At 71.6% G+C, this 56,127-nt stretch carries 54 protein-coding genes, 2 tRNA genes and 1 riboswitch (2 of these 57 running past the window's edge); of the genes, 32 read left to right on the top strand and 24 right to left on the bottom strand.

Annotated elements, in window-relative coordinates; translation table 11 throughout:
• From IE118_RS19905 to IE118_RS19890, 4 genes are all read left to right on the top strand, one after another.
• A protein-coding gene (locus tag IE118_RS19905) for an ATP-dependent DNA helicase UvrD2 (RefSeq protein ID WP_189559313.1) crosses the window boundary here: on the top strand, positions 1-2,041 show its 3' portion. It extends 167 nt beyond the left edge of the window; 2,041 of the gene's 2,208 nt are visible here — the last part of the coding sequence; its start codon lies off the left edge, out of view; it ends in the stop codon at positions 2,039-2,041.
• A 162-nt stretch (positions 2,042-2,203) separates the two neighbouring features.
• Positions 2,204-2,518, top strand: a complete 315-nt coding sequence (locus IE118_RS19900) for a hypothetical protein (protein WP_189559312.1) — start codon at positions 2,204-2,206, stop codon at positions 2,516-2,518.
• Between the two features lie 170 nt (positions 2,519-2,688).
• The gene (locus IE118_RS19895) at positions 2,689-3,057 is read left to right on the top strand and encodes a WhiB family transcriptional regulator (protein WP_189559311.1); all 369 of its coding nucleotides are present in this window, start codon (positions 2,689-2,691) and stop codon (positions 3,055-3,057) included.
• Positions 3,054-3,377, top strand: coding sequence for a putative WhiB-interacting protein (locus tag IE118_RS19890; RefSeq protein WP_189559310.1), 324 nt, complete (start codon positions 3,054-3,056; stop codon positions 3,375-3,377). Before IE118_RS19895 ends, IE118_RS19890 begins: the two co-directional genes overlap by 4 nt.
• A gap of 123 nt (positions 3,378-3,500) precedes the next feature.
• On the opposite strand, the gene IE118_RS19885 is transcribed toward IE118_RS19890, so the two are convergent.
• Positions 3,501-4,868 carry an ABC1 kinase family protein gene (locus IE118_RS19885; protein ID WP_189559309.1) on the bottom strand — a complete coding sequence of 456 codons (1,368 nt, stop codon included), beginning with the start codon at positions 4,866-4,868 and terminating at the stop codon, positions 3,501-3,503.
• The gene (locus IE118_RS19880; RefSeq protein ID WP_189559308.1) at positions 4,861-6,111 is read right to left on the bottom strand and encodes a ThiF family adenylyltransferase; all 1,251 of its coding nucleotides are present in this window, start codon (positions 6,109-6,111) and stop codon (positions 4,861-4,863) included. The genes IE118_RS19885 and IE118_RS19880 overlap by 8 nt, the downstream gene beginning before the upstream one ends.
• A gap of 216 nt (positions 6,112-6,327) precedes the next feature.
• Between IE118_RS19880 and IE118_RS19875 the strand changes: the two genes are divergently transcribed.
• The 4 genes from IE118_RS19875 (at position 6,328) to IE118_RS19860 (ending at position 10,234) form a co-directional block, all read left to right on the top strand.
• Positions 6,328-6,924 (top strand): M48 metallopeptidase family protein, encoded by a 597-nt coding sequence (locus IE118_RS19875; protein WP_189559307.1) that lies wholly within the window; start codon positions 6,328-6,330, stop codon positions 6,922-6,924.
• A 137-nt stretch (positions 6,925-7,061) separates the two neighbouring features.
• Entirely contained in the window at positions 7,062-8,768 is a 1,707-nt protein-coding gene (locus IE118_RS19870) for a TerD family protein (protein ID WP_189559306.1), read from the top strand.
• Between the two features lie 12 nt (positions 8,769-8,780).
• Positions 8,781-9,461, top strand: coding sequence for an AIM24 family protein (locus tag IE118_RS19865; RefSeq protein ID WP_004925955.1), 681 nt, complete (start codon positions 8,781-8,783; stop codon positions 9,459-9,461).
• Between the two features lie 17 nt (positions 9,462-9,478).
• Positions 9,479-10,234: an AIM24 family protein gene (locus IE118_RS19860; protein ID WP_189559305.1), complete on the top strand. Its 756-nt coding sequence runs from the start codon at positions 9,479-9,481 to the stop codon at positions 10,232-10,234.
• A gap of 50 nt (positions 10,235-10,284) precedes the next feature.
• Here IE118_RS19860 and IE118_RS19855 read toward each other — a convergent pair whose 3' ends face one another.
• Both IE118_RS19855 and IE118_RS19850 read right to left on the bottom strand, forming a co-directional pair.
• The gene (locus IE118_RS19855; RefSeq protein ID WP_189559304.1) at positions 10,285-10,812 is read right to left on the bottom strand and encodes an NUDIX hydrolase; all 528 of its coding nucleotides are present in this window, start codon (positions 10,810-10,812) and stop codon (positions 10,285-10,287) included.
• Positions 10,809-12,266, bottom strand: a complete 1,458-nt coding sequence (locus IE118_RS19850; RefSeq protein ID WP_189559303.1) for a zinc-dependent metalloprotease — start codon at positions 12,264-12,266, stop codon at positions 10,809-10,811. Before IE118_RS19850 ends, IE118_RS19855 begins: the two co-directional genes overlap by 4 nt.
• A gap of 192 nt (positions 12,267-12,458) precedes the next feature.
• Between IE118_RS19850 and IE118_RS19845 the strand changes: the two genes are divergently transcribed.
• The 4 genes from IE118_RS19845 (at position 12,459) to IE118_RS19830 (ending at position 15,690) form a co-directional block, all read left to right on the top strand.
• Positions 12,459-13,622 (top strand): SDR family oxidoreductase, encoded by a 1,164-nt coding sequence (locus IE118_RS19845; protein WP_189559302.1) that lies wholly within the window; start codon positions 12,459-12,461, stop codon positions 13,620-13,622.
• Between the two features lie 97 nt (positions 13,623-13,719).
• Positions 13,720-14,178 (top strand): molybdenum cofactor biosynthesis protein MoaE, encoded by a 459-nt coding sequence (locus IE118_RS19840; protein ID WP_189559301.1) that lies wholly within the window; start codon positions 13,720-13,722, stop codon positions 14,176-14,178.
• Between the two features lie 153 nt (positions 14,179-14,331).
• Entirely contained in the window at positions 14,332-14,496 is a 165-nt protein-coding gene (locus IE118_RS19835; protein ID WP_189559300.1) for a hypothetical protein, read from the top strand.
• 99 nt (positions 14,497-14,595) lie between these two features.
• Entirely contained in the window at positions 14,596-15,690 is a 1,095-nt protein-coding gene (locus IE118_RS19830) for a YlbL family protein (protein WP_189559299.1), read from the top strand.
• Positions 15,691-15,703: 13 nt separating this feature from the next.
• On the opposite strand, the gene IE118_RS19825 is transcribed toward IE118_RS19830, so the two are convergent.
• Entirely contained in the window at positions 15,704-16,246 is a 543-nt protein-coding gene (locus tag IE118_RS19825) for a PPA1309 family protein (RefSeq protein ID WP_189559298.1), read from the bottom strand.
• A gap of 164 nt (positions 16,247-16,410) precedes the next feature.
• On the opposite strand from IE118_RS19825, the gene IE118_RS19820 reads away from it, so the two are divergent.
• The 4 genes from IE118_RS19820 to IE118_RS19805 all read left to right on the top strand — a co-directional run bounded on the left by IE118_RS19820 (position 16,411) and on the right by IE118_RS19805 (position 21,656).
• The gene (locus IE118_RS19820; protein ID WP_229846876.1) at positions 16,411-19,341 is read left to right on the top strand and encodes a UPF0182 family membrane protein; all 2,931 of its coding nucleotides are present in this window, start codon (positions 16,411-16,413) and stop codon (positions 19,339-19,341) included.
• 55 nt (positions 19,342-19,396) lie between these two features.
• Positions 19,397-19,470, top strand: a tRNA-Met gene (locus IE118_RS19815).
• 222 nt (positions 19,471-19,692) lie between these two features.
• Positions 19,693-21,504 (top strand): tetratricopeptide repeat protein, encoded by a 1,812-nt coding sequence (locus IE118_RS19810; protein ID WP_189559296.1) that lies wholly within the window; start codon positions 19,693-19,695, stop codon positions 21,502-21,504.
• 78 nt (positions 21,505-21,582) lie between these two features.
• A tRNA-Met gene (locus tag IE118_RS19805) sits at positions 21,583-21,656 on the top strand.
• Positions 21,657-21,807: 151 nt separating this feature from the next.
• On the opposite strand, the gene IE118_RS19800 is transcribed toward IE118_RS19805, so the two are convergent.
• Complete coding sequence (locus IE118_RS19800; protein WP_189559295.1) at positions 21,808-22,224, bottom strand: Fur family transcriptional regulator; 417 nt, start codon at positions 22,222-22,224, stop codon at positions 21,808-21,810.
• Between the two features lie 144 nt (positions 22,225-22,368).
• Here IE118_RS19800 and IE118_RS19795 point away from each other — a divergent pair, with 144 nt between their 5' ends.
• Complete coding sequence (locus IE118_RS19795; RefSeq protein WP_221345326.1) at positions 22,369-23,820, top strand: catalase; 1,452 nt, start codon at positions 22,369-22,371, stop codon at positions 23,818-23,820.
• Positions 23,821-23,891: 71 nt separating this feature from the next.
• Here IE118_RS19795 and IE118_RS19790 read toward each other — a convergent pair whose 3' ends face one another.
• Both IE118_RS19790 and hisN read right to left on the bottom strand, forming a co-directional pair.
• The gene (locus IE118_RS19790) at positions 23,892-24,293 is read right to left on the bottom strand and encodes a CBS domain-containing protein (RefSeq protein WP_189559293.1); all 402 of its coding nucleotides are present in this window, start codon (positions 24,291-24,293) and stop codon (positions 23,892-23,894) included.
• Positions 24,294-24,465: 172 nt separating this feature from the next.
• Positions 24,466-25,266 (bottom strand): histidinol-phosphatase, encoded by an 801-nt coding sequence (gene hisN, locus IE118_RS19785; protein ID WP_189559292.1) that lies wholly within the window; start codon positions 25,264-25,266, stop codon positions 24,466-24,468.
• Between the two features lie 128 nt (positions 25,267-25,394).
• Here hisN and IE118_RS19780 point away from each other — a divergent pair, with 128 nt between their 5' ends.
• A complete protein-coding gene (locus tag IE118_RS19780; protein WP_189559291.1) occupies positions 25,395-26,003 on the top strand; it encodes a TetR/AcrR family transcriptional regulator in 609 nt (202 codons plus the stop codon).
• Between the two features lie 6 nt (positions 26,004-26,009).
• Here the strand turns inward: IE118_RS19780 and IE118_RS19775 are convergent, their stop codons facing one another.
• The 4 genes from IE118_RS19775 to IE118_RS19760 all read right to left on the bottom strand — a co-directional run bounded on the left by IE118_RS19775 (position 26,010) and on the right by IE118_RS19760 (position 29,597).
• Complete coding sequence (locus IE118_RS19775; RefSeq protein WP_189559290.1) at positions 26,010-26,333, bottom strand: DMT family transporter; 324 nt, start codon at positions 26,331-26,333, stop codon at positions 26,010-26,012.
• Positions 26,334-26,450: 117 nt separating this feature from the next.
• Positions 26,451-27,461, bottom strand: coding sequence for a ribosome small subunit-dependent GTPase A (gene rsgA, locus IE118_RS19770; protein ID WP_189559289.1), 1,011 nt, complete (start codon positions 27,459-27,461; stop codon positions 26,451-26,453).
• Positions 27,462-27,470: 9 nt separating this feature from the next.
• Positions 27,471-28,787 carry a 3-phosphoshikimate 1-carboxyvinyltransferase gene (aroA, locus tag IE118_RS19765; protein ID WP_189559288.1) on the bottom strand — a complete coding sequence of 439 codons (1,317 nt, stop codon included), beginning with the start codon at positions 28,785-28,787 and terminating at the stop codon, positions 27,471-27,473.
• 87 nt (positions 28,788-28,874) lie between these two features.
• A complete protein-coding gene (locus IE118_RS19760; RefSeq protein ID WP_189559425.1) occupies positions 28,875-29,597 on the bottom strand; it encodes a M50 family metallopeptidase in 723 nt (240 codons plus the stop codon).
• A 60-nt stretch (positions 29,598-29,657) separates the two neighbouring features.
• Here IE118_RS19760 and IE118_RS19755 point away from each other — a divergent pair, with 60 nt between their 5' ends.
• The 10 genes from IE118_RS19755 to IE118_RS19710 all read left to right on the top strand — a co-directional run bounded on the left by IE118_RS19755 (position 29,658) and on the right by IE118_RS19710 (position 39,737).
• Positions 29,658-30,473, top strand: coding sequence for an SOS response-associated peptidase (locus tag IE118_RS19755; protein WP_189559287.1), 816 nt, complete (start codon positions 29,658-29,660; stop codon positions 30,471-30,473).
• Positions 30,474-30,510: 37 nt separating this feature from the next.
• Positions 30,511-31,140 (top strand): alpha/beta hydrolase family protein, encoded by a 630-nt coding sequence (locus tag IE118_RS19750; protein ID WP_189559424.1) that lies wholly within the window; start codon positions 30,511-30,513, stop codon positions 31,138-31,140.
• A 255-nt stretch (positions 31,141-31,395) separates the two neighbouring features.
• Positions 31,396-32,082: an RNA polymerase sigma factor SigR gene (sigR, locus tag IE118_RS19745; RefSeq protein WP_189559423.1), complete on the top strand. Its 687-nt coding sequence runs from the start codon at positions 31,396-31,398 to the stop codon at positions 32,080-32,082.
• Positions 32,079-32,381: a mycothiol system anti-sigma-R factor gene (gene rsrA, locus IE118_RS19740; protein ID WP_189559286.1), complete on the top strand. Its 303-nt coding sequence runs from the start codon at positions 32,079-32,081 to the stop codon at positions 32,379-32,381. Before sigR ends, rsrA begins: the two co-directional genes overlap by 4 nt.
• A gap of 146 nt (positions 32,382-32,527) precedes the next feature.
• The gene (locus IE118_RS19735) at positions 32,528-33,907 is read left to right on the top strand and encodes an HD-GYP domain-containing protein (RefSeq protein ID WP_189559285.1); all 1,380 of its coding nucleotides are present in this window, start codon (positions 32,528-32,530) and stop codon (positions 33,905-33,907) included.
• Positions 33,811-35,151 carry an HD-GYP domain-containing protein gene (locus IE118_RS19730; protein ID WP_189559284.1) on the top strand — a complete coding sequence of 447 codons (1,341 nt, stop codon included), beginning with the start codon at positions 33,811-33,813 and terminating at the stop codon, positions 35,149-35,151. The genes IE118_RS19735 and IE118_RS19730 overlap by 97 nt, the downstream gene beginning before the upstream one ends.
• Before the next feature lie 157 nt (positions 35,152-35,308).
• Positions 35,309-36,289, top strand: coding sequence for a tetratricopeptide repeat protein (locus IE118_RS19725; protein WP_189559283.1), 981 nt, complete (start codon positions 35,309-35,311; stop codon positions 36,287-36,289).
• A 126-nt stretch (positions 36,290-36,415) separates the two neighbouring features.
• On the top strand, positions 36,416-37,066 hold the full coding sequence (gene def / locus IE118_RS19720; RefSeq protein WP_189559282.1) for a peptide deformylase: 651 nt from the start codon (positions 36,416-36,418) through the stop codon (positions 37,064-37,066).
• Between the two features lie 218 nt (positions 37,067-37,284).
• Positions 37,285-38,370: an epi-isozizaene synthase gene (cyc1, locus tag IE118_RS19715; RefSeq protein ID WP_189559281.1), complete on the top strand. Its 1,086-nt coding sequence runs from the start codon at positions 37,285-37,287 to the stop codon at positions 38,368-38,370.
• Positions 38,367-39,737, top strand: coding sequence for a bifunctional albaflavenone monooxygenase/terpene synthase (locus IE118_RS19710; RefSeq protein WP_189559280.1), 1,371 nt, complete (start codon positions 38,367-38,369; stop codon positions 39,735-39,737). The genes cyc1 and IE118_RS19710 overlap by 4 nt, the downstream gene beginning before the upstream one ends.
• A gap of 19 nt (positions 39,738-39,756) precedes the next feature.
• Here the strand turns inward: IE118_RS19710 and IE118_RS19705 are convergent, their stop codons facing one another.
• The gene (locus tag IE118_RS19705; RefSeq protein ID WP_189559279.1) at positions 39,757-40,719 is read right to left on the bottom strand and encodes a GlxA family transcriptional regulator; all 963 of its coding nucleotides are present in this window, start codon (positions 40,717-40,719) and stop codon (positions 39,757-39,759) included.
• A gap of 93 nt (positions 40,720-40,812) precedes the next feature.
• Here IE118_RS19705 and IE118_RS19700 point away from each other — a divergent pair, with 93 nt between their 5' ends.
• Positions 40,813-41,031 (top strand): hypothetical protein, encoded by a 219-nt coding sequence (locus IE118_RS19700; RefSeq protein ID WP_189559278.1) that lies wholly within the window; start codon positions 40,813-40,815, stop codon positions 41,029-41,031.
• A 21-nt stretch (positions 41,032-41,052) separates the two neighbouring features.
• Here IE118_RS19700 and IE118_RS19695 read toward each other — a convergent pair whose 3' ends face one another.
• The 6 genes from IE118_RS19695 to nagB all read right to left on the bottom strand — a co-directional run bounded on the left by IE118_RS19695 (position 41,053) and on the right by nagB (position 48,629).
• The gene (locus IE118_RS19695) at positions 41,053-42,066 is read right to left on the bottom strand and encodes a ribonucleotide-diphosphate reductase subunit beta (protein WP_189559277.1); all 1,014 of its coding nucleotides are present in this window, start codon (positions 42,064-42,066) and stop codon (positions 41,053-41,055) included.
• On the bottom strand, positions 42,066-44,426 hold the full coding sequence (locus IE118_RS19690) for a ribonucleoside-diphosphate reductase subunit alpha (RefSeq protein WP_189559276.1): 2,361 nt from the start codon (positions 44,424-44,426) through the stop codon (positions 42,066-42,068). Before IE118_RS19690 ends, IE118_RS19695 begins: the two co-directional genes overlap by 1 nt.
• A gap of 124 nt (positions 44,427-44,550) precedes the next feature.
• Positions 44,551-44,721, bottom strand: a riboswitch (cobalamin riboswitch).
• 104 nt (positions 44,722-44,825) lie between these two features.
• Positions 44,826-46,454 carry a monocarboxylate uptake permease MctP gene (gene mctP, locus IE118_RS19685; protein ID WP_189559275.1) on the bottom strand — a complete coding sequence of 543 codons (1,629 nt, stop codon included), beginning with the start codon at positions 46,452-46,454 and terminating at the stop codon, positions 44,826-44,828.
• Positions 46,451-46,717 carry a DUF3311 domain-containing protein gene (locus tag IE118_RS19680; RefSeq protein WP_189559274.1) on the bottom strand — a complete coding sequence of 89 codons (267 nt, stop codon included), beginning with the start codon at positions 46,715-46,717 and terminating at the stop codon, positions 46,451-46,453. Before IE118_RS19680 ends, mctP begins: the two co-directional genes overlap by 4 nt.
• A gap of 204 nt (positions 46,718-46,921) precedes the next feature.
• Complete coding sequence (locus IE118_RS19675; protein ID WP_189559273.1) at positions 46,922-47,686, bottom strand: GntR family transcriptional regulator; 765 nt, start codon at positions 47,684-47,686, stop codon at positions 46,922-46,924.
• A gap of 157 nt (positions 47,687-47,843) precedes the next feature.
• The gene (gene nagB / locus IE118_RS19670; protein WP_189559272.1) at positions 47,844-48,629 is read right to left on the bottom strand and encodes a glucosamine-6-phosphate deaminase; all 786 of its coding nucleotides are present in this window, start codon (positions 48,627-48,629) and stop codon (positions 47,844-47,846) included.
• 540 nt (positions 48,630-49,169) lie between these two features.
• On the opposite strand from nagB, the gene IE118_RS19665 reads away from it, so the two are divergent.
• The gene (locus IE118_RS19665) at positions 49,170-50,636 is read left to right on the top strand and encodes a sensor histidine kinase (RefSeq protein WP_189559422.1); all 1,467 of its coding nucleotides are present in this window, start codon (positions 49,170-49,172) and stop codon (positions 50,634-50,636) included.
• Between the two features lie 175 nt (positions 50,637-50,811).
• On the opposite strand, the gene IE118_RS19660 is transcribed toward IE118_RS19665, so the two are convergent.
• Together IE118_RS19660 and IE118_RS19655 are read right to left on the bottom strand one after the other, a co-directional pair.
• On the bottom strand, positions 50,812-51,069 hold the full coding sequence (locus tag IE118_RS19660; RefSeq protein ID WP_030219886.1) for a WhiB family transcriptional regulator: 258 nt from the start codon (positions 51,067-51,069) through the stop codon (positions 50,812-50,814).
• A 318-nt stretch (positions 51,070-51,387) separates the two neighbouring features.
• Positions 51,388-52,356 (bottom strand): diacylglycerol/lipid kinase family protein, encoded by a 969-nt coding sequence (locus IE118_RS19655; protein WP_189559271.1) that lies wholly within the window; start codon positions 52,354-52,356, stop codon positions 51,388-51,390.
• A 117-nt stretch (positions 52,357-52,473) separates the two neighbouring features.
• On the opposite strand from IE118_RS19655, the gene IE118_RS19650 reads away from it, so the two are divergent.
• Positions 52,474-52,947, top strand: coding sequence for a hypothetical protein (locus tag IE118_RS19650; RefSeq protein ID WP_189559270.1), 474 nt, complete (start codon positions 52,474-52,476; stop codon positions 52,945-52,947).
• Between the two features lie 75 nt (positions 52,948-53,022).
• On the opposite strand, the gene IE118_RS19645 is transcribed toward IE118_RS19650, so the two are convergent.
• The 3 genes from IE118_RS19645 to IE118_RS19635 form a co-directional block, all read right to left on the bottom strand.
• Positions 53,023-54,153, bottom strand: a complete 1,131-nt coding sequence (locus IE118_RS19645) for an RNA polymerase sigma factor SigF (protein WP_189559421.1) — start codon at positions 54,151-54,153, stop codon at positions 53,023-53,025.
• 17 nt (positions 54,154-54,170) lie between these two features.
• Positions 54,171-54,584: an ATP-binding protein gene (locus IE118_RS19640; RefSeq protein WP_004925829.1), complete on the bottom strand. Its 414-nt coding sequence runs from the start codon at positions 54,582-54,584 to the stop codon at positions 54,171-54,173.
• Between the two features lie 256 nt (positions 54,585-54,840).
• Positions 54,841-55,101, bottom strand: a complete 261-nt coding sequence (locus tag IE118_RS19635; protein ID WP_189559269.1) for a UBP-type zinc finger domain-containing protein — start codon at positions 55,099-55,101, stop codon at positions 54,841-54,843.
• A 60-nt stretch (positions 55,102-55,161) separates the two neighbouring features.
• Between IE118_RS19635 and IE118_RS19630 the strand changes: the two genes are divergently transcribed.
• On the top strand, positions 55,162-56,127 hold the 5' portion of the coding sequence (locus tag IE118_RS19630) for a Na+/H+ antiporter (protein WP_189559268.1). The gene runs 627 nt beyond the window's last position; the window shows 966 of its 1,593 coding nt (coding positions 1-966); it begins with the start codon at positions 55,162-55,164; its stop codon lies beyond the right edge, outside the window.

Below are 56,127 nucleotides of genomic sequence, written 5' to 3'. Positions count from 1 at the left end.
CATCGCCTACGGGGTGCGCGCCGGGATCCTCCAGCCCTCCAGCGTGCTCGCCGTCACCTTCACCAACCGGGCCGCCGGCGAGATGCGCGGCCGGCTGCGCCAGCTCGGCGCCGGCGGCGTCCAGGCCCGCACCTTCCACTCCGCGGCGCTGCGCCAGCTCCAGTACTTCTGGCCGAAAGCGATCGGTGGTTCCCTGCCCCGGCTCGTCGACCGGAAGATCCAGCTGGTCGCCGACGCGGCCGCCGTCTGCCGCATCCGGCTCGACCGGGGCGAGCTCAGGGACGTCACCGCCGAGATCGAGTGGTCCAAGGTCACCCAGACCGTCCCCGCGGACTACGCGGCCGCCGCGGCGAAGGCCGGACGGGAGACCCCCCGAGACCCGGCCGAGGTCGCCCAGCTCTACTCCGCCTACGAGGAGCTCAAGCGCGAGCGTGCCGTCATCGACTTCGAGGACGTGCTGCTGCTGACCGTCGCCGTCCTCCAGGACCGGCACGACATCGCCGAGCAGGTGCGCGCCCAGTACCAGCACTTCGTCGTCGACGAGTACCAGGACGTCAGCCCGCTCCAGCAGCGCCTGCTCGAACTGTGGCTCGGCGAGCGGGAGAACCTGTGCGTGGTCGGCGACGCCAGCCAGACGATCTACTCGTTCACGGGAGCAACCCCCGACCATCTGCTCGACTTCCGCACCCGCCACCCCGGCGCCACCGTCGTCAAGCTCGTCCGCGACTACCGATCGACCCCCCAGGTCGTCCGGCTGGCGAACGGACTGCTCGCCCAGGCCCGTGGCCGCGCCGCCGACCACCGGCTGGAACTGATCTCGCAGCGCGCTCCCGGCACCGAGCCGGTCTTCACCGAGTACACCGACGAACCCGCGGAGGCCGAGGGCGCCGCGCGCCGCATCCGTGAGCTGATCGACGCCGGCGTCCCGGCGAGCGAGATCGCCGTGCTGTTCCGGACGAACTCCCAGTCCGAGACGTACGAGCAGGCCCTCGCCGACGCCGGGGTGCCCTACCAGCTGCGCGGCGCCGAGCGTTTCTTCGACCGCCCCGAGGTGCGCAAAGCGATCGTGTCCCTGCGTGCCGCGGCCCGCTTCGGGCGCAACGACGCGCTCCTCGACGACGCCCCCGACCTGCCGTCCCAGGTGCGCGCCGTCCTCTCCGGCGAGGGCTGGACGACGGAGCCGCCGGCCGGTTCGGGCGCCGTCCGCGAGCGCTGGGAGTCCCTGGCCGCGCTGGCCCACCTGGCCCAGGACTTCGCCGCCGCCCGGGACGGGGTCACCCTCGCCGACCTCGTCGCCGAGCTCGACGAGCGGGCGAACGCCCAGCACGCCCCGACCGTCCAGGGCGTCACGCTCGCCTCGCTGCACTCGGCCAAGGGGCTGGAGTGGGACGTCGTCTTCCTGGTCGGGGTCGCCGAAGGCATGATGCCGATCACCTACGCAAAGACGGACGAGCAGATCGAGGAGGAGCGCCGCCTCCTCTATGTCGGGGTGACCCGCGCCCGTGAGCGTCTCCACCTCTCCTGGTCCCTCTCCCGTGCGCCGGGCGGCCGGCCCAACCGGCGTCCGAGCCGATTCCTCGACGGGCTGCGCCCGGGATCGCCGGCGGCCGGCGGGCGGGGCGGTGCGGCCGGAGCGGGAGGAGTGGAGCGGGGCAGCTTCGGCACGGCGTCGCGTCCGGCCGCGCCGCGCCCGCGACGGGGACAGCGCAGTCCCGCCCGCTGCCGGGTCTGCGGCCGCACGCTGACGGACGCGGGCGAGATGAAGCTGATGCGCTGCGAGGACTGCCCCTCCGACATGGACGAGGGCCTGTACCAGCGGCTGCGCGAGTGGCGTGCCGACCAGGCGCGGCGCAGTGGCCAGCCGGCCTTCTGCGTCTTCACCGACAAGACGCTGATCGCCATCGCCGAGACGGCCCCCGACGACGAGCACGATCTGGCCCGCATCCCCGGGGTGGGGATGCGCAAACTGGGCCGCTACGGGGCCGATGTGCTGGCCATCTGCGCAGGCCGTGAGGGCGTCGGGGAGCGCGATCCGGACTGATGCGAACTCGTCGAAAAAATAGTTTGCGCATGCCCCGGCGATCCCCCTAGGTTCTTAGGCACGGGGACGGCGGCCTTCTCCAAGGCCCCGATTCCGTGTTCTACTTGCACATCCGCGGACTGGTTCGTCCAGTCCCTGAGACGCCGAGAGGAGGCGAGTCCAGTGATCAGCATCAACACCAGCTCCATCGTCAAACTGACCGATCGCTCGGCTGTCTCCCTGTGCATTCTCGGCGCCTCGAACCAGGGCACCGGTCTGTCCGGCATGCGTGCCGCACACCTGGCGTCCTCCCTCGCTCCCGCGGCCTCCGCCGTCCGTGAGCGCGATGAGCGACCGACCAAGGCACCGGAAGCAGTAGTGGCACAGGCGCAGGCCTATGCCTTTGCGGCGGCCGGTGCCGGATTCCGGAAGCAGACGACGCAGCACCACCTGATGTGGGCCTTCCGTGGGCCAGAACCCTGGAGTGATCCAGCCTGATTCGATCAGGCCGGCGCCTTCAGGGCCGCGGAACCCCACCCGGGATCCGCGGCCCTTCTGTTTGCCCCGAACGGGGAGCAGACCGAAGCGCCTCGGGGCAGGAAAACGACCCGGTACCAAGCCGCCACCCGGCCAACCGGCCGGAAACGACCAGACGAGGAAGACGAACCGTGCAACTCGAAGCGCACGCCCCGTCCGTACCGCCTTCCGACACGATCCCCAAGTACGGCTCCACGGAGGACCCGACCTTGACTCCGCTCACCGCGCTCACCGCGCTCGACGACGCCATCGAGAACCTGGGCGTGCCCGTCCCGTGCCGCTCCTACGACCCGGAGGTCTTCTTCGCCGAGTCGCCCGCGGACGTCGAGTACGCCAAGTCCCTGTGCCGCACCTGCCCGCTGGTCGAGGCCTGCCTCGCCGGCGCCAAGGAGCGGCGCGAGCCCTGGGGCGTCTGGGGTGGCGAGCTGTTCGTCCAGGGAGTGGTCGTCGCCCGGAAGCGGCCGCGTGGCCGCCCGCGCAAGAACCCGGTCACAGCATGAACACCCCGGGAACGATCGACCGCCCCCTCACGCACGACCCCCAGAAGCAGGCCCCGATGATGCCGTCCGCCCACGAGCCCGCAGGCTCCGCGACCGAAGACTTCACCACCAGTGGTGCGAACGACTCGCGCCAGAACAGGACCCGAGAGATGCAACTCATCCCAGAAGCCATGGCCCGTGCGCGAATGCACGAGCGACTGCACGAGGCGCAACAGGAGCGCCAGGCCGTACGCCTGGTGACCGCGCGCCGGATGCAGCGCCGGGCGGAGCGTGCCTCCCGGCGCGCCCGCCGCGCGCTCGCGATGGCGGTCATGCAGTAGCCGATCCGCCCGTCACCGCTCCACCGAAGCAGTGGCCCCCGGCCGGGGGCCCGGTCTCCTCCGCCGGGGGCCGGTCCGTGTCAACGGACCGGCCCCCGCGGCGCGTCGGGACGGCCGCGCCGGTCACGCCTCCGCGGCAGGCTCCTCCTCCACCGGCTCCTCGGGGACGAACATCGGCAGCCACTCCTCCAGTTCGTCCCGCAGCCGCACCGTCGCCCCCAGCTGGCAGAGCACACCGATCGTGCTCAGCGTCACCCGGTGGATCAGCAGGTAGGCCGGGGGCAGGTTGAGCTGCTTGGCCAGCTGGTAGGCGGGGGAGCGGGGGTCGGCTATCCGGGCGGCCTGGCCGCGCATCCATCCGCGGGTGAAGGTGAACGCGTCCACCCGGGCCGGTTCGATGATCGGCAGCAGGTAGTCGAGGACCGCGTCGGGGTCCAGCTCGATCGACTCCTTGACGAAGCCCTCGGCGCAGAGCATCGCGTAGACCGCTTCCGCCTCGCCGTCCAGCGTCATGCGCAGCGCTTCACCGATGGGGGAGGGCAGTCCGCCGGGGAGCCGGTCGACGGTGCCGAAGTCCAGCACGCCCAGACGCCAGTCGTCCTCCCCGTCCGGCCCGCCCGGCAGCAGACGGAAGTTGCCCGGATGCGGGTCGGCGTGCAGCAGACGGGTGCGGGCGGGGCCGGAGAACAGGAAACGGGCCAGGAGCTGGCCGGCTCGGTCGCGCTGTTCCGTGGTGCCGCCGGAGATGATCTCCGACAGGGGGATGCCGTCCATCCACTCGGTGATCAGCACCTGCTCGCACTGGTGGACCACGTCCGGTACGACGACATCGGGATCGCCGGCGAACTCCTCGGCGTGGGCCCGCTGGGCCTGGGCCTCCAGGCCGTAGTCCAGCTCCTCCGACACACGGTCCTTGAGCTCCGTGATCAGCGGCTTGACGTCCATACCGGGAATGAGCGGGCCCAGCAGACGGGCGAAGCGGCTCAGCTGGGTCAGGTCGGACAGCAGGGCCTCCCCGGCGCCCGGGTACTGCACCTTGACCGCGACCTCGCGGCCGTCGTGCCACACCGCCCGGTGCACCTGGCCGATCGACGCGGCCGCGGCCGGCTTGTCCTGGAACTCCAGGAACAGCTCCTGCCAGTCCTCGCCGAGCCGCTCCGCGAGCACGCCGTGCACGGTGCCGGTCGGCATCGGCGGGGCCGCCTCCTGAAGTTTCGTCAGGGCGGCCCGGTAGGGGCCGGCGACCTCCTCCGGCAGGGCCGACTCGAAGACCGACAGAGCCTGGCCGAACTTCATCGCTCCGCCCTTGAGCTCGCCGAGCACCTTGAACAGCTGTTCGGCGGTGCGCTGCTGGAGCTCGCGGCCGACGATCTCCGCGGACTCGCCCACGATCCGCTTGCCGAGACCCCAGGTCGCCCGTCCGGCGAAGCCGAGCGGGAGCGCGGCCAGCTTCGCGGTCCGGGTGACCGCCTTCCGGGGAAGATCAGACATGCGCCCTCCAAGTACCTGCCGGCCGCTCCGCGTCCGCCTGACGGCGACACTGGTCCGGCGGCCCTTGCACGGCCATTGTCGCGCGGGACCCCCCGGACCCGGTGGTGTGTTCTCGCTTACCTTCGTCCGGGCCGCCGTCCGTCTCCTCCCCTGGACCCCTCCCGGCCGCTCCGCAGGGGCAGGCGGTGTGGGGCCACACCGGCCGGGCGTGCCAGTGCAGGCCGGGCAGGGACACCTCCCAGCGGGCGCCGGCCGTGGAAGGCACCCGGCCGTCCAGGAAGGCGAGCGCGTGGGCGGCCGTCAGCCCCGCGACCGTCGTGGCGAGAGTCACATCGCAGGCGCCGGTCCGGCGCCTGCGGCCGGAGCGCCACTGGGTGACCAGCCGGGGCCATGTCGGGTCCCGGTCGACCCGGTCGTGCTGGAGACATCCCGCGCAGCTCGTCTCGCCCGGCAGCACCAGCGGCCCGGCGACACCGGTCCCCTCCACCACCCCGGCGTAGAGGTGGGGCGTGCCGGAGGCGAGGAGGGGTTCGGCGGCGGACGGATCGGGCGCGTGCACGGCGACATCGTCCCGTGGGGCGAAGATCACCAGGGAGTGCCCCGGGTCGCCCTTCTCCAGGGGGGACCGGGCGGTCCGGCGCGGCGGCCGGTCCGGTGCCGCCCGGCGCACCGCGCGGCGGGCCGCCTCCTCCCGGCGCTCGCCGACGGCCTCGGCGGGCAGTCCGCCCGGCGTGACGTCCCACGGCTCCACCCGCCCCACGTCACGCACCAGCACCTCGCCCACACCGGCGCCCGACAGCAGGGCCGCGACCGTCGCGCCCACCCGGCCCGCGCCTCTCACCTGCACCCGCATGCTGCGACGCGCCGCCAGCCGGCGGATCGGATCGCCGGGCTCGGAGGTGGTCAGGCTGAGGGAGGCCAGGTCCGGGCGGAGCCGCTCGAGGACCTCCGGTCTGTCGCGCAGGGCCTCGCCGGCCGGGCCGCCGCCCCGGGAGTCGTCCAGCAGACCGGCCCGCGACAGCCGCCGCAGGAGCCGGTCGGTGTGACCGTCGGGCAGATCCATGCGCCGCCCCTCCTCGCGCAGGAGCTCCACACCGCGCGTGCCGTCGAGCAGGTCGAGGAAACTGCCCGTCGCGGTGTCCATCGGACCCACCGTCAGCGCGTGCGCCGGGGTCATCCCGAACTGCACGGTGTTGAGATCGCGCCAGCCGCGCCGCAGCGCGGGTTTGACCATCGGATGCATGACAGGCCCCCGTACGTCCAGGTTCGTTCCCGTGGGCGGCCGGGTCCCGTCGCGGGTCCGGCCACGGGTGACAGCATGCCGGGACCCGCCGGGGGCCGCCCAGAGTTGTCCACAGGCACCGGAATTCATCGTACAAATCCGGCGCACGGTGAGGGGATCGCCACGGAACGGCTCCGGAGCCAAGACTTCCCCGTGTGCAGCGGGTAACGTCGGGGCGTGCCCGCCGACCCACTGCACAGCGCCGGACCGTCACAGCGCAGCGCGACGAGCCAGCCGACGAACGGCTCGAGGGCGAGCGCGATCGAGGTCCGCAGGAGCACCCGTCGACGCAGGACGGTCTCCGCGTACCGCGAGGGCGATCGCACCGTCGTGCTCATCCCCGCCCGGATGTCCGAGGCGGAGGAGCAGCGCTGGGTGAACGTCATGCTCGACAAGCTGGCCGCCCAGGAGAGCCGGCGGACCCTCGACGACTCGGAGCTGGCCGAGCGCGCCCGGCGTCTGTCGGGCCAGTACTTCGACGGGCGGGCCAGGCCCGAATCCGTGCGCTGGGTGACCAACCAGAACACCCGCTGGGGCTCGTGCACCCCGTCCGAGGGCAGCATCCGCCTGTCCCACCGGCTCCAGGGCATGCCCGAGTACGTGGTCGACTACGTGCTCTGCCACGAGCTGGCGCACCTGCTGGTGCCCGGGCACGGGCCCCGCTTCTGGCGGCTGCTGGAGGCGTACCCGAGGACCGAACGGGCCCGCGGCTACCTCGAGGGCGTGGTCGCGGCCGAGCGGCTGCCGCACCTCCCGGGCGCCCGTGACGCGTGAGCGCCCGCCCGGGGTCAGCGCACCGTAGGCCCCTGTACGCGTTGTGTACCGGGTCCGTACCGACTTCATCCGGTGTCGGTGATTGCCGTTAGCCTGGCGCGACGCACTCGCATTCGGGATGGGGGACGGTCGTACGCATGGCCAGGGAATTCCAACGCGGCCACAAGGCCAGGATCAGTGATCTGACCGCGGGCACGGATCTGTACGTAGGCGTGCAGATCTCCGGTCCGGGGCTGAACTTCGACATCAGCTGCTTCGGTCTCGACGCCGACGAGCGGCTCTCGGACGACCGGTACTTCATCTTCTACAACCAGCCGAAGTCCCCCGAGGAGTCCGTTCAGCTCCTGGGCGCCCAGGCGGGCGACACCGAATCCTTCCGCGTGACGCTGGACCGGATCCCGCAGCAGATCAGGAAGCTGTCCTTCACGGCGACGCTCGACGGCGCCGGGCAGATGTCGCAGGTCGGCCCCGGGTACATCCGCATCGTCGCGGGCGGCGAGGAAGTGGCCCGGTACCCCTTCAGCGGCTCGGAGTTCTCCACCGAGCGGGCCGTGATGCTCGGCGACTTCTACTTCAAGGACGTGTGGCGGTTCGCCGCGGTCGGACAGGGCTTCGACGGCGGGCTCGACGCGCTGCTGAGGAACTTCGGCGGCGAGGTGGCCGAGGACGAGCCCGCCGCCCCGCAGCAGCCGCAGGCCGGCGCCTCCGCGCCCGGTTTCGCACCGCCCGCCCAGGCCGCCGCGCCTCCCGCGTTCGGCGTACCCGGCGGCGGCGCGCCCACCCCGCCCCCCGCGCCGGCTCCCGCCCCCCAGCCCGCCGCGCAGGGCTTCGCGCCGCCTCCGGGCGCCACCCCGCCGCCGGCCCCCGCGCCCCCCGTCCCGCCGGTGCACGCGGCGCCGACGATCGTCGCGCCCCTGCACACCCCGCCCGGTGGCTCCCCGGTACCGCCCCCCGTCCCGGCCCCCGCGCCCTTCGGCCAGCAGCCGCCGCCGTACGGCCAGACCCCTCCGCCGCCCCCGGGGTACGGACAGCCCCCGGCACCGCAGGCACCCCCGCCGCCCGGCTACGGCGGCGGGCCCACGCCCCCTCCGGGCTACGGACACCAGCCCCCTCCCGGCCAGGTGCCCCACCAGCAGGCCCCCTACGGAGCACCGCAGGGCGCACCCCAGGGAGCACCGCAGGCCCCCGGTGTCCTCGGCGCGCTCCAGCAGTTCAAGGAGACACCCACCGGGCAGCGCTGGACGCAGCAGAACAAGAAACTCGTCCGCGCCGACCTCGGCATCGGCGGACAGCCCGTGCTGGCCCGGCAGGGCAGCATGGTGCTCTACCAGGGCAAGGTCGACTTCAGCTACAAGGGCGCCGGCTTCTCCGGCCGCATCGTGGGCAACGCCACCGGCCAGGAGATGCAGCTGATGCGCTGCACCGGCCAGGGCCAGGTGTTCTTCGCCGAGGACTCCACGATGCTGCACCCGATCGAGCTCCAGGGCGACGCCGTGTGCGTCTCCGCGGAGAACGTCCTCGCCTTCGACGAGGGCCTCCAGTACGAGGTCCGCCGCATCGAGGGCCACGGCATCCCCGGCGGCGCCCTGTTCACGATGCAGTTCCAGGGCACCGGCACGATCGTCGTCAAGACCCACGGCACGCCCGTGGTGCTCCCGGTCACCCCGACCACCTTCGCCGACTGCAACGCCGTGGTCGCCTGGTCGGCCGCCTCCCAGGTGGTCGTCTCCAGCCAGGTGCGGATGCGCCGCAACTCCTACCCCGGCGACACCGGGGAGAGCGTCAACCTGCAGTTCCGGGGCGCGCCCGGCAACTTCATCGTCGTCCAGCCGTACGAGATCTAAGGGGAGCCCGTCATGAACCAGCCACTCGCGGGTTTCGCCCCCGCCCCCGTCACCGCGCGCATGGAGAACCACGGCAACCACATGCTGAAGGTCGCCATGCAGACCGGCCACGACCTCCTCGCGCGCGTGGGCTCGATGGTCGCCTACGAAGGGTTCGTCCAGTACGAGCCCAACCCGCCGGCCGTGCGCCAGATCGCCAAGGACTGGCTGACCGGTGAGGGGGCGCCGCTGATGAAGTGTTCCGGCGACGGCCTGCTCTACCTGGCCGACTACGGCGCCAACGTGGTCGTGATCAACCTCAACGGCGACGGCATCTCCGTCAACGCCACCAACCTGCTCGCCTTCGACGCCCACCTCACCTGGGGTGTGGAGCGGGTCAAGGGCCTGGCGAAGTTCGCCGGACAGGGCCTGTGGAACACGAAGATCTCCGGTCAGGGCTGGGTCGCGCTGACCTCGCGCGGCAAGCCGATCGTCGTGGACTGCGGTGGCGGCGACGACGAGACGTACGTCGACCCGGACGCCCTGGTCGCCTGGTCCCCGAACCTCAAGGTGAAGGGCAAGCGCAGCTTCCGCGCCCAGTCGCTGATCGGCCGCGGCAGCGGTGAGGCCTACCAGATGGCCTTCTCCGGTCAGGGCATCGTCGTCGTCCAGCCCAGTGAGGACAGCACCGACCGTCTCCGGGTCCGGGGCTGAGGGGGAGCAACCACATCATGCAGAGCCCGCTTTTCGCCTTCAACGACCAGCAGACCCAGGAGCGCTGGAGCCTGCAGAACCAGCAGATGCTCCGCGTCGCCCTGGAGGGCCACGACGACGTCCTCGCCCGCAAGGGCAGCATGGTCGCCTACCAGGGACTCATGGAGTTCGACGCCGAGTTCCAGAGCGGCAGCGCCTCGCGCACGCGCGCGCACACCGGTGAGGGCCTGGACCTGATGCGCTGCCACGGCCAGGGCACGGTCTACCTCGCCAACCTCGCCCAGCGCATCCACATCATGGACGTGGACCACGACGGGCTGACGGTCGACAGCAGCTACGTGCTGGCCATGGACTCCTCGCTGCACCACGAGGTCATCGCCGTCGACAGCCTGTACGGCATCTCCGGCTCGGGGAAGTACCAGCTCAACATCACCGGCAACGGCAAGGTCGCGCTGATGACCTCGGGCATGCCGCTCCTGATGCAGGTGACGCCCGACAAGTACGTCAACTGCGACGCCGACGCCATCGTGGCCTGGTCCACCTCGCTGCGCGTGCAGATGCAGGCTCAGACCCACTCCTCCGGAGTGTGGCGGCGCCGCGGCAACACGGGTGAGGGCTGGGAGCTCAGCTTCATGGGCAGCGGCTTCGCCCTGGTCCAGCCCAGCGAGCTGCTGCCGCCGCAGAACGCCCAGGTCGGTTCCGGCATCGCCGCCCAGTACGGCATGGGGCAGCAGGGCGCCCGCGGCCAGAACCAGGGCAACGTCTGGAGCTGACGGGTACATGTGGGGGGGGACCGCCCAGGGCGGTCCCCCCCACACGTACCTCAGACGCCGAGTCTCGACCGGGTCGCCTCCAGCAGACGCAGGACCGACGTGTCGGCCACGTCCGCGACCTCGTCGTAACCGAACCAGCGCAGGTCGAGGGACTCGTCGCTGATCGCGTGCGCCGCGTCCGGCGCGGCCACGGCCGCGTACTGCACGTCGAGGTGCCAGTGGCAGGGCGCCGGGATCGGATGCCGGTCCAGGCGCACGGGGCCGCCCGCCAGGAGCGTGAGGTCCGGGATGCCGGACTCCTCGGTGGCCTCCCGCAGGGCCGCCGCCGCCAGGGAGGAGTCCCCGGGCTCGCAGTGGCCACCCATCTGGAGCCACATCCGCAGCTTCCGGTGCAGGGTGAGCAGCACCCGGCCGCGCTCGGGGTCGAGGACCAGGGCGCTCGCGGTGACGTGGCCCGCGTGACAGGCCTTCCACATGCCGTCCGGATGTGCGGCGAGGTGGTCCAGATAGGCCTGGCGCAGCTCGGGCTGGTCCTCGTACCCCTTGAGCACGAGGACCGCGTCGTCGTGCAGGCTCACTCGGTGCCTTCGCCCTTGCCGTCGCCCTTGCTGCCGCCGCCCTCTCCGTCGCCGTCGTCCTTCTTCTGGAGGTCGGGCTTGTCGGCGGCCTCGCCGAGCATCTTGTCCCACTCGGAGAAGTCGATCTGCTCGCGGTGCACGAACCCGTCCGGATCGTCCAGGTCGGTGGCCGTCGGCAGCATGTCCGGGTGGGCCCACAGGGCGTCCCGGCCGTCGACTCCGCGCGCGTCGGTCAGCGAGGCCCACAGCCGCGAGGCGTCACGCAGCCGGCGCGGACGCAGTTCGAGACCGATCAGCGTGGCGAACGTCTGCTCGGCGGGACCGCCCGAGGCACGACGGCGGCGCAGGGTCTCGCGCAGCGCGTCGGCCGACGACAGCCTCGGCTTGGCGGCGGCGTGCACCACCGCGTCGACCCAGCCCTCGACGAGCGCCAGCGCCGTCTCCAGACGGGCCAGGGCGGCCTTCTGCTCCGGCGTGTCCTCCGGCTGGAACATGCCCTGCTGGAGGGCCTCCTGCAGCTGCTCGGGATTCTGCGGGTCGAACTGGCCGACCACGTCCTCCAGCTTGCCGGTGTCGACCTTGATGCCGCGCGCGTACCCGTCGACCGCGCCGAACAGGTGCGAGCGCAGCCACGGCACGTGCGCGAACAGACGCTGGTGGGCGGCCTCGCGCAGGGCGAGGTACAGCCGCACCTCCTCCTGCGGGACCCCGAGGTCCTTGCCGAAGGCCTCGATGTTCAGCGGCAGCAGGGCGGCCCGGCGGGCCGGACCCAGCGGCAGGCCGATGTCGGACGAACCGACGACCTCACCGGCGAGCACGCCGACGGCCTGCCCGATCTGCGTGCCGAACATGGCGCCGCCCATGGAGCGCATCATGCCGATCAGCGGGCCGGCCATGGCCTGCATCTCCTCCGGCAGGACGTCACCCATGGCGTTCCCGACGCGCTCGGCGACCGGGTCGACCAGCTCGCGCCAGGCCGGCAGGGTGGCCTCGACCCACTCCGCGCGGCTCCAGGCCACGGCGGAGTTGGCGCCCGAGGGCAGCGAGGTGGCGTCGTCCAGCCACAGGTCGGCCAGGCGGACGGCCTCCTCCACGGCCTTGCGGTCCGCGGGGCCGACGCTCGCGTCCTTCGAGCCGCCGGCGGTTCCCTGGGAGACCGTCTGGCGGGCGATCTGCTTGGCCATGTCCCAGTTCACCGGCCCGCCCTCGTAGGAGAGCATCTGGCCCAGCTGCTGGAACGCGGCCCCCAGGTCGCCCGGGTTCAGTGACCCGAACATCGCGGCGAACGGATTGTCCGCGCCCGGGCCGCCCAAGCCTCCGGCTCCGGGCATGCCGAAACCGAACGGGTTGGCCGGGCCCTGACCACCGCCGCTCTGCGGGTCCTTCTTCTTGCCCTCGTCGCCGTCGTCCGGCTCCTCCGGCGGAAGGCCGAATCCGAATGGGGTGTCACTCACGGGATTCCTCGGCTTGTAGGGCCACCGGTTCTTTCCGGCGGCACGGCTGCCCGACAACACCACCCAGCGTAGACACCTGAAGCGGTTCGGGCCTCGGTGCTTCGCCGACAGAAGGCCTGCGGCAGGATGGATGCCACCTGGTACGCACGCGTCGCTCGCGCTCGTACTGAAGACAACCGCTGGAGACGCCCGGTGAGTTCCCCAGATCCGCAGGTTCGCGCAGCGCGAAACGCGTCGGCGCGCCCGTCACCCGACCACCGACCCTCGACGGCACCACGCGGCGGCGACCGGACGACCGCGCCGCGCGGGCCCGTCGTCGCCGTCACCGGCGCCGCGTCCGGCGTCGGCGCGCTGCTCACCGCGCGGCTCGCCGCGTCGGACGAGATCAAGCAGGTCGTCGCCATCGATGAGCGGCGCGGCGAGTGCGGCGAGGCGCTCTGGCACATCCTGGACGTCCGGGACCCGGCCATCGCGGACAAGCTGCGCGGGGCCGACGTGGTGGTCCACCTGGCGCTCGACCTCGACCTGGAGTCCGACGCCGCCGCCCGGACGGCCTACAACGTACGCGGCACCCAGACCGTGCTGACCGCGGCCGCCGCGGCCGGAGTGCACCGGGTGGTGCTGTGCACCTCGACGATGGTCTACGGGGCGCTGCCGGACAACGGGCTGCCGCTGTCCGAGGACGCGGAACTGCGCGCCACCGCCGAGGCCACCGGCGTCGGCGACCTCCTGGAGATCGAGCGGCTGGCGCGCCGGGCCCCCCGCGCCCACCCCGGACTCAATGTCACCGTGGTGCGTCCCGCCGTGCTGGTCGGAGGCACCGACACCGCGCTGACCAGGTACTTCGAGTCCCCTCGGCTGCTGGTGGTGGCGGGATCACGGCCCGCGTGGCAGTTCTGCCACGTCGACGACCTGTGCAGCGCGCTGGAGTACACGGTGCTGGAGAAGGTCGAGGGCGAGCTGGCCGTGGGCTGCGACGGCTGGCTGGAGCAGGAGGAGGTCGAGGAGCTCAGCGGGATCCGGCGGATGGAGCTGCCGTCGGCGGTCGCGCTCGGCGCGGCGGCCCGGCTGCACCGGATCGGGCTCACTCCGTCCCCGGCCGGGGACCTGGCCTACACGATGTACCCCTGGGTGGTCAGCGGGAGCAGGCTGCACGACGCCGGGTGGCGGCCCGCGCACACCAACGAGGAGGTGCTCGCGGAGCTGCTGGAGGAGGTGTCCGGCAGGCACACGGTGGCCGGCCGGCGGCTCGGGCGCAAGGACGCGACGGCCGCGGGCGCGGCGGGCGCGACGGTGGCCCTGCTGGGCGCGGCCGCGGTGGTGCGCCGGGCCAGGAAGGCGCGGCGGCGCATCTGACCCGCCGGTGCCGGATTCTCCAAAGGGCTCGGGAGCGGCACGCGCGGCTGCCGGCCGGCGGTTCCGCGCCGCCGCCGCGGTGGGGCACGATGGTGGCATGGCATCGACGCACGATCACCCGGGTGAGCAGGCGGCACAGGACGCGATCAGGCTGATCGCGATCAGGGACACGCCGCTGTCGGTGGACGAGGTCCTCCGGGCGGTCGGGGACGACGCCGCCGGCGGCACGGCGCTCTTCGTCGGGACCGTGCGCAACCACGACGGGGGCGCGGACGTGGACGCGCTCGGCTATTCGTGCCACCCCAGCGCCGAGGACGAGATGCGGCGGATCGCCGAGAAGGTCGCCGCCGAGTACCCGGTGCGCGCGCTCGCCGCGGTCCACCGGGTGGGGGATCTCCGGGTGGGCGACCTCGCCGTGGTCGTCGGCGTGTCGTGCCCGCACCGGGGGGAGGCCTTCGAGGCCTGCCGGAAGCTGATCGACGACCTCAAGCACGAGGTGCCGATCTGGAAGCACCAGACGTTCTCCGACGGCACCGACGAATGGGTCGGCGCGTAGCGCCGTCGTCGGGGGGTGGTGGTCGGGTGACGGGAGGGCGGGTCGGGGCGTAGCCCGGTTGCGTAACCCCACCCCCGAGGTGAGCGTTGTCACTGCGGATGGTTAATCTGCTGATCAGTCAGTTGCGGACGCTCATGGGGTTGGGAGGTCGGCATGGCGGCTCTCGCCTGGTTGCTGATTCCGCTGGTGGCCGCGATCGGAGCGGGACTGTGGGGCAGTTGGGCCAACCGGACCCGCAAGGTGCGGAGCGACGGGCCCGAGCTCATCGGTTACGCCCGGTTCCGCGAGGCCATGGAGAAGCCGCGCTCGAACCGCTGAGAGCGGGACACGGCAGGTCGCGGTGTGGAGCAGGGTCGGGGCCGCTCGTCCGGGCGGCCCTGACGGTGCGCTGACAGGCCTGTCCCGTACTGTCGAGGCATGCCACGCCGCACCGCGACGATGCTCGCCTCCACCCTGATGCTGATCGCGCTGCTGTGCGCGGGAGTCTTCATCCCCGTGCCGTACGCGGAGATGTCGCCCGGGCCGACGGTGAACACGCTGGGCGAGCACGACGGGGAGCCGGTGCTGAACATCGAGGGCCGCAAGACCTACCCGGCGGACGGTCACCTCAACATGACCACGGTGCGTGTCACGGGCGCCGACTACCGGATGAACCTCGTCGAGGCCGTCTACGGATGGCTCGCGCACGACAGCAAGGTCGTGCCGCACGACACCCTCTACCCCGACGGCAAGACGGAGGAGGAGGCCACCCAGGAGAACGCCGAGGAGTTCAGCCAGTCCCAGGAGAGCGCCAAGGTCGCGGCCCTGAAGGCGCTGGACGTCCCGGTGGACTCATGGGTGATCGTCGCCACGGTGGTCAAGGGCTCACCGGCCGAGGGCAGGCTGCACGCCGGTGACGTGATCAAGGAGGTCGACGGCACGGCCGTGAAGGAGCCGGCCGACGTCGCCGAACTGGTGACCGAGCACAAGCCCGGCGAGGACGCCGTCTTCACCATCGTCCCCGCCAAGGAGCAGGCCGCCGCGGAGAAGGAGAAGCGGGCGCCGGCGACGACCGAGAAGGTCACCGTCACCACCGCGACCTCCGACGACGCCGGCGACAAGCGCGCCATAGTCGGGATCTCCGCCGGGACCGACCACACCTTCCCCTTCAGCATCGACATCAAGCTCGCCGACGTGGGCGGGCCCAGCGCGGGCCTGATGTTCGCCCTCGGCATCTACGACAAGCTCACCCCGGGCGACCTCACCGGCGGCACCTTCGTCGCCGGGACCGGCACGATCGACGACGACGGCAAGGTCGGCCCGATCGGCGGGATCGAGATGAAGACGGTCGGCGCGCGCGACAAGGGCGCCGAGTACTTCCTCACGCCCGCCGACAACTGCGCGTCCGCCGCCAGGGACATCCCCGAGGGCCTCACCCTGGTGAAGGTGGGCACCATCGACGACGCCCTGGGCGCGCTGGAGGACATCCGCTCCGGCGACACCGCCGGCCTGCCGACGTGCACGGCGTCCTGACCGGACGGGCCGCCTACTCCGCGAACGTCGCCGCCAGCGCCTCCGCCAGACCCGGCACCAGATCGGAGCCGGTGAGGACCTCCGTGGGGGAGTCCTTCTCACGCAGCCGCACCGCGGACTCGCGGGCGCCGTCGCGCAGCACCGCCACCGTCATGCGGACCTCCTGACGCTCCGGGTGCTCCGCCACCCACTTGGTCAGCGCGGCCTCGCCGAGGTTCTTCGGGACCTGGGCCTCCGCCGACGGGGGCAGCATCAGACGCTCCACGGTCAGGGCGCAGCCGGCCACCGCCTCGGGCCAGGCGATGGTGCCCAGGAACTCGTCGAGCGGCTTGCCCGCCGGGATCTTGTCCTGCTCGATGGGGGTGTAGGCGGTGGTCGCCTGCTCGCCGTCGAGGCCGAGACGGCCCGCGAGCGAGGGCTGCTCGGCCCGCAGCCGGGCGGTGTCGACGAGGGCGAACAGGCGTGCGGGCTGGTCCCAGCCGAGTCCGGAGGCGTACTCGTCGATCTCGAGCACGGCCCGGGTGAGCGGGTTTGCGGCCATGGGTGTGTTGGACATGGTCACAATCCTCTCTCGTTCCTTGCCGGAATCGGGAACCGAGTAAAGCGTAGGTAAGTTGCATAGGTGTGGGCCCACGATCACGCGGGGCCACACACGGTCCGTGAAACCGCGGGCCTGACGAATCAACAGCGATTTTCGAGGTGCCTACCTTGGCTTTCCAGATGCCGGACCGCGGCGGAGGCCCGACGGGGCCACGGATCAGAGTGGGCCGCCCGTCCCGGCGGGTCCGGACCCTGCTGATGACACTGGGCGTCCTGGCCGTCCTCGGCATGGTGTTCACCATGTTCGCGGGCTTCTGGACGGACTGGCTGTGGTATCGCTCGGTCAATTACTCGTCCGTCTTCACGACGACCCTGTGGACCAAGATCGGGCTGTTCTTCGTCTTCGGTCTGCTGATGGCCCTGGCGGTCGGTTTCAACATCTGGCTGGCCCACCGCATGCGGCCGCCGCTGAGTGCCATGTCGATGGAGCAGCAGAACCTCGACCGGTACCGGATGGGCATCGCCCCGTACAAGAAGTGGCTGCTGCTCGGCATCACCGCCCTGGTCGGCCTGATCGCCGGCGCCTCGGCGTCGGGCCAGTGGCGGACGTGGCTGATGTGGGTCAACGGCGTGGCGTTCGGCCAGAAGGACCCGCAGTTCAACCTCGACGTCTCCTTCTACGCCTTCGACCTGCCGTGGTACCGCTTCATGCTGGGCTTCGGCTTCGCCGCCACGATCCTGGCGCTGATCGCCGCCGCGCTCACCCACTACCTGTACGGCGGGCTGCGCATCACCAGCCCGGGCGCGCGTGCCACGGCGGCGGCCACCGGGCACCTGTCGGTGCTGCTCGGCGTGTTCGTCACGCTGAAGGCGGTCGCGTACTGGCTCGACCGGTACGGACTGGCGGTGAAGTCCAGCGACTTCAAGGCGACCGACAGCTGGACGGGTCTGCGGTACGTCGACGCGAACGCCTACCTGCCGGCCAAGACGATCCTGTTCTGCATCGCCGTGATCTGCGCGCTGCTGTTCTTCGCCACCCTGTGGCGGCGCACCTGGCAGCTGCCCGTGATCGGTTTCGGCCTGATGGTGCTGTCGGCGATCCTCATCGGCGGCCTGTACCCGGCGATCGTGCAGAAGTTCCAGGTCCAGCCGAACGAGCAGGCCAAGGAAGCACCGTACGTCGAGAAGAACCTCAAGGCCACGCGTGAGGCCTACGGAATCAACGACTCGCAGGTCACCGAGTACCCGGGCACGGCCCAGACCGAGGACGCCACCAAGCTGCGGAAGGACGTCGCCGACGCGGCGAGCATCCGCATCATGGACCCGAACGTCGTCTCGCCGACCTTCCAGCAGCTCCAGCAGATCAGGAACTACTACGCGTTCCCGACCAACCTGGACGTCGACCGGTACATGATCGACGGCAAGGAGCAGGACACGGTCATCGGTCTGCGCGAGCTGAACTACAACGGCATCCCGAAGCGGAACTGGATCAACGACCACTTCCGCTACACCCACGGCTACGGTGCCGTCGCCGCCGAGGGCACCACCGCCGACGCCGGCGGCCGCCCGGCGTTCACCGAGTCCGACCTGCCGTCCAAGGGCGAGCTGGGCGAGTACGAGCAGCGCGTCTACTACGGCGAGCGGACGACGACGTACTCGATCGTCGGCGGTCCCCAGAAGGAGATCGACTACTCCGACGACAGCGGCGAGAAGACGTACAGCTACAAGGGCGACAGCGGGGTCAACCTCGCCAACCCGGTCAACCGGGCCGCGTACGCGGTCGCGTTCAGCGAGCCGCAGATCCTGTACTCGGGTGCGATCGGCGACGGTTCGCGAATCCTGTACAACCGCACGCCCAAGGAGCGCGTCGAGGCCATCGCCCCGTGGCTGACCATCGACGGCGACGCCTACCCGGCCGTGGTGGACGGCCGGATCCAGTGGATCGTCGACGCCTACACGACGACCAACGGCTATCCGTACGCCTCGCGGACGACCCTCGGTGACACCACGGCCGACTCGCTGACCGCCACCAACGACCAGCGCGCGGTGGTGGCCCAGCAGAACCAGGTCAACTACATCCGCAACTCGGTGAAGGCGACCGTCGACGCGTACAGCGGCGAGGTCAAGCTGTACCAGTGGGACACCAAGGACCCCGTCCTCAAGACGTGGATGAAGGCGTTCCCGGGCACGGTGGAGCCGAAGACCGAGATCTCGGGCGCCCTGATGCAGCACCTGCGCTACCCGCAGGACCTGTTCAAGGTGCAGCGCGAGCTGCTGACCCGCTACCACGTGAAGGACGCCAACACGTTCCTCTCGGGCAGCGAGGTGTGGCAGGTGCCGGACGACCCGACGAACAAGACCGGCGACGCGGTGCCGCCGTACTACCTGAGCATGAAGATGCCGGACCAGCAGGAACAGGTCTTCTCGCTCACCACGACGTTCACTCCCAACGGACGTGACAACCTCAGCGCCTTCATGGCGGTGAACGCCGATCCCGGCACCGAGGACTACGGGAAGATCAGAGTCCTGAAGCTGCCGACCAGTACGACCGTCTCCGGACCGAAGCAGGTCCAGAGCCAGTTCAACTCCCAGCAGGACATCGCCGAGACGATCAGGCTGCTGAGAGGCGGCGACTCGGAGGTCGAGTACGGCAACCTCCTGACCGTCCCGCTGGACGGGGGACTGCTCTACGTGGAGCCGGTCTACGTACGCGGTGGCGGACTGAAGTACCCGCTGCTGCGGAAGGTGCTGGTGACCTACGGCGGTCAGACCGCGTTCGAGGACACCCTCGAGCAGGCCCTGGACAAGGTGTTCGGCGGGGAGGGCTCGCCCGTCGAGCCGCCACCGGGCGAGGACGAGGGAACGGGCGAGGACGAGGGCACCACGCCACCGCCCACCGCCGAGGACCCCTCGGTCCAGAAGGCTCTGGACGACGCCCAGAAGGCCTTCGACGCCGGCCAGGAAGCCCTGAAGAACAATGACTGGGAGGCCTACGGCAAGGCACAGAAGGACCTGGAGGCAGCGCTCCGCAGGGCCGAGGAGGCCCAGTCGGCCGAAGGGGGCGGCGGCGCGCAGAGCAGTCCCGGCGCCACCGCGAGCCCCAGCGGTTAGCGAGCAGGCTGGTCAGAGGCCCACCCCGCGCCGTGCTACGGTTGCAACACAACGGCGCGGGGTGGAGCAGCTCGGTAGCTCGCTGGGCTCATAACCCAGAGGTCGCAGGTTCAAATCCTGTCCCCGCTACTGAAGTCGCGCAGTCGCGACAGCAAAGGCCCGGATTCCCAACGGAGTCCGGGCCTTTGTGATGGGCGAACGCATGTACCTCGTCCGTCGACGGCCGTGCCGCCGACGGGAGTTGGCCGATCTGTGTTTGACTTGTCTCTCTGTGGGCATGTCGACAAAACGCTGTAGTGACCTCACTGACTGCGGTATACCAGGTGTACCCAGGTTGCAGGTGGTGCGACGATGGATGGTATGGGGGACAAGGCAACTCTGTTCGAGTCAGGACGTTTTGTACAGTCCTTCCCTCGGGAGGAACCTCGCGACGGGGAAGCCGCCGACGAGGCGGCGGAGGAACTGCGGCACCGGATCGCCGCCGAGGCCGGTGACGTCGAGGCGATGAGCGTGCTCGGCGCCATGCTGCTGCGCCGCGGTGATCTCGACGGAGCCGAACCCCATCTGCGTGCCGCCACCACCGCGGGCGACCGCGCCGCCGCCAACAACCTGGGCGTCCTGCTGCACCAGCGGGGTTACCCGGACGAGGCCGCCGGATGGTGGCGGATCGCCGCCGTCGCCGGGTCCACCGCGGCGGCCCACGCGCTCGGCCGCCACCACCGCGAGCGCGGTGACGAGCCCGCCGCCGAGTACTGGCTGCGCCAGGCCGCCGAACAGGGCCACGCCCTCGGCGCCTACGCCCTGGCCGACCTGCTGGAACACCGCGGGGACACCGGCGGGGCCGAGCGCTGGATGCGGGCCGCCGCCGAACGCGGTCACCGGGAGGCGGCGTACCGGCTGGCCCGCGCCCTGGACCGCCGGGCCCCGCGGGAGTCCGGCGACGACGGCGCGGCGCCGGTCGCGGAGGCCGAGCAGTGGTACCGGCAGGCCGCCGCACGCGGACACCGCCGTGCCGCGCTGCACCTCGGGGCGATCCTGGAGAAGCGCGGCGAGCTCAAGGAGGCCGGCCGCTGGTACCTGACCTCCGCCAAGGACGGGGAGGCCCGGGCCGCGTGCGCGCTCGGCTTCCTGCTGCGCGACGCGGGGGACACCGAGAACGCCGCCGTCTGGTGGCTGCGCGCCGCCCAGGACGGCGACGGCAATGCCGCCAACGCGCTGGGCGCCCTGCACGCCGAGCGGGGCGAGACCCAGACCGCGGAACGCTGGTACCGGGCCGCGATGGACGCCGGCGACATCAACGGCGCGTACAACCTCGGGCTGCTCTGCGCCGACCAGGGGCGCACCGGCCCCGCCGAGCAGTGGTACCGCCGGGCCGCCTACGCCGGTCACCGCGAGGCGGCGAACGCGCTGGCGATCCTGCTGCTGCGGGCCGGGGACGAGACCGGCGCGGAGCCGTGGTTCTCCAAGGCCGCGGAGGCGGGCAGCGTCGACGCCGCCTTCAACCTGGGCATCCTGCACGCCGGCCGGGGCGAGGAGCGGGCCGCGCTGCGCTGGTACGAGCGGGCGGCGGCCGCCGGGCACACCGAGGCGGCCCTGCAGGTCGGCATGGCGCGGCTGCGGGACGGAGACGAGGGCGAGGCGGAGCGGTTCCTGCGGTGCGCGGCGGGCGGCGGCAGCGCGGAGGCCGCGTACCGGCTGGCGACGGTGCTGGACGCCCGCCGGCCGCCGGAGCCCGCGCACGAGCTGGGCGAGCCGGTGCACCGGCGCAGCGAGTGCGAGGAGTGGTACGAGCGGGCGGCCTCGCAGGGACACCGGCGGGCCCAGGTGCGCGTCGGCATGCTGGCCGCGGCGCGGGGGGACGTGGTCGAGGCGGCACGGTGGTACCGGGAGGCGGCCGAGGCCGGCTCGCGCAACGGGGCGTTCAACCTGGGGCTGCTGCTGGCGCGCGAGGGGAGCGAGCCCGAGGCGGCGGTGTGGTGGACGCGGGCCGCCGACGCGGGTCACGGACGTGCGGCGCTGCGGCTCGCGCTGGTGTACGCGCGGCGCGGTGAGCTGGCGGAGGGGCAGCGGTGGGCCGACCGGGCGGTGGAGCTCGGTCCGGCGGCGGTGGCGGAGCGGGCCACGCGGCTGCGGGACGCGCTGCGGGAGGAGCTCTCGGCGTGACCCCGCGCCGTGACCCCGCGCCGTGCGGGAGCGGATTTGCTTCTGTCGCTCCTCGTGACGTACTGTTTCATTCATCGACGCGGGGTGGAGCAGCTCGGTAGCTCGCTGGGCTCATAACCCAGAGGTCGCAGGTTCAAATCCTGTCCCCGCTACTGAAGGCCGAGGGCCGGAATCCGTCAGGGTTCCGGCCCTCGGTCGTTGAGCCCCGGCACTGATCAGTGCCGGGGCTCTCGTCGTACGCGTCAGCGCAGGGGCGGTCGCGCGCGGCAGCGGGGCGGGTGCGCCGCGTCCGCGGAAGGGCGGCTACGCCGCAGCGCAGTTCGGGCAGACGCCGCGGTAGGTCACTTCCACGCCGGAGACCGTGAAGCCGAAGCGCTCGGTGTCCGGCAGGTCCGCCAGCGGATTGCCGGTCGGGTGGACGTCGCGGATCGCGCCGCACTGCGCGCACACCAGGTGGTGGTGCGGACGGTGGGCGTTGGGGTCGTACCGCTTGGCCCGCTTGTCCGTGGCGACCTCGACCACCTCGCCGAGCGAGACCAGCTCGCCCAGGGTGTTGTAGACGGTCGCCCGGGAGATCTCGGGCAGCTTGGCGACGGCCCTGGCGTGCACCTCGTCGGCCGTCAGGTGGACGTGTTCGCCGTCGAGGACCTCGGCCACGACACGGCGCTGTGCGGTCATCCGCCATCCACGTCCACGGAGCCGTTCCAGAAGGTCACTCATAGGCACCAGCCTAACAGCAGGGGGACCGCGTCCCGAATGGGTGTGACTTTGGAGCTTTACTTGACTTAGACATTGTCCATTGTAGGATCGAGCTCGGCTTTAGCCAAGGGACAGGTTGGTCAGTAGATGACGCAGGAGGCGTACGTGACGCAGGGACCGCTTACTACGGAGGCCGGTGCACCGGTTGCCGACAACCAGAACAGCGAGACCGCGGGCGTCGGTGGCCCGGTCCTCGTTCAGGACCAGCTCCTCCTGGAGAAGCTGGCCCACTTCAACCGTGAGCGCATCCCGGAGCGCGTGGTGCACGCCCGCGGCGCCGGTGCCTACGGCACCTTCACGGTGACCGCCGACGTCACGCAGTACACGCGCGCCAAGTTCCTCTCCGAGGTCGGCAAGGAGACCGAGGTCTTCCTGCGCTTCTCCACGGTGGCGGGCAACCTCGGTGCCCCGGACGCCGTGCGCGACCCGCGCGGTTTCGCGCTGAAGTTCTACACCGAGGAGGGCAACTACGACCTCGTCGGCAACAACACCCCGGTGTTCTTCATCCGGGACGCCATCAAGTTCCCCGACTTCATCCACACCCAGAAGCGCGACCCGTACACCGGCTCGCAGGAGGCGGACAACGTCTTCGACTTCTGGGGTCTGTCGCCCGAGTCCACGCACCAGGTGACCTGGCTGTTCGGTGACCGCGGCATCCCGGCGTCCTACCGCCACATGGACGGCTTCGGTTCGCACACCTTCCAGTGGAACAACGAGGCCGGCGAGGTCTTCTGGGTCAAGTACCACTTCAAGACGGACCAGGGCATCAAGAACCTGACCGCCGAAGAGGCCGAGGTCCTCGCGGGCAAGGACCCCGACTCCCACCAGCGGGACCTGCGCGAGTCCATCGAGCGCGGCGACTTCCCGTCCTGGACCGTCTACGTCCAGGTCATGCCGGCGGCCGAGGCGGCCACGTACCGCTTCAACCCGTTCGACCTGACCAAGGTCTGGCCGCACGCGGACTACCCGCTGATCGAGTTCGGCAAGCTGGAGCTCAACCGCAACCCGGAGAACATCTTCGCCGAGGTCGAGCAGTCCATCTTCAGCCCCGCCCACTTCGTGCCGGGCATCGGTCCCTCCCCGGACAAGATGCTCCAGGGCCGCCTCTTCGGCTACGGCGACGCCCACCGCTACCGCGTCGGCATCAACGCCGACCAGCTGCCGGTGAACCGTCCGCACGCCACCGAGGCGCGCACCCACTCCCGTGACGGCTACCTGTACGACGGCCGGCACAAGGGCGCGAAGAACTACGAGCCGAACAGCTTCGGCGGCCCGACCGAGACCGGCCGCCCGCTGTGGCAGCCGATCGCGGTCACCGGCGTCACCGGTGAGACGGTCACGCCCGTGCACACCGAGGACAACGACTTCGTCCAGGCGGGCAACCTGTACCGCCTGATGACGGAGGAGGAGAAGGAGCGCCTGGTCAAGAACCTGGCGAACGCCATCTCCGGCGTCACGCGGGACGAGATCGCCGCTCGCGCGATCAACAACTTCCGCCAGGCGGACGAGGACTTCGGCAAGCGGCTGGAGGCCGCGGTGCAGGCCCTGCGCGGCTGATTCCAGCGCTGGACCGCTTGCCGATCGACGGGCCGGACCCCCTCCGGGGGCTCCGGCCCGTCCCCCGTTCGCTACGCCGGTACGTGCAGGGCTCCCTGGCGCCGGGGCGCCCAGCAGCGGATGATGTCGCGGACCGAGACGATTCCCGCGGGCCCGTCCTCGTCGAGGACGATCAGATGACGGAACCCGCCGTGGTTCATGGCGACGGCGGCCTCCTCCAGGGTCCAGGCCGGGGTGGCGAAGACGACGTCGGTGGTGGTGTGGGCGTGGGCGCGCTCGGTGTCCGGGTCTTGCCCCAGGCCGAGCGAGTTGAGGATGTCGCGCTCGGTCAGGATGCCGATGCCGGTGCCGTCGGGGTCGTGGACGACGGCCGCGCCCACCCGGCGGGCGGACATCAGGGCGGCGGCCTGGCGGAGTGTGTGGGCGGGGCCGATGGTGAGGACCACGGTGCTCATGGCGTCACGGACGAGCATGGATGGAGCCACCTCCTACCGGGAAACGCGAGGTCACGGGCGGGGGTGCCCGCTCGTTCGCCATTTCACAAGTTCACAAGTGGGGGAACCCTCAGAGTGGCAGGTAAAGCGGGGGTCAACAAGAGGGCGCGTCAGGTGAGTTGGGGGGCGCGTGGCGCGCCCCCGCGTCCCGTCAGTAGCGCTGGTTGAGATACCCCAGCAGCTCGTCGTGCAGCAGCCCGTTCGACGCCGCCGCGTTGCCGCTGTGCGGTCCGGGGCGCCCGTCGAGGCCCGTGAACGATCCGCCGGCCTCCGTCACCACGATCGCGGTGGCCGCCATGTCCCACAGCGACAGCTCCGGTTCGGCACACAGGTCCACCGAGCCCTCGGCGACCATCATGTACGGCCAGAAGTCCCCGTACGCGCGCGTGCGCCACACCTCGCGGCTGAGGTCGAGGAAGCCGTCGAGGCGCCCCTGCTCCTCCCAGCCGCTGAGCGAGGAGTACGCGAAGGAGGCGTCGGAGAGCTCGGCGACGCGGGACACCTGAAGCCGGGAGGCCGACGACAGGCTGCGGCCCGCGTAGGCGCCGTGCCCGCGCGCGGCCCACCAGCGGCGGCCCAGGGCGGGTGCGGACACGACACCCACGACCGGCTGGAAGCCCCCCTCGCCGGCCTCCATCAGGGAGATCAGCGTGGCCCATACGGGCACGCCGCGGACGTAGTTCTTGGTGCCGTCGATCGGATCGATCACCCAGCGGCGCGGGCCCGTGCCCTCGACGCCGTACTCCTCGCCCAGGACCGCGTCCCTCGGGCGGGCGCGTTGCAGGTGGCCGCGGATCAGCTCCTCCGCCGCCCGGTCCGCCTCGCTCACCGGCGTCATGTCCGGTTTGGTCTCCACCTTGAGGTCGAGGGCCTTGAACCGGTCCATCGTCGCGGCGTCGGCGGCGTCCGCGAGCACGTGGGCGAGACGCAGGTCGTCGAGGTAGTCGGGCATGCAACGAACGGTATCCGCCGAGGTCGCCGCGGGGCCACCGGGGGCCTGCTCCGAGAACCCTTGACAGTGCCCGACGGCGCGTCAAATCTGAACCGCAGGACCGGCCGCTCGCCCCGAGGGAGGCGGAGATGCCTGCAGCGCGGGAATCCCTGCTGGACGCCGCCTACACGGCACTGGCGCGCCGACCGTGGTCCGCGGTGCGGATGGTGGACGTGGCCGCCGCGGCCGGCGTCTCCCGGCAGACGCTCTACAACGAGTTCGGCAGCAAGGACGGCCTCGCCCGCGCCCTCGTCCGCAGGGAGGCCGACGGCTACCTCGCGGGCGTCGACCGCGCCCTCGCCGGCCACGCCGACCCGCGGGACCGGCTCACCGCCACCGCCGAGTGGACCCTCGTCAGCGCCCGCGGCAACCCCCTCGTCCGCGCCATGCTCACCGGATGCTGGGGCGAACGCCTGCCCGCGCCGGCCCTCCCGGCCGTGCCGTCCGGCTCCGCCGGGCCCGCCCAGCGGCGCGCCGACGGCCCGCTGCCCTCGCCCGCCGACTTCGTCGCCCTGGTCCGCGACCGCGCCGTGGGCCTCCTCGCCGGGCCCGGAGCGCCGCGCAGCGACACCGCCGAACTGGCCCGCACCTGCGAGCTCGTGGTCCGGCTCGCCCTGTCCTGCGTCACCGCGCCCCCGGCCGACGACGGTGTCGCCGACCTGGTCCGCGGCGCCCTGTACCGGCAGCCGGTGTCCTGAGACGGCTCAGTGCGCGGACCCCGAGAGCTGCAGCCCGATCACCCCGACGATCACCAGCGTGATCGACACGATCTTCAGCGTCGACACCAGGTCCCCGAGGAACACCATGCCGTAGATGGCCGTCCCCGCCGCCCCGATGCCCGTCCACACCGCGTACGCGGGACCGACGTCCAGCTTCTTCAACGCCATGGTCAGCAGTCCGAAGCTGCCCAGCGCGAACGCGCAGAACGCGACGGTGGGCCACAGCCGCGTGAACCCGTGGGACAGCTTCAGGCACACGGCGAATCCGGTCTCGAGCAACCCGGCCACGATCACCAGCAGCCACGCCATGTGTCGTCCTCCCGCATTCCCACGCACGGTGACCGCTTCGCCAGGTTCGGCAGGTTCAGGTCCGGCTCGGTGCGATTATGCACTTACCGTCCGCACGTCACGGCAAACACGCGAAGGTCAGTCGCCCTCGGTCCGCTCCCGGGTCGCCAGCAGGCGTCGCAGCGAGTACAGCCGCGCCGGATCGGCGTGCCCCTCGGCCACCCAGGCGTCCAGCGCGCAGTCCGGCTCGTCGTGACTGCACGCGCGGGGGCAGCCCTCGGTGCCCGGCCCCAGGTCGGGGAAGGCGTGGATGACCCGGGAGGGGTCGACGTGGGCGAGCCCGAAGGACCGCACCCCGGGGGTGTCGATCACCCACCCCCCGGCACCCGCCAGCGGCAGCGCCAGCGCGGAGGTCGTCGTGTGCCGCCCCCGCCCCGTCACCGCGTTGACGTGGCCGGTCGTACGCCGTCGCTCCTCCGGCACCAGCGCGTTGACCAGCGTCGTCTTGCCGACCCCGGAGTGCCCCACGAACGCGGTGATCCGGCCGTCCAGCTGCTCGCGCACCCGGTCCGCCGCCTCACCGCTGTCCAGCTCCGCGCGGCTGGTGACGACGTACGGGATGTCGAGGTCGCCGTACAGCTCCAGCAGCTTGTCGGCCGGCGCGAGGTCCGACTTGGTCAGCACCAGCAGCGGCTCCAGGCCGCCGTCGAAGGCCGCGACCAGACAGCGGTCGATCAGCCGCGGACGGGGCTCGGGGTCGGCGAGCGCGGTGACCACGGCGAGCTGGTCGGCGTTGGCCACGACCACCCGCTCGTAGGGATCGTCGTCGTCGGCGGTACGGCGCAGCACCGAGGTGCGCTCCTCGATCCGCACGATCCGCGCGAGGGTGTCCTTCCTGCCGGACAGGTCGCCCACGATCCCCACCCGGTCGCCGACCACCGCCGCCTTGCGGCCCAGTTCGCGGGCCTTCATCGCCAGCACGACCCGGTCGTCGACCAGGCAGGTCAGCCGGCCCCGGTCCACGGTGAGGACCAGGCCCTCGGCGGCGTCCTCGTGCTTGGGCCGGATGTGGGTGCGCGGCCGGTTGCCCTTGCGGTTGGGGCGGGAGCGGATGTCGTCCTCGTCGGTGTGCTTGCCGTAGCGGCGCATGGTGAACCCCTACGCCCCGAGCATCCCGGTCCACAGGTCGGGGAAGCCCGGCAGTGTCTTGGCGGTGGTCGCCACGTTCTCGATCTGCACGCCCTCGACCGCCAGGCCGATGATCGCGCCGGCGGTGGCCATGCGGTGGTCCTCGTAGGTGTGGAAGACGCCGCCGTGCAGCCGGCGCGGGCGGATGTGCAGACCGTCGGCGGTCTCGGTGATGTCACCGCCGAGCTCGTTGATCTCCTTGGTGAGCGCGGCCAGCCGGTCCGTCTCGTGCAGCCGCAGGTGGGCCACGCCCCGCAGGGTGGAGGGGGAATCGGCGAGGGCCGCCACGGCCGCGATGCCCGGCGTCAGCTCGCCGACCTCACCGAGGTCCACGTCGATGCCGTGGACCGACCCCGAGCCGGTGAACACCAGCCCGTACTCGGTCAGCTCGCAGGAGCCGCCCATCTCGGTGAAGATCTCCCGCAGCCGGTCACCGGGCTGGGTGGTACGGGCCGGCCAGTCCGGCACGACGACCTTGCCGCCGGTCACCAGCGCCGCCGCCAGGAACGGCTGGGCGTTGGACAGGTCCGGCTCCACGGTCAGGTCCCGGCCGAGCAGGGCGCCGGGGGTGACCCGCCAGACGTTCGGCTCGCCGCCCGACTCGGGGGTGTCCACCTGCGCGCCCACCGCGCGGAGCATGTCGACGGTCATCCGGATGTGCGGCAGGGACGGCAGGGTCTCCCCGGTGTGCCGCACCTCCACGCCCTGGTTGAACCGCGGCGCCGACAGCAGCAGGGCGCTGACGAACTGGGAGGACGAGGAGGCGTCGACCTCCACCGTGCCGCCGTCCAGGGCGCCGCCGCCGTGCACCGTCATCGGCAGCGCGCCGCGCTCGTCGTCGTCGATCCGGGCGCCCAGCCGGCGCAGCGCGTCGATGACCCCGTTCAGGGGACGCTCGTACGAGCGCGGGTCGCCGTCGAAGCGCACGGGACCGTCGGCCAGCGTGGCGACCGGGGGCAGGAACCGCATCACCGTGCCGGCGTTGCCGACGTCGACGGTGGCCGGGCCGCGCAGACCGGTGGGGAGCACCCGCCAGGCCTCACCGGTGCCGTCGGGGCCCACGCCCTCCTCGATCTCGACGCCCATCGCGCGCAGCGCGCCCGCCATCAGCAGCGTGTCCCGCGAGCGCAGCGGGCGGCGCAGCCAGCCCGGCTCGGAGGCGAGGGCGGCCAGGACGAGGGCACGGTTGGTGACCGACTTGGACCCGGGCACGTGGACCGTCGCGTCGACGGTTCCGCTTGCGTACGGGGCGGGCCAGAGAGCGGTGTGCGCGGGGTTCGGGGCCATGGGGCCACTCTATAAGGGAGGGGATGGCAAGGCCGTTCGCCACCTGCGCGTCCGCGGCCCGGGACCCGCTCGGCGGCGCCGCGGGCGTCACAGCCCCAGCAGCCACCTGCCCCCGCCCAGCAGCGAGCACAGCGACACCGCGTGGAACAGGAACAGCCACAACCCCGCGGGGACGTGCGTCAGCCGGGACAGCTGGTCCGCGTCCGAGTCGCCCGCGCCCCCGCGCGCCCGCTTGGACTGCAGCTCGAAGGCCGGGCGCACCCCGCCGAGCAGCAGGAACCACACCACCGCGTATGCGAACGCCGCCTGCACCTGCGGACCCGCCAGCCACGACACCAGCACGAACGTGCCGCCGGTGACCAGCACCGACACCGCACCGTAGGCATTGCGGATCATCACCAGCATCACGAGCAGCAGCGCCGTCGCCAGCCACAGCAGCAGCGTGATGCGCCCGCCGCCCAGCAGCGCGGCACCGCCCAGACCCAGCAGCGGGGGAGCGGTGTAGCCGGCCGCGGCGGTGAGGATCATGCCGATGCCGTCCGGCTTGCCGCGGCTGACGGTCAGACCGCTGGTGTCCGAGTGCAGCCGTATCCCCGTCAGCGTGCGGCCGGTGAGCAGCGCCACCAGTCCGTGCCCGCCCTCGTGCGCGATGGTGATCGCGTTGCGGGACAGCCGCCACAGCCCGGGGGGCAGGACCACCGCGGCCGCGGCGACCAGGGTGGCCACGACCACCCACGCGTCCGGGTCGGGCTGGGTGCCGGACACCTCGTCCCAGAGGGAGCCGAGCGACGCGGACGCGGTGCTGACCATGCTTCCCATGTGTTTCGGATCGCTCCCTGTGTGCGGACGGAGTCTGGCAGTGTTGCACGTATGTGCGGACGGTATGCAGCGAGTCGCAGGCCCGAGGACCTCGCGGGGATCTTCGAGATCGAGAAGTGGGAGCCGGAGGAGACCCTGGAGCCCGATTTCAACGTGGCGCCGACCAAGGAGGTCTACGCCGTACTCGACCGTGCCCTCAAGGACGAGCAGGAGCCGCGCCCGGTTCGGCAGCTGCGGAAGCTGAAGTGGGGACTGGTGCCCTCCTGGTCCAAGACCCCCGAGGGCGGCGCCCGGATGATCAACGCCCGCGCGGAGACGGTCCACGAGAAGCCGTCCTACCGCCGCGCCTTCACCTCCCGGCGCTGCATCCTGCCCGCCGACGGCTACTACGAGTGGGTCACCGGCAAGCAGGAGCGCGACCTGGAGGTCGAGGGCAGGAAGAAGAGGCCCCGCAAGCAGCCCTACTTCGTCACGCCGGCCGACGGCTCCGTGTTCGCCATGGCCGGGCTGTACGAGTTCTGGCGCGACCGGACGCTGCCCGACGACCACCCCCAGGCCTGGTGGGTGACCTGCTCCGTCATCACCACCGAGGCGGAGACCGGCCCGCTCGCCGTGTCCCCGGCGGACGGCCCGCACGCCCTCGCCGAGATCCACCCGCGCATGCCGCTGATGCTCACCCCGGACCGCTGGGACGCCTGGCTGGACCCGGCCCGCACCGACGTCGACGAGCTGCGCGAGCTGCTCGCCCCGCCGCCGGGCGGCCTGATGCGTGCCTATCCGGTCGCCACGGCGGTCAGCAACGTCCGCAACAACGGACCGGAGCTGCTGAAGGAGCTGGAAGGACCCGAAGAGGGCACACTCTTCTGACGTGACCCCCCACAGCACAGACGCAGACGTGACGGACGTGACCGAGACGGTCGGCACGGGCGCGGGCCCCGCCCGCGTCACCTGGCACCGCGCCCGTGGCCGGGCCCGTCTCGTCCTCGCCGTGAGCCACGGCGCGGGCGGCGGCATCGAGGCACGGGACCTCAGGGCGCTCGCCGCCGCGCTGCCCGCGCACGGGGTGAGCGTCGCCCTCGTCGAACAGCCCTGGCGGGTGGCCGGCAAGAAGGTCGCCCCCGCCCCGAAGACCCTGGACACGGGCTGGCGCGGCATCTGGCCCGCGCTGACCGCACCGGGCCTGCCGGTGATCTCGGGAGGGCGCAGCGCCGGTGCCCGCGTCGCCTGCCGCACCGCCACGGAACTCGGCGCCCGTGCCGTCCTCGCCCTGAGCTTCCCCCTGCACCCGCCGGGCAGGCCGGAGAAGTCCCGCGCCGGCGAGCTGCTGGGCGCGGGCGTGCCCACGCTCGTCGTCCAGGGCGGCAACGACCCGTTCGGCAGGCCCGGGGAGTTCCCCGAGGGGTCCTACGAACTGGTCGAGGTCCCGCACGGCGACCACGGCTTCGCCGTGCCCAAGCGGGCGGACATCACCCAGGACGAGGCCGTGAAGGTCGTCACCGACGCCGTCGTGCGGTGGACCGGGGCGCTCGGCTGAGCCCCGGGAATGCCCGGCGGGCCCCCGCTGTTGGGACGGACGTATCTGCCGGTCGACGGCGCCACCGTCGTAGGAGAGGAAGTCCGCCGCATGGGTTCCACGTTCTGCCCGAGCCGCAGTGCCCGCGCCGACCTGGAGTGGACGGTGCTGCACGCGGCGAAGACCGCCCCTGTTCGGGCGGCGGGCGGACCGGATCGTCGTCTATCCTCCGATTCGGGTGAGACCGGTCTCGGTCTCGCGACGACATCGAAGGAGGTGGGTCCGGTTCCCGGTACCGACGCAGGGACCGAACACGGCCAGGCGGAGCAGCCCGAGGGCCGGGGCAGCGCAAGAGCGGAGTCGACCGAGGAGCGCAGCGCGCGCTTCGAGCGGGACGCCCTGGAGTTCCTCGACCAGATGTACTCGGCCGCACTGCGCATGACGCGCAACCCCGCCGACGCCGAGGACCTGGTGCAGGAGACGTACGCCAAGGCGTACGCGTCCTTCCACCAGTTCCGCGAAGGCACCAACCTCAAGGCCTGGCTGTACCGGATCCTCACCAACACCTTCATCAACTCGTACCGCAAGAAGCAGCGCGAACCGCAGCGCAGCGCGGCCGAGGAGATCGAGGACTGGCAGCTCGCGCGCGCCGAGTCGCACATGTCGACCGGTCTGCGCTCCGCCGAGTCGCAGGCGCTGGACCACCTGCCCGACTCGGACGTGAAGGAAGCACTCCAGGCGATCCCCGAGGAGTTCCGCATCGCGGTGTATCTCGCCGATGTCGAGGGCTTTGCCTACAAGGAGATCGCCGACATCATGGGGACACCCATCGGTACGGTGATGTCCCGGCTGCACCGGGGGCGCCGCCAGCTGCGCGGCATGCTCGAGGACTACGCGCGCGAGCGCGGGCTGGTCCCGGCCGGTGCCGGAGAGTCGAACGAAGCGAAAGGCTCGGGGTCATGAGCTGCGGAGAGCCGCACGAGACGGATTGCAGCGAAATCCTCGATCATCTCTACGAGTTCCTCGACCGTGAGATGCCCGATTCGGACTGTGTGAAGTTCGAGCACCACTTCGAGGAATGCTCCCCGTGCCTGGAGAAGTACGGGCTCGAGCAGGCCGTGAAGAAGCTGGTCAAGCGCTGCTGCGGACAGGACGACGTGCCGGGCGACCTGCGCTCCAAGGTCATGGGCCGGATCGATCTCATCCGCTCCGGCCAGGCCGTCCCCGACCAGGACGTCACGGCCACCCCGCAGGAGTCCTGACCTCCTGCCGGCCCCCGGCCCCCCGTGTCACTCGTACGTGCTAATCCGCGGGTTATCGGCCCGTGGAGGCACCCCCCGCCGTCCTAGGCTCCAGAGCCTGCGGACGGCAGGCCGAGTGCGGCGGGGCACGGTCGGGGGAGGGGCTCATGGAGGCGTTACCGGCACGGGCCCGGGCGTATGTCGCCGGTGTCGCCCTGCTGGCCCTGCTCTGCCTGCTCCCCCTCCCGGTGCTCCCGTCACCGGGTCTCCCGCCCGGCGGTCACGTCCCCTGGACACCGGTCCTCCTGCTCGCCGCGCTGTACGCCGGATGCGAGCGCGTCGCCCGCTCGCGCCTCGTCGCCGCCCCGTACCCGGGCGGCGTCTTCCACCCCGTCCTGCTCGCCGGGGCCTCCCTGCTGCCGCCGCAGGCCGCGGCGCTCGTCGCGCTGCCGGGGGCGCTGCTGCTCCCCGTGGAACAGCGGCCGCACCGGGTGCGCAGGCTGTGGCGGGCCGGGCGGCTGGTCCTCGCGGTGTGGGCCGCGAGCCGCACCCACCTGGCGGCCGGCGGGCGGGACGCCGTGGCGGACTGCGACGTACCGGGGGCACTCGCGGCGGCCGGGGCCGCCGTCGCGGCGTTCTGCCTGGTGCTCACCCTGCTCGACGGCGGCCTGCCGTCGGCGGCCGGCGCGCCGCCGCGCGGACGGCGGACGGCGGCCGCGGCCGACTGGTCGGGGCGGTTCCTGAGGACCCTGGCGCCGCTGACCGTGCACGGACTCGCCGGGCTGATGATGGCGCTGCTGTGGCGCAGCGCGTACGGGCCCGTCGCGGCCCTGCTCGTGCTGCTGCCGATGGGCGTCTCCTGGTGGGCGTTCGCCCAGGCCCACCGTGAGCGGGCCGCCCACCAGGCCACCATCCGCGCGCTCGTCCAGGCCGTCGACATCAAGGACGGCTACACACGCGGGCACAGCGAGCGCGTCGGGCGGGCGTCCATGATGATCGCGCGGGAGCTCGGCCTGGACGACGAACGCGTCGAGATGCTGCGCTTCGCGGGCATCCTGCACGACGTCGGCAAGCTCGGCGTGCCCACCCGGCTGCTCACCAAGAACGGCCCGCTGACCGCGGAGGAGCGCCGGGTGATCGAACTGCACCCCGAGTACGGACACGAGATGGTGCGGGGCATCTCCTTCCTCGGCGAGGCCCGCGCGGCGGTGCTGCACCACCACGAGCGCCTCGACGGATCCGGTTACCCCTACGGACTGGCGGGCGGTCAGATCCCCGAGTCCGCCCGGGTGGTCGCCGTCGCCGACGCCTTCGACGCGATGACCTCCACCCGCTCCTACAGCAGGGCGAGGCCCGTCCCCGTCGCGCTGGAGGAGCTCCGCCGGTGCGCGGGCAGCCACTTCGACCCGCGGATGGTGGGCGCGCTGGTACGGGCCGTCGGCCGGACGGGATGGCATCCCGCGGTGACCGCCGACGAGTCCCGCACCACCGCCGTGCCCGGCCCCGCCGCCCGGAGCCTCACCGACCGGCCCGGGGCACGCCGGTGAGGCCCCGCCTGCACACCGTCGTGCACGTCTGCGCCGCCGTCCTGGCCGCCGGTTCCCTGGGCAGCACCCTCCACGACGGCGTCGAGGACCGGGGGGCCGCCCTGGCCTTCGGGCTGCTCGTCACCGTCGGCGAGCTCACCCGGCGGGGCGGCACCCTGATCCGGGAGGCCGCGCCGCTCGCCGCCGCCGGATCGCTGTCGTACGCGCTGCTGGGGGAGATCGCCGGACGCCCGGCCCAGCACGGCGCCGCACAGGTCGTCACCGTGGTGCTTGCCGCCTCCCTGCTCGGCAGCGTGCCGCACGTCGGGCGCGGCGACGGGCACGCCCTCGACGCACCGGCCCGCCGGGTCCTGGCCGTCGGCTTCGTCGCCGTCTGCTTCCAGCCCCTCTCCGGCCGGGGGGCGTTCGACGACTGGGGCGGCCCCGCCCACGCGCTGCTGCTGCTCGCCCTGCTGTCGCTGTCCGCGCTGTGCGACGCCGTGCTCGCCGCCGCGCTCGCCCGCTCCCGCACCGGCTGGCCCTTCCTGCCGATGCTCCGCGACGAGCTGCGGGCCCTTCCCGGCATCGCGGCCGCCGTCCTCGCCACCGGCGCGGTGATGGCCCTCGGGGTCGCGGTGGTCGGACTGTGGGCGCTGCCCGTCTTCTCGGTCCCCCTGCTGCTCGCGCAGCTGTCCTACCGGCGGTACGCCGCCGTGCGCGCCACCTACCGGCAGACCATCGCCTCCCTCGCCCGTGCCACCGAGATCGCCGGGTACACCCCCGCCGGGCACGCCCGCCGGGTCGCCGCCCTGAGCCGGGCCGTGGGCCGGGACCTCGGGCTTACCGAACCGGAACTGATCGTGCTGGAGCACGCGGCACTGATGCACGACATCGGCCAGCTCAGCCTCGTCGACCCGGTCCCCGCCGGGGCCACCGCGGTCCTGCCGGTGACCGAACAGCGGCGGATCGCCCTGCTCGGCGGCGCGGTCGTACGCCAGACCGGCGTCGACCCCCGGGTCGCCCGGATCGTCGAACGGCAGGCCGACCCGCACGGTGAGCAGCCGCTCGCGGCACGGATCGTCCGGGTGGTGAACGCGTACGAGGAGAAGTCCAGGGAAGGAGGTCCCGGCGGGCCGCTGACAGCCCTGGAGGACCTGAGGCTCGCCGCCGCCGGGGAGTACGCGCCGGAGGTGGTCGACGCGCTGGCCCGAGTCCTGTCACGGAACACGGAGGAGGCACGTGAGTACCCGGACCGCTCGCGGTGAGAGCCGCGAACACGGCTGTCTGACCCCGCACGAGGCTGGGTAACCCATGGGTAATGAGCGTCCTCGTGGCCGTACGTGGTTGGATGCGAAGGAGAGGGTGTCCGGGGGCGCGGATCGGAACAGCCGGCCCACCGAACGGAACTGGCAGGCGGGAATCGTGAGGATCTTCGGCAAGGGACGGCACCGGCCCTCCGCCTCCTGGCGGCAGGCCACCGACCGCGCGTTCACGCTCATCGGCGACGGCCGGTACGAGGACGCGGGCGCGCTGCTGACACGTGCCGCCGACCTGGAACCCTGGCTGTCGGAGTCCTGGTTCAACCTCGCGCTGCTGCACAAGTTCCGCCACGACTGGGAACAGGCGCGCGCGGCCGGTCTGCGCGCCGTCGCGCTGCTCGACCGCGACACCGGTGCTCCCGACTGGTGGAACGTCGGCATCGCGGCCACCGCCCTCCAGGACTGGCCGCTGGCCCGGCGGGCTTGGCAGGCCTACGGCCTGAAGGTGCCGGGACCGGCCACCGACTCCGGCGAGCCCCTCGGCATGGACCTGGGCAGCGCGGCCGTCCGGCTGTCCCCGGAGGGGGAGGCGGAGGTCGTGTGGGGCCGGCGCCTGGACCCCGCCCGGATCGAGGTGCTGTCCATCCCGCTGCCGTCCTCCGGGCGCCGCTGGGGCGAGGTCGTGCTGCACGACGGTGTGCCGCACGGCGAGCGGAGCACCGCCGCCGGCCACACCTACCCGGTCTTCGACGAGATCGAGTTGTGGGCGCCCTCGCCGGTGCCGACCTGGGTGGTGCTGCTGGAGGCGGCGTCCGAGGCCGACCGGGACGCGCTGGAACAGCTCGCCTCCGACGCCGGTTTCGCCGCCGAGGACTGGTCGTCCTCCGTGCGGCTGCTGTGCCGGATGTGCTCGGAGTCCCGGATGCCGTCCGACGAGGGCGAGGGCGAGCACCTCGACCCGCACGACCACAGTGAGCCGGGGCACCCCGGTCCGCTGGGCCACGTCACGGACGGGCAGTCGTGGGTGCCCGAGCGCGAGTGCGGGCTGGCCGCGCCGGCTTCGCTGGTCCGGGGGCTGCTGGACGGGTGGGTGGCGGACAGCCCGGACTCGCGCGACTGGCGGGATCTCGAAGAGGTGTGCTGAGACCGATCACCGGGCGCGGTCCGCGGGGGTGACCGCGCGGTTCCCCGCGCCCCTCCCGGGGTGCGTTTCCCCGTACCCTGTATCGAGCATCAACCCGGGTTCCATTGAGGAAGGCACACGTCGGTCATGGCGCAGCAGGACACCGATCAGCAGCACGCGGGCGTGCTCCCCGTCGACGACGAGGGGTACGTCATCGACACGGAGGACTGCGAGGAGCGCGAGGCGGCCTGGCGGGAGCGCGGTACCTCGCGCCCCATCACGGTGGTCGGCAACCCGGTGCTGCACAAGGAGTGCAAGGACGTCACGGACTTCGGCGAGGAGTTCCAGCAGCTGGTCGCCGACATGTTCGCCAGCCAGCGCACCGCCGAGGGCGTGGGCCTGGCCGCCAACCAGATCGGTGTCGACCTGAAGGTCTTCGTCTACGACTGCCCGGACGACGAGGGCGTGCGGCACACCGGCGTGATCTGCAACCCGAAGCTCGTGGAGCTGCCCGCCGAGCGGCGCCGGCTGGACGACAGCAGCGAGGGCTGCCTGTCGGTGCCCACCGCGTACGCGTCGCTGGCCCGCCCCGACTACGCCGAGGTGACCGGCCAGGACGAGAAGGGCAACCCGGTCCGGGTGCGCGGCACCGGCTACTTCGCACGGTGTTTGCAGCACGAGACCGACCACCTCTACGGCTCTCTGTACATCGACCGGCTCTCCAAGCGGGAGCGCAAGGCGGCGCTGCGGCAGATGGCCGAGAACGAGCCGCGCTACCCCGTGGTCGCCAACGACTGACCGGCGGCGGCACCTTCACCGCCCCGCGCACGGCGCCCGGCCGGACCTCGTTCCGGCCGGGCGCCGTGCTTCTTGGTCTGCGGAGAAGTAGTGAAAGAAGCAAATCCGTTCCCAGAACGGTCAGTTGTGGTGCTGAATGGGGGTGCGGTGATACCCACGGCGTGCGCCCGGCTCGGGGGACGGGCGCACGCCGACCGGCGGCTGAGAGGGGATTGTTCGTGCATGCTTTGTCACACGGCACCACATCGACACCGACCACCGTCGCAGTTCCACCGGCTCTGTCTCTTCCGGTGATCGAAGGGGAGTTTCCCCGGCAACTCCATCCGTATTGGCCGAAGCTTCAGGAGACGACGCGGGCGTGGCTGCTCGAAAAGCGGCTCATGCCTCCCGACAAGGTGGCGGAATATGCCGACGGCCTGTGCTACACGGACCTGATGGCGGGGTACTACACGGCCGCTCCCGACGACGTCCTCCAGGCGATCGCGGACTACAGCGCGTGGTTCTTCGTCTGGGACGACCGGCACGACCGCGACATCGTCCACGGCCGCCCCGAGGCCTGGCGGCGGCTCAGGGACCGGCTGCACACGGCCCTCGACCACCCCCGGGACCACCTCGGTCACCGGGACCCGGTGGTCGCGGGGCTCGCGGACAGCGTGCTGCGGCTGTACGGGTTCCTGCCGGACACCTGGAACGCCCGGTTCGCCCGGCACTTCCACGCGGTGATCGAGGCGTACGACCGTGAATTCCACAACCGCACGGAGGGAATCGTCCCCACCGTCGAGGAATACCTGGAACTGCGCCGGCTCACGTTCGCGCACTGGATCTGGACCGATCTGCTGGAACCGAGCGCGGGCCGTGAACTGCCGGAGAAGGTGAGGAAGAACCCGGCCTACCGGAAGGCGGCACTGCTCAGTCAGGAATTCGCCGCCTGGTACAACGACCTCTGCTCGCTGCCGAAGGAAATAGCGGGCAGTGAGGTGCACAATCTCGGAATCAGTCTCGTCACCCACGAAGGGCTGACACTCGAAGAGGCCATTGCCGACATGAGGCATCGCGTGGAGGAATGCATCCGCGAATTCCAGCAGGCCGAGAAGGACGCGTTACGGTTCGCCGACGTGCTGGACGACGGCACGGTGGCAGGAAAGGAGACGGGTACTGCCGTGCGCACATGCGTCGGCACCATGCGGAACTGGTTCAGCTCCGTCTACTGGTTCCACCACGAGTCCGGCCGGTACCGGGTCGACAGCTGGGACGACCGGTCCACGCCCCCGTACGTCAACAACGAAGCGGCAGGTGGGAAATGACCGTCGAATCGGTGAAGCCCGGAGCGTCCGAGGCGAGCGCGCGGCACGAGCCGCCCCTGGCCGGCGGGGGAGTCCCCCTCCTCGGCCACGGCTGGAAACTGGCGCGCGACCCGCTGGCCTTCATGTCCGCCCTGCGCGACCACGGCGACGTCGTGCGCCTGCGGCTCGGACCGAAGACGGTGTACGCCGTCACCACCCCCGCCCTCACCGGGGCGGTGGCCCTGAGCCCCGACTACATCATCGCCGGACCGCTGTGGGAGTCCCTCCAGGACCTGCTCGGCGACGAGGGCGTGGCCACCGCCAACGGCCCGCTGCACCGCCGCCAGCGCCGCACCATCCAGCCCGCCTTCAAGCTCGACGCGATCCCCGCCTACGGGCCCGTCATGGCGGAGGAGGCCCAGGCACTCGTGGAGCGCTGGGCCTCCGGGGCGGAGCTGGACATCACGGCGGAGTCCTTCCGGGTGGCCGTCCGGATCGCCGCCCGCTGCCTCATGCGCGGCAGCTACATGGACGCCCGGGCCGACCGCATCTGCACCGACCTCGCCACCCTGTTCAGCGGCATGTACCAGCGCATGGTGGTGCCGCTCGGCCCGCTGTACAAGGTGCCGCTCCCGGCCAATCGGGAATTCAACCGGGCGCTGGCCGATTTGCATGTCCTGGTCGACGAGATCGTCGCCGACCGACGGGCAAGCGGTCAAAAGCCGGACGATTTGCTGACGGCTTTGCTCGACGCGAAGGACGACAATGGCGAGCCCATCGGGGAACAGGAGATCCACGACCAGGTCATCGCCATCCTCACCCCCGGCAGTGAAACCGTCGGCTCGACCGTCATGTCGCTCCTCCTGGTGCTCACCGAGCACCCGGAACTCGGGGACAAGATCCGCGAGGAGGTGAAAACCGTCGTAGGGGACCGGCCGGTCGCATTCGACGACGTCCGGAAGCTGACGTACACCGCGAATGTCGTCACGGAGACCCTGCGGCTGTATCCGGCCGTATGGATATTGACCCGCCGCGCGGTGGCCGACACGGAACTCGGCGGGTACCGCATTCCCGAGGGGGCGGACCTCATCTACAGTCCGTACGCCATCCAGCGCGACCGGCGCTCCTACGAGCGGCACGAGGAGTTCGACCCCGACCGCTGGCTGCCGGAGCGGTCCGGGGACGTGCCCAAGTACGCGATGAGCCCGTTCAGCGTGGGCAACCGGAAGTGCCCCAGCGACCACTTCTCGATGGCCGAGCTCACGCTCCTCACCGCGGCGATCGCCTCCGCCTACCGGTTCGAGCACGTGTCCGGTTCGGATGCCCGGCCCCGGATCGGCATCACGCTCCGGCCCCGCCGGCTGATGTTGCGGGCCCTGCCCCGCTGACCCCGCGCGCGGCACGCGTTCAGGCGGCCTCCGGGCCCCTGAACGTGCGCCGGTAGGCCTGCGGGGTGGTCCCCACGGCACGCACGAAGTGGTGGCGCAGCGCCGCCGCGTTGCCGAAGCCGGTGCGGCCCGCGATCGCGTCCACCGTCTCGTCCGTACCCTCCAGCAGCCGCTGCGCCAGCAGCACGCGCTGGCCCAGGATCCAGCGGTAGGGCGTGGTGCCGGTCTCCTGCTGGAAGCGGCGGGCGAAGGTGCGCGGGGACATGTGGGCGCGGGCGGCGAGCTGTTCGACGGACACCTCCTCGTCGAGGTGCCGTTCCATCCACACCAGCACCTCGGAGACGGTGTCGCCGCCGGATCGCGGCAGCGGGCGCTCGATGTACTGGGCCTGGCCGCCGTCGCGGTGCGGGGGCACCACCATGCGCCGGGCGATCTTGTTGGCGACCTCGGGGCCCTGCTCCTTGCGCACCAGGTGCAGACAGGCGTCGATGCCCGCGGCGGTGCCCGCCGAGGTGATCACCGGGTCCGCGTCGACGTAGAGCACGTCCGGCTCCACGGTCAGCCGGGGGTAGCGCAGGGTCAGCTCCCGCGCGTGCTTCCAGTGGGCCGTGACCCGCCGGCCGTCGAGGAGCCCGGCGGCGGCGAGCACGAACACCCCGGAGCAGACGCTGAGCACCCGGGCGCCCCGGTCCACGCCCCGGCGCAGGGCGTCCAGCAGCTCGGGCGGGAACTCCCGGGAGACGTAGGAGGACCCGGCGGGCACGGCGATGAGGTCGGCGGTCTCCAGGCGCTCCAGGCCGTGCTCGACCTGGAGCGTGAAACCCGTGCTGCTGCGCACGGCGGGACCGTCGGCGGAGGCGACGGCGAAGTCGTAGACGGGCAGCCCGTCGTCACTGCGGTCGATCCCGAAGACCTCGCAGACGACACCGAGTTCGAAGGGGTTCACGCCGTCGAGCAGGACGGCGGCCACGTTCCGGAGCATGCACCCAGTGTGCCTCGCGGTTGGCAGTAAATCGAGGGTGTCCGGCAGTCCTGCCACTGCCGGTAAGGAGTGTCAGGCGCGACAGTGGTGTCCATGGATACGACACACACGCAAGCACTGATCGGCATGCTGGCCGTCCTCGGACTGCTCGCGCTGATGGTCCTGCCCGCCGTGTTCGGCATCGTGCACGACCGGCGCATCGACCGGCAGCTCCGGCGGGCCGGGGCCTGCCCGAAGGGCCCGCACACCGCGGCGGGCCCGTCCCGCCCGGCCCGGGACGCCGTCTTGCGCCGCACCGCTCGTGCGGCGTGAGACGGCACCGGGGAGCACTCCCTAGAAGTCCTCGTCCAGGTCGACCGTGCCCTCCACGGCGACCTGGTACGCGGACGGGCGCCGCTCGAAGAAGTTCGTCAGCTCCTGGACGCCCTGGAGCTCCATGAAGGAGAACGGGTTCTCCGATCCGTACACCGGCGCGAAGCCCAGCCGCACCAGCCGCTGGTCCGCCACGCACTCCAGGTACTGCCGCATCGACTCGGTGTTCATCCCCGGCAGCCCGTCGCCGCACAGGTCGCGCGCGAACTGGAGCTCCGCCTCGACCGCCTCGCGCAGCATGTCGGTCACCTGCTGCCCGAGTTCCTCGTCGAAGAGTTCCGGCTCCTCCTTGCGCACGGTGTCGACCACGTCGAAGGCGAACGACATGTGCATCGTCTCGTCCCGGAAGACCCAGTTGGTGCCGGTCGCCAGACCGTGCAGCAGGCCCCGGCCGCGGAACCAGTAGACGTAGGCGAAGGCGCCGTAGAAGAACAGGCCCTCGATGCACGCGGCGAAGCAGATCAGGTTCAGCAGGAACCGGCGCCGGTCGGCCCGGGTCTCCAGCCGGTCGAGCTTCTCCACCGAGTCCATCCACCGGAAGCAGAACTCGGCCTTCTCCCGGATGGAGGGGATGTTCTCCACGGCCGCGAAGGCCGCCGCCCGGTCGTCCGGATCGGGCAGGTAGGTGTCCAGCAGGGTCAGGTAGAACTGGACGTGCACCGCCTCCTCGAACAGCTGCCGCGACAGGTACAGCCGTGCTTCCGGGGAGTTGATGTGCTTGTACAGCGTCAGCACCAGGTTGTTCGCCACGATCGAGTCACCGGTGGCGAAGAAGGCGACCAGCCGGCCGATGAGGTGCTGCTCCTCGGGGCTGAGCTTCGCCAGGTCGGCGACGTCCGAGTGGAGGTCGACCTCCTCGACGTGCCAGGTGTTCTTGATGGCGTCCCGGTAGCGCTCGTAGAAGTCGGGGTAGCGCATGGGGCGCAGCGTCAGCTCGAAGCCCGGGTCGAGCAGGTTCTTGGTCGTGCTGGTCATCACTGGCAGGCCTCGCAGGACTCGGGGTTTTCCAGGGAGCAGGCGACGGCCTCGGGGTCGGCCGCCTGCTGGACGGGGACGGTGGTGCGGGCCGCGGCGCGGGCGATCCGGGTCGCCGGGCGGGAACGCAGGTAGTACGTGGTCTTCAGGCCCTGCTTCCAGGCGTAGGCGTACATCGAGGAGAGCTTGCCGATGGTCGGCGTCTCCAGGAACAGGTTGAGCGACTGCGCCTGGTCCAGGTACGGGGTGCGGGCGGCGGCCATGTCGATCAGACCGCGCTGCGGGATCTCCCACGCCGTGCGGTACAGCCGGCGAACCTCCTCGGGGATCCACGCGAAGTCCTGCACCGAGCCGCCGGCCTCGCGCAGCGCCTCACGGGAGCGCGCGTCCCACACGCCGAGCCGCTTGAGGTCGTCCACCAGGTACGAGTTGACCTGGAGGAACTCCCCGGACAGCGTCTCGCGCTTGAACAGGTTGGACACCTGCGGCTCGATGCACTCGTACACGCCCGCGATCGACGCGATGGTGGCGGTGGGGGCGATCGCCAGCAGCAGCGAGTTGCGCATCCCGGTGGCCGCGATCCGCGTCCGCAGCGCCGCCCAGCGCTCCGGCCAGGCCGGCTCGACGCCGTAGTGGTCGGGGTGCAGCACACCCCGGGCGGTGCGGGTCTTCTCCCACGCGGGCAGCGCGCCGTGGCGCTCGGCCAGGTCGGCGGAGGTCTCGTACGCGGCGAGCATGATCCGCTCGGCGATCCGCGTGGACAGCGCCTTCGCCTCGGGGGAGTCGAAGGGCAGCCGCAGCCGGAAGAAGACGTCCTGCAGGCCCATGGCGCCGAGGCCGACGGGGCGCCACCTGGCGTTGGAGCGGCCCGCCTGCTCGGTCGGGTAGAAGTTGATGTCGACGACCCGGTCGAGGAACGTCACGGCCGTGCGCACGGTCTCGTCGAGCCGCTCCCAGTCGATGTCCCCGTCCGCCACGAAGGCGCCGAGGTTGACCGACCCCAGGTTGCAGACCGCGGTCTCCCCGTCGTCGGTGACCTCCAGGATCTCCGTGCACAGGTTCGAGGAGTGGATGACGTGGCCCGGTTCGGCTGTCTGGTTGGCCGTGCGGTTGGCGGTGTCCTTGAAGGTCATCCAGCCGTTGCCGGTCTGCGCGAGGGTGCGCATCATGCGGCCGTACAGCTCGCGCGCCGGCAGGGTCCTGCGCGCCAGGCCCTTCGCCTCGGCGGCCCGGTAGGCCGCGTCGAACTCCTCGCCCCACAGGTCGACCAGTTCCGGCACGTCCGCCGGGGAGAACAGCGACCAGGGGCCGTCGGCGTCCACCCGGCGCATGAACTCGTCCGGCACCCAGTGCGCGAGGTTCAGGTTGTGCGTACGGCGGGCGTCCTCACCGGTGTTGTCGCGCAGCTCCAGGAACTCCTCGATGTCCAGGTGCCAGGTCTCCAGGTAGACCGCCGCCGCGCCCTTGCGCCGCCCGCCCTGGTTCACCGCGGCGACGGAGGCGTCCAGCGTCTTCAGGAACGGGACGATGCCGTTGGAGTGGCCGTTGGTGCCGCGGATCAGTGAACCCCGGGCGCGGATGCGGGAGTAGGACAGGCCGATGCCGCCGGCGTGCTTCGAGAGCCGGGCGACCTGGTGGTAGCGGTCGTAGATCGAGTCCAGCTCGTCCCTGGGGGAGTCGAGGAGGTAGCAGGACGACATCTGCGGGTGCCGGGTCCCCGAGTTGAACAGCGTGGGGGAGGAGGGCAGGTAGTCCAGGCGGCTCATCAGGCCGTAGAGCGCCGCGACCTCGTCCAGCGAGCGGGCGCCGTCGTCCTCGGCGAGACCGCAGGCGACGCGCAGCAGGAAGTGCTGGGGCGTCTCGACGACCTTGCGGGTGACGGGGTGCCGCAGCAGGTAGCGGCTGTAGAGGGTGCGCAGGCCGAAGTAGCCGAAGCGGTCGTCGGCGAGGGGGTCGACCAGCGCGTCGAGCCGGTCGGCGTGCCGTACGGCGAACGCGGCGGTCCGGTCGGCGATCAGGCCCTCCCGGTGTCCGGTCGCGACCGATCCGGTGAAGGTGGTGACGCCCTGCGAGGCGGCCTCGGCGCGGATGCCGATGGTGAGCAGCCGGGCGGCGAGCCGGGAGTAGGCGGGGTCCTCGGAGATGAGCCCGGCCGCCGCCTCGGTGGCCAGGTCCCGCAGCTCCGCCTCGTCGGCGGCCGCGGACCGGCCGCGCAGCGCGGCGGCGGCGACCCGGCCGGGGTCGGCGTCGGGCAGGTCGGCGGTCAGCTCCGTCAGGGTCCGCAGCAGCGCGGCACCGGGGCCCTCGCTCTCCCGGGTCACGTCGATCGCTGAAGCCGGATCGGCTGGCGCGATGGTCACGTGGGGCTCTCCCTCGCTCGGCACGGGGGCCTCGAAGAGCGCAGGGGGCAGCACACGAGCGCACGGGGCGTCGCGTCCACCGGCCCATTCCGCGAGGCCCGGACGTCAGGGCACCCGGACCGGACGGCCGGGCGCACTGTCGGCAGGTCCTCGGACTGACTCCCCGCACGCCACGACGTGGGCGCGCATGGGTACACCGTTGCGGGACAGTTCCGGATTCACACCGGATTCCCCTGCGGCGACAGCGAGCATGAGCATACATCTTGTGCCGGGTGCCGCCAGCAACCCCATATGTTGTGTCGTGCTGGTGTCAGAGCGTCAGCTCGCGGGCGCCCCGCGTGAGGTCCCGGTACGGCGACGGGCCGCCGGACGGCATCCGGCGGCCCGCAGCCCGCGGCGCTAGTGCGCGCTGCCCGCCGTGGCCGGCGGGAGCTTCGCGTCGACGCCGGGATCGCCCGCGTCCGCCGTGTAGTCCTCCGGACTGGTCCGGTCCACGCCCTCGGGCGCCTTGCAGGCCCGCATGACGAAGGTCAGCACGACCGTCACCACGAGGTTGAGCACGAAGGCCGTGAGACCGATGTAGCCGATCTCGCCGATGCCCGGGATCTCCTTCGCGGACCCGCCGAAGTGCTTCTGCGTCGGCGAGGCCACCCCGTACGCGGCGACCGTGCCGTAGACCATGCCGACCGCCCAGCCGCCGATCAGTGCCCAGCGGTGGAACCAGCGGGTGAACAGGCCGCCCACCAGCGCCGGGAAGGTCTGCAGGATCCAGATGCCGCCCAGCAGCTGGAAGTTGATGGCGACCGTCTTGTCCATGGTCAGGACGAAGGCCAGCGCGCCCACCTTCACCAGCAGCGAGACGATCTTGGAGACCTTGGTCTCCTGCTTCGGCGTCGCGTCCGGCTTGATGAAGTCCTTGTAGATGTTGCGGGTGAACAGGTTCGCCGCCGCGATCGACATGATCGCCGCCGGTACCAGCGCCCCGATGCCGATCGCCGCGAAGGCCACGCCCGCGAACCACGCCGGGAACATGTTCTCGAACAGCTGCGGGATCGCCAGCTGGCCGTTCTGCACCTTGACGCCCGCCGCGATCGCCATGAAGCCGAGCAGCGCCAGCAGGCCCAGCATCAGTGAGTACAGCGGCAGGATCGTGGTGTTGCGGCGGATCACCTCACGGCTGCGCGAGGACAGCGTCGCCGTGATCGAGTGCGGGTACATGAACAGCGCGAGCGCCGAACCCAGCGCCAGCGTGGCGTACGTCCACTGGCCCGCCTCGGAAGGCACCAGCGAACCGCGCGGCGCGCCCGTGGCCGGGTTGGTCTCGCTGTACGCCTCCCGCGCCGAGGCGAAGATCTCGTCGAAGCCGCCCAGCTTGACCGGGATGTAGATGATCGCCACCGCGATCACCACGTAGATCAGCGTGTCCTTCACGAACGCGATGAGCGCGGGGGCCCGCAGGCCCGACGAGTAGGTGTACGCGGCGAGCACACCGAAGGCGATCAGCAGCGGGAGGTCCTTGACGAACCAGTTGGTGTCCTCGCCGCCGCCGACGCCCATCACGTCCAGCACGGCCTGGATGCCGACCAGCTGGAGCGCGATGTAGGGCATCGTCGCCAGGATGCCGGTGACCGCGACGGCCAGCGACAGCCCCTTCGAGCCGAACCGGCCGTGCACGAAGTCGGACGTCGTCACGTAGCCGTGCTTGTGCGACACCGACCACAGACGGGGCAGGAAGGTGAAGATCAGCGGGTACACCAGGATCGTGTACGGCACGGCGAAGAAGCCGGCCGCGCCCGCCGCGTAGATCGCCGCCGGCACGGCGACGAAGGTGTACGCCGTGTACAGGTCGCCGCCGAGCAGGAACCAGGTGACCCAGGTGCCGAACGAGCGCCCGCCCAGGCCCCATTCGTCCAGGGTGTGCTCGTTGGCCGCCTTGCGCCAGCGCGCGGCCAGGAAGCCCATCGCGGTGACGAGTACGAAGAAGAAGATGAAGACGGCGAGTGCCACGCCGTTCACGCCGTCGTTCACCGCGGGTCACCGCCCTTCGCGGCCGAGCGGGCGCGCTGGTCACGCTGCCAGAGCTTGTACGCGACCATCGTGAGCAGGGTGGAGATCAGCACCCACAGCATCTGGTACCAGTAGAAGAACGGGATGCCGATCACGACGGGGTCGGTCTTCGCGTACGAACCGACCCACAGCATGGCCACGAACGGTGCGGCGAGACAGAGGGCGATGACGACGCGCACGGGCGTCACCACCGGCCCTTCCTTGGTTTCCGGGGCTTGTGACATCAGACGGTTTCCGTCCCCTCACTGATCACCGACGGTAAGGCGCTCGGAAATCTAGGTGAGGGCGCGGCGCGGCCGTAACCCCTCGCCGGCACAGCGGTACCCAGGCGCGGCCCAACCGAGAGGCAACAGCAACGAAAACCTTGTCAACCACCCGTTTCACAGCGGTTTGGGAGGCCGGGCGGTGACGTGGAGGTCACGCCGGGGTCACTCCTGGGGGCGCTTCAGGCGCGCGACGAACTTGTACCGGTCGCCCCGGTACACCGACCGCACCCACTCCACCGGCTGTCCGTCCCGGTCCCGTGAGTGCCGGGACAGCATCAGCATCGGCAGGCCCACGTCGGTGCCGAGCAGTCCGGCCTCGCGCGGGGTGGCCAGGGACGTCTCGATCGTCTCCTCGGCCTCCGCGAGATGGACGTCGTACACCTCGGCGAGAGCGGTGTAGAGGGAGGTGTACTTGGTCAGGCTGCGGCGCAGCGCGGGGAAGCGCTTGGCGCTGAGGTGGGTGGTCTCGATGGCCATCGGCTCGCCGTTGGCCATGCGCAGCCGCTCGATGCGCAGCACCCGCCCGCCGGCCGTGATGTCGAGCAGCCCGGCGAGCCGGTCGTCGGCGGTGATGTAGCCGAGGTCCAGGAGCTGCGAGGTGGGCTCCAGCCCCTGGGCGCGCATGTCCTCGGTGTACGAGGTGAGCTGGAGCGCCTGGGAGACCTTGGGCTTGGCGACGAAGGTGCCCTTGCCCTGGATGCGTTCCAGCCGCCCCTCGACCACCAGCTCCTGGAGCGCCTGGCGCACGGTGGTGCGCGAGGTGTCGAACTCCGCCGCCAGCGTGCGCTCGGGCGGCACCGGCGTACCCGGCGCGGCCGTCTCGGTCATGTCGAGCAGGTGCTTCTTCAGCCGGTAGTACTTGGGCACACGCGCCGTACGGACCGTGGTCCCGCCCTCGTTCTCCGCACTGCTGACGTCGGTGCTCATGCTCTGCCTTCCCGGCTCCGGGTGCCGAAGCGACCGACATCCCCATCGGCCGCGGCTGACATCGTGGCACGGCTCAGGCCGGGGGTGCGCCCCGCACGCTCCGTGATCCCCTTTGTATACCCCTGGGACGAGGGCTGGTCCAGACCACGGCCGGGGGTCAGATCCCCTGCCAGTCCGGCTTGTTGGCGTAGGTGTGGCGGAAGTAGTCGGCGAGTTTCAGCTTGGAGGCGGCGGCCTCGTCGACGACCACCGTGGCGTGCGGGTGCAGCTGGAGGGCGGAGGCCGGGCACACCGCGGCGACCGGACCCTCGACGGTGGCGGCGACCGCGTCCGCCTTGCCCTCGCCGGTGGCCAGCAGGACCAGGTGGCGGGCCTCCAGGATGGTGCCGATGCCCTGGGTGATGACGTGGTGGGGGACCTGGGCGATGTCGCCGTCGAAGAAGCGGGCGTTGTCCCGCAGCGTCTGCTCGGTGAGCGTCTTGATGCGGGTGCGCGAGGCGAGCGAGGAGCACGGCTCGTTGAACCCGATGTGCCCGTCCGTGCCGATGCCGAGCAGCTGGAGGTCCACACCGCCGGCCGCGGCCAGCTCCCTGTCGTACGCCTCGCACGCCGCCTGCACGTCCCCGGCCGTGCCGTCGGGCCCCATGAAGGCGTCCATGCCGATGCCGAGCGGCTCCAGCACCTGGCGCCGGAGCACCGAGCGGTAGGACTCGGGGTGGTCGGCGGGCAGTCCCACGTACTCGTCGAGCTGCGCGACCCGAGCCCGGGAGGTGTCCACGGCGCCGGCCTCCACCTTGGCCGTCAGGGCCCGGTAGACGGGCAGCGGCGTCGAGCCGGTGGCGACGCCGAGCAGGGCGCCGGGCTTGCGCCGCAGGAGCTGTGCCATGGCCTCGGCGATGAGCTCGCCGCCCGCCTCGGCGTCCGCAACGATGACAACTTCCACGGTGGGCCTGCCGATCTTCAGAAGGACTCGACTGGGACGGGTCCCGACGAGCGGGACCAGGTGGTTTAGACCAATCTCAATCTAGCAGAGAGGCGTGGCCCGGGACCTGTTCCCCGCCCCGGGCGGGCGCGGCCGGGGGCGCGGACCGCCCGCCGGAAATTGCCCCGGCCGTCCGGCCCGCGGAGGTGGCCCTTCGGGATAGGCTGGATGGCGGACGCGTCTGCGTCCGGGCGGAGCGGCGCCCGACAGCAAAGAACGGTGTTCCACGCATTTACAGGGACAGTGGTCTAGTCCACAATGCGTAGCGGAACACAGTGAGCCTGCCTTCCCCGCACAGGAAGGCGGAACGAGGACCCGGAGCTCTCTGCCCTGACTGCCCCGGCTCCTCATCCACGGCCGACCGGGACCGCACACCCCGCCGGCCGGAATTGCTCCGGGCTGCGGTGCCGGGAGGGTTGAGGGTCCCTCTCAGGCGCCGCGGCCCGCGGGTGTTCTCAGGGCCCGCGCCGCCCCCCGGGTACGCTCGCTGACGTGCCCTCCATGAACGAACTCGTACGCCAGCACACCGCCCTCGACGACACCGACCTCGAGTGGCTCCATCTGCTGGTCTCGGAGTGGCAGCTGCTCTCCGACCTCTCCTTCGCGGACCTGGTGCTGTGGGTCCCCACGCGCGACGGCACCCGCTACGTCTCGGTCGCGCAGATGCGGCCCAACACCGGGCCGACCTCCTACCAGGACGACATGGTCGGTCATCTCGTCCCGCGCGGCCGCCGGCCCATGCTGGACGCGGCCCTGGACGAGGGCCGGATCGTGCGCGAGGGCGACCCGGAGTGGCGCGAGGAGGTCCCCGTACGGGTCGAGTCCATCCCCGTACGCCGCGAGGGCCGCGTCCTCGGCGTGATCGCGCGCAACACCAACCTGCTCACCGTGCGCACCCCGAGCCGGCTGGAGCTCACCTACCTGCAGAGCGCCTCCGACCTCGCGCAGATGATCGCGGCCGGCGCCTTCCCGTTCGCGAACCAGCAGCTGGAGATGGACGCCTCGCCGCGCGTCGGCGACGGACTGATCCGGCTGGACGCCGACGGCATCGTCCAGTACGCCTCGCCGAACGCCCTGTCCGCCTTCCACCGGATGGGGCTCGCCGCCGACCTGGTGGGCCATCACCTCGGCACCACCACCGCCGAACTGGCGCCCTCCCGGGGCCCGGTGGACGAAGCCCTGGCCAAGGTCGCCAGCGGCTGGGCGCCGCGCGAGTTCGAGATCGAGGCGAACGACGGGGTGATCCAGTTCCGGGCGATCCCGCTCAAGCCCAAGGGCACCCGCATCGGGTCGCTGGTGCTGCTCCGCGACGTCACCGAACTTCGCCGCCGCGAACGCGAGTTGATCACCAAGGACGCGACCATCCGGGAGATCCACCACCGGGTGAAGAACAACCTCCAGACGGTGGCGGCACTGCTGCGCCTCCAGGCCCGCCGCATCGGGTCCGAGCGCGGCCGAGCGGCGCTGGAGGAGGCCGTGCGCCGGGTGGGTTCCATCGCGATCGTCCACGAGACGCTGTCCCAGAACCTGGACGAGCGGGTGGAGTTCGACGAGATCGCCGACCGGGTGCTCGCGATGGTCGCCGAGATCTCCCCGGGCAAGGTCAGCGGCCGCCGCTCGGGCCGCTTCGGGATACTCGACGCCGAGGTCGCCACCCCGCTGTCGATGGTGCTGACCGAGGTGCTGCAGAACGCCCTGGAGCACGGCTTCACCGAGGGGGAGACCGGCACCGTCGAGGTGTCCGCGGTCCGCGGCGGCACCACGAAGGAGGCCCGCCTGCTGGTCACCGTGCAGGACGACGGGGTGGGACTGCCCGAGGGCTTCGACCCGCACACCGCCGGAAACCTCGGCCTGCAGATCGTACGGACGCTGGTGGAGGGCGAGTTGGGCGGCACCTTCGACATGGTGCCGGCCCCGGAGCGGGGGACCAGGGTGATCCTGGACATCCCCGTGCAGTCGGACAAGTAGCGGGTACGGCAAAAAGCCCCGGACCGGGAAGCGGTCCGGGGCTGATGCTCGTTTCTTCGGTGTTCCTCCTGCTCGAGCTGTTTCGAGCACTCGGGGAACTACGCGCTGCGGCTCGGGGGCGGGAGATGCGTACGCGGTGTACGCGCCGCCAAGCTCAGGCTGTCGGCAGGGGGTGTCAGGCGGAGGCCTGACGGGCCCGGTTGCGGGCGGCGCGGCGCTTCATCGCACGACGCTCGTCCTCGCTGAGACCACCCCAGACGCCGGAGTCCTGACCGGACTCGAGCGCCCACTGGAGGCAGCTCTCGATCACCGGGCAGCGACGGCAGACGGCCTTGGCTTCCTCGATCTGCAGCAGCGCGGGACCGGTGTTGCCGATGGGGAAGAAGAGCTCGGGGTCTTCCTCGCGGCAAACGGCGTTGTGACGCCAGTCCATGGCTGCTACCTCTCCTTGGTATAACTGCATGTGCTTGTGAATGTGAACGCTTTCACGAATCCCCCAACAAGTGAAGGGCCGACCGCCAGGTTCGCTGGCGTGGTCCTTGGTTTGTGAAGAGGGGTTCCGGTGATCTGTGGAGGCCGATCCTGCGGGCCGTCCCGATCGCCAAGAAGAGACTCGCAAACCTCAGCGGCGGATACAACCCCTTCCGGAAAGTTTTTTTTGATTCTTCGGTGTCGACTAGGTCACAGCCGTACTTCCATGGGGTGGAGCCTGGCCTAAACGTTCGAGTGAAAGGACTTTCGCCCTTTCTGCTCACACAATCACACGCAGTGCACGGCGTACGCCTGTGAACGTCACGCTGGTGCGCAGCCCCAGGTGGTCACCGTCCATCTGCAGGGGCAGTGGCACCTTCGAATGCAAGGTGAAGCGGGTCAGATCGTGCCGGGACAGAGCATGCTTGCCGTGGGGGCCGCGCTCCGGGGACGAAGTGAGCAACTGCGTGCCATACCGGGCAACGGCGGTGGTGGACATCCGGCTCAGACCGAAGAGATCGAGGCCCGTATCGAACGAGGCCTTAGGTGACGCGTAGATCGGGCGATTGCCGAGAAACGTCCACGGCGAGGTGTTCGAGACTATGGAGAGCACGAGATCGCGGACGGGTTCCTCGCCCGGATGCTCCAGGGTGATCACTCCGCGCCGGCGGTGCGGGTCGCCGAGGAGCTGACGGACGACCTGGCGCATGTACAGCGCGTGCGTGGACTTCCTGCCGCGCTCCCGCTGCTGCTCCACCCGGCCGACGACACCCGCGTCGAAACCCAGCCCCGCGTTGAAGGTGAACCAGCGGCCCGGCACGGCCTCGTCCTCCGTGCCCGGGGTGCCCGAGGTCAGCCCCAGGCCCACGGTCCGCTCCCGCCCCTCGCGCAGGGCGTCCAGCAGGACGCCGGTGGCCTCCACCGGCTGGTTCGGCAGGCCCAGGGCGCGGGCGAAGACGTTGGTCGAGCCGCCGGGGACCACCGCGAGACCGGGCAGGTGCTCCGGGTCGGGGCCCGCGTGCAGCAGGCCGTTGACGACCTCGTTGACCGTGCCGTCGCCGCCGAGAGCGACCACCAGGTCGATGTCGTCGCTCTGCGCGGCCTGCCGGCCCAGGTCGCGCGCGTGCCCGCGGTACTCGGTGGTGATCGCGTCCAGCTTCATCTCGCTGGCGAGGGCGTGGATCAGCACATCGCGCGTGCGCGCACTTGTGGTGGTTGCCGCCGGATTGACCACGAGGAGAGCACGCATGACGTGCAGGGTACCTACTGAGCGGTACCCGGGCCCAGGCCGAGGCCCCGGCGAGCGGGGAACGGGGGCGTGAACCGCACCACGGAAGGCAACCGCGGCGAGGGCTACCCTTCAGGGGTGAGCAGTGAGCAGACCCCCACCACCACCGCCCCGGACCACACCGGTCCCCGCCCGCGCCGTCTGACGTGCGCCGCGGCACTGGCCGCCCTGGAAGGGGCCGCCCTGGTGGCCGTCGGGGTGTGGATGGCGGTGCTGGCCCTCACCGGCGAACCGGACGACCGGCAGCAGGCCGTCACCGGCGGAGTGACGCTGATCGCGCTCGCGCTGCTCCCGCTGATCGCCGCCCGGGGGCTGATCGCCCGGCGGAGCTGGAGCCGGGGCCCCGCCGTCATCACGCAGCTCATCGCGCTTCCCGTGGCCTACAACCTGCTGGTGTCCGACGGGGTGGCCATCCCCGCGGGGATCGCGCTCGCCCTCGTGGCGGTCACCACGCTGGTGCTGCTGGTCAACCCCGAGACGACGCGGGCCCTCGGCATCCGGGGGCCCGGCAACGCGGGGGACGGGGGCCCGGACCGGCGCAGCGGGTCCTGACCCGCGAGGAGTCTCCCCGGGCACCCCGCCGGAGCACGCGGGGACGGGCCCGCGAGTCCCGGGAGCGGTGCCGGGTCACTCCTCCACGAGCAGCTTCTCCCGCAGCTGGGCCAGCGTGCGGGCCAGCAGCCGGGAGACGTGCATCTGCGAGATGCCGACCTCCTGCGCGATCTGCGACTGGGTCATGTTGCCGAAGAAGCGCAGCAGCAGGATCCGCTTCTCGCGCGGCGGCAGGTCCTCCAGGAGCGGCTTGAGCGACTCCCGGTACTCCACGCCCTCCAGCGCCTCGTCCTCGGCGCCGAGGGTGTCGGCCACCGCCGGGGACTCGTCGTCGGTGTCGGGGACGTCCAGGGACAGCGTCGAGTACGCGTTCGCGGACTCCAGGCCCTCCAGGACCTCCTCCTCGGAGATGGCCAGCCTCTCGGCCAGCTCGTGCACCGTGGGGGAGCGGCCGTGCAGCTGGGACAGCTCCGCCGTGGCCGTGGTGAGCGCCAGCCGCAGCTCCTGGAGCCGGCGCGGCACCCGCACCGCCCAGCCCTTGTCGCGGAAGTGCCGCTTGATCTCGCCCACGACCGTCGGCGTGGCGTACGTCGAGAACTCCACGCCCCGGTCCGGGTCGAAGCGGTCGACCGACTTGATCAGCCCGATGGTGGCGACCTGGGTCAGGTCGTCCAGCGGCTCACCGCGGTTGCGGAAGCGGCGCGCGAGATGCTCGACGAGCGGCAGGTGCATGCGCACCAGCCGGTTGCGCAGCTCCGCGTACTCGGGAGTGCCGTCCTGCAGCGTGCGCAGCTCGAGGAAGAGCGCGCGCGCCCCGCTGCGGTCCTGCGGGTTGTGATGTGCGTGCCCGCCGTGGCTGCCCGGCGCGCCCGGTGTGCTCCGCGTGCCCTGGGGACCGGGCGCCCGCGGCGCCTCGTCCTCGGAGTGTCGCTCGTGCTCGCTCATCGCCTGGCCCGTCGCCCTTCCCCGAGCGCTCGCCTCGTCCCCCGCCGCGGGCTCCGCCCGCGCGGGAGCGCCCCCGTCGCCCCGGCCCGCGCCCGCCGCGGGCGTGTTCCGCGCGGCACCGCCGGGCTGCCCGCCGCCCGGGGGGACGGTCTCCGTGGAGTCGTCCTCCGGATGCGGCCGGGCCTGCTCGGGGATGCCGTCGATGCCGTCCGGCACACGCTCGGCCGGCAGCTCCCTTGTGCCGCGTTCGTCGCCCCGCACCGGCCCGTCCTCGCTCCTCACGCCGGCCCGGGTCCCGCGCCGCGCTGTTTGTAGAGGCTGATCGACACGGTCTTGTCCTCGTCGACGGCCGACGACACCTTGCCCGCGAGCGCGGACAGGACCGTCCAGGCGAAGGTGTCCCGCGACGGAGCGTGACCGTCCGTGGTCGGCGCCGAGACGGTCACCTCGAGCGAGTCGTCGACGAGCCGGAAGACACAGCTGAGCACCGAGCCCGGCACGGCCTGCTGCAGCAGGATCGCGCAGGCCTCGTCGACCGCGATGCGCAGGTCCTCGATCTCGTCGAGGGTGAAGTCCAAACGGGCCGCCAGGCCGGCCGTGGCCGTACGCAGCACCGACAGGTAGGCCCCCGCGGCCGGCAGCCGGACTTCCACGAAGTCCTGGGTCGCGGGCTCGCCTGCGATCTGGGACACCCTCACCTCCAAGGTGGTACAAGCGTTTCAGGGCCGGTTCGCCCCCGGGTAACGCGCTACGTGGTACAGCGGTGACGCTATCGCGCTCCCAGCGGTCCTGTCCCGGGACCCCGGCCCACATGCTGTCACTCATAGTAAAACTACGGATACGCTCCGTGGCTAGGGGTCTGCGGCTCCCAAATAGGAAGAGCGCGCGCCGCATTGACGTACCCAGACGCCAGACGGTCGAACCGTCCGGCACCCCGGTCGCCTCCGGTCACAGCAGTACGTGGTCGACGAAGCACCAGCGCCAGTCCTCGCCGGGTTCGTGGGTCCGCATCACCGGGTGGCCGGTTCTGAGGTGGTGCTCGGTGGCGTGCCGGTGCGGCGAGGAGTCGCAGCAGCCGACGTGCCCGCAGGTCAGGCAGAGCCGCAACTGCACCGGGTCGGTGCCGTCCCGCAGACACTCCGGGCATGTCTCGCCGAGCGGGACGGGTTCCGGGTCCGGCAGCGCGTCGGCGTGCGTGCACTGTTTCATGATGGCCACAGTACGACGGGCGCGCGGGGCACCGCGCCGGAAAACGAGGGCGGCCGGATCATGGATGTGATGCCCCTGCTGTTGCTGGTGGCGGGCAGTGCGGCGGTCGCCGCGGCGGCCCGGCGCACCCCGGTGCCGGCACCGCTGCTGCTGGTCGCGGCCGGCCTGGCGGTCAGCTACCTGCCCGGGGTGCCCGACTACGCGCTGGACCCGCACGTCGTCCTGCCGCTGATCCTTCCGCCGCTGCTCTACACGGCGGCCACCGAGAGCTCCTACCTGGACCTGCGGGCCCAGCTGCGGCCGGTGGCGCTGCTGTCGGTGGGGTACGTGCTGTTCGCGACCTTCGCCGTGGGCTGGGTCCTGTACCTGCTCGTGCCGGCGCTGCCGCTCACGGCCGCCCTGGTGTTCGGCGCGGTGGTGGCCCCGCCGGACGCGGTGGCGGCGACGGCGGTGGCGCGCCGGGTCGGTCTGCCCTCACGCATCACCACCATCCTCCAGGGCGAGTCCCTGCTGAACGACGCCACCGCGATCACCGCGTTCCGGGTGGCGCTGGCGGCCGCGGTCGGCGAGGGCGCGACCTGGGCCGGCGGGATCGCGGAGTTCCTGATCGCCGCGGTCGGCGGTGTGGTCTGCGGGCTGGTGCTGATGGCCCCGCTGCACTGGCTGCGCACCCACGTGCGGGAACCGCTGCTGCAGAACACCCTGTCCCTGCTCATCCCGTTCGTCGCCTACGCCGCCGCCGAGCAGGTGCACGCCTCGGGCGTCGTCGCGGTGGTGGTCGTCGCCCTCTACCTGGGGCACCGCGCCTGGGAGGTCGACTTCGCCACCCGCCTTCAGGAGGAGGCGGTGTGGAAGATGGTCGCGTTCGTCCTGGAGTCCGCCGTGTTCGCCCTCATCGGACTGCAACTACCCGTCGTGGTCGGGGGGCTCGGCGAGCACGAGGGCTTCGCCTCCGCCTGGTACGCGCTGGTCGTCTTCGTGGTCGTGGTCGTCGTGCGGTTCCTGTGGGTGTACCCGGCGACCTGG

Origin of the sequence: Streptomyces pilosus (genome assembly GCF_014649835.1) — a bacterium.
In the GTDB taxonomy this organism is placed as follows: domain Bacteria; phylum Actinomycetota; class Actinomycetes; order Streptomycetales; family Streptomycetaceae; genus Streptomyces; species Streptomyces pilosus.
This window is presented reverse-complemented; position numbering and strand designations above follow the sequence as displayed.

Bases quoted from the DNA above. Each gene is read 5' to 3' on its own strand.
- IE118_RS19700 (WP_189559278.1), top strand. From the start codon at position 40,813: ATGGATACGACACACACGCAAGCACTGATCGGCATGCTGGCCGTCCTC.
- IE118_RS19865 (WP_004925955.1), top strand. From the start codon at position 8,781: ATGAACCAGCCACTCGCGGGTTTCGCCCCCGCCCCCGTCACCGCGCGC.
- IE118_RS19775 (WP_189559290.1), bottom strand. From the start codon at position 26,333: ATGGCGTGGCTGCTGGTGATCGTGGCCGGGTTGCTCGAGACCGGATTC.
- IE118_RS19675 (WP_189559273.1), bottom strand. From the start codon at position 47,686: ATGAGCACCGACGTCAGCAGTGCGGAGAACGAGGGCGGGACCACGGTC.
- IE118_RS19820 (WP_229846876.1), top strand. From the start codon at position 16,411: ATGCCGGACCGCGGCGGAGGCCCGACGGGGCCACGGATCAGAGTGGGC.
- aroA (WP_189559288.1), bottom strand. From the start codon at position 28,787: ATGGCCCCGAACCCCGCGCACACCGCTCTCTGGCCCGCCCCGTACGCA.
- IE118_RS19635 (WP_189559269.1), bottom strand. From the start codon at position 55,101: ATGAAACAGTGCACGCACGCCGACGCGCTGCCGGACCCGGAACCCGTC.
- IE118_RS19780 (WP_189559291.1), top strand. From the start codon at position 25,395: ATGCCTGCAGCGCGGGAATCCCTGCTGGACGCCGCCTACACGGCACTG.
- IE118_RS19830 (WP_189559299.1), top strand. From the start codon at position 14,596: ATGCCACGCCGCACCGCGACGATGCTCGCCTCCACCCTGATGCTGATC.
- IE118_RS19665 (WP_189559422.1), top strand. From the start codon at position 49,170: ATGAACGAACTCGTACGCCAGCACACCGCCCTCGACGACACCGACCTC.
- IE118_RS19710 (WP_189559280.1), top strand. From the start codon at position 38,367: ATGACCGTCGAATCGGTGAAGCCCGGAGCGTCCGAGGCGAGCGCGCGG.
- IE118_RS19755 (WP_189559287.1), top strand. From the start codon at position 29,658: ATGTGCGGACGGTATGCAGCGAGTCGCAGGCCCGAGGACCTCGCGGGG.
- IE118_RS19695 (WP_189559277.1), bottom strand. From the start codon at position 42,066: ATGACCAGCACGACCAAGAACCTGCTCGACCCGGGCTTCGAGCTGACG.
- IE118_RS19655 (WP_189559271.1), bottom strand. From the start codon at position 52,356: ATGCGTGCTCTCCTCGTGGTCAATCCGGCGGCAACCACCACAAGTGCG.
- IE118_RS19660 (WP_030219886.1), bottom strand. From the start codon at position 51,069: ATGGACTGGCGTCACAACGCCGTTTGCCGCGAGGAAGACCCCGAGCTC.
- rsgA (WP_189559289.1), bottom strand. From the start codon at position 27,461: ATGCGCCGCTACGGCAAGCACACCGACGAGGACGACATCCGCTCCCGC.
- IE118_RS19810 (WP_189559296.1), top strand. From the start codon at position 19,693: ATGGATGGTATGGGGGACAAGGCAACTCTGTTCGAGTCAGGACGTTTT.
- IE118_RS19885 (WP_189559309.1), bottom strand. From the start codon at position 4,868: ATGTCTGATCTTCCCCGGAAGGCGGTCACCCGGACCGCGAAGCTGGCC.
- hisN (WP_189559292.1), bottom strand. From the start codon at position 25,266: ATGCCCGACTACCTCGACGACCTGCGTCTCGCCCACGTGCTCGCGGAC.
- IE118_RS19800 (WP_189559295.1), bottom strand. From the start codon at position 22,224: ATGAGTGACCTTCTGGAACGGCTCCGTGGACGTGGATGGCGGATGACC.
- IE118_RS19760 (WP_189559425.1), bottom strand. From the start codon at position 29,597: ATGGTCAGCACCGCGTCCGCGTCGCTCGGCTCCCTCTGGGACGAGGTG.
- IE118_RS19870 (WP_189559306.1), top strand. From the start codon at position 7,062: ATGGCCAGGGAATTCCAACGCGGCCACAAGGCCAGGATCAGTGATCTG.
- IE118_RS19790 (WP_189559293.1), bottom strand. From the start codon at position 24,293: ATGCTCGTCCGTGACGCCATGAGCACCGTGGTCCTCACCATCGGCCCC.
- IE118_RS19835 (WP_189559300.1), top strand. From the start codon at position 14,332: ATGGCGGCTCTCGCCTGGTTGCTGATTCCGCTGGTGGCCGCGATCGGA.
- IE118_RS19825 (WP_189559298.1), bottom strand. From the start codon at position 16,246: ATGTCCAACACACCCATGGCCGCAAACCCGCTCACCCGGGCCGTGCTC.
- IE118_RS19840 (WP_189559301.1), top strand. From the start codon at position 13,720: ATGGCATCGACGCACGATCACCCGGGTGAGCAGGCGGCACAGGACGCG.
- IE118_RS19880 (WP_189559308.1), bottom strand. From the start codon at position 6,111: ATGCATCCGATGGTCAAACCCGCGCTGCGGCGCGGCTGGCGCGATCTC.
- rsrA (WP_189559286.1), top strand. From the start codon at position 32,079: ATGAGCTGCGGAGAGCCGCACGAGACGGATTGCAGCGAAATCCTCGAT.
- IE118_RS19860 (WP_189559305.1), top strand. From the start codon at position 9,479: ATGCAGAGCCCGCTTTTCGCCTTCAACGACCAGCAGACCCAGGAGCGC.
- IE118_RS19735 (WP_189559285.1), top strand. From the start codon at position 32,528: ATGGAGGCGTTACCGGCACGGGCCCGGGCGTATGTCGCCGGTGTCGCC.
- IE118_RS19680 (WP_189559274.1), bottom strand. From the start codon at position 46,717: ATGTCACAAGCCCCGGAAACCAAGGAAGGGCCGGTGGTGACGCCCGTG.
- IE118_RS19730 (WP_189559284.1), top strand. From the start codon at position 33,811: ATGGCATCCCGCGGTGACCGCCGACGAGTCCCGCACCACCGCCGTGCC.
- def (WP_189559282.1), top strand. From the start codon at position 36,416: ATGGCGCAGCAGGACACCGATCAGCAGCACGCGGGCGTGCTCCCCGTC.
- IE118_RS19890 (WP_189559310.1), top strand. From the start codon at position 3,054: ATGAACACCCCGGGAACGATCGACCGCCCCCTCACGCACGACCCCCAG.
- IE118_RS19705 (WP_189559279.1), bottom strand. From the start codon at position 40,719: ATGCTCCGGAACGTGGCCGCCGTCCTGCTCGACGGCGTGAACCCCTTC.